Source organism: Rothia sp. ND6WE1A (assembly GCF_001683935.1).
GTDB lineage: Bacteria > Actinomycetota > Actinomycetes > Actinomycetales > Micrococcaceae > Rothia > Rothia amarae.
On sequence record NZ_LXTU01000031.1, the window covers coordinates 56,648 to 107,273 of the forward strand.

Genomic DNA, 50,626 nt, shown 5'->3' on the forward strand with positions numbered 1-50,626 from the left:
ATTGCTTCGACCTCAATTGGTGAAGGCAGATAATCGATAACAGCATCGAGCATCGGCTGCACGCCGCGGTTCTTGAATGCAGAACCACAGAATACGGGGTATGCTTCGTTGTTCACGGTGAGCTTGCGAATGCCAGCCTTGAGTTCCTCAATGGTGAGTTCTTCACCTTCGAGGTACTTTTCCATGAGCTCTTCCGAAGACTCAGCAACAGTCTCTACGAGCTGGTTGCGGTACTCTTCAGCGCGTTCCTTGAGATCCTCGGGAATCTCACGAGTTTCGTAGGAAGCACCCATAGTAACGTCGCCCTTGGCGTCGCCAGGCCATACAAATGCCTGCATAGTAAGCAAGTCAACAACACCCACGAAGTCGTTTTCAGCGCCGATGGGGAGCTGCATAACGAGAGGGGTTGCGCCCAGACGCTTAACGATGGTGTCTACAGTGAAGTAGAAATCTGCACCAAGCTTGTCCATCTTGTTGACGAAGCAGATACGAGGAACTTCATACTTATCAGCCTGACGCCAAACGGTCTCAGACTGAGGCTCAACGCCTTCTTTACCATCGAATACTGCTACCGCACCGTCGAGAACACGCAGTGAACGCTCAACTTCAACGGTGAAGTCAACGTGACCGGGGGTATCGATGATGTTAATCTGGTTGCCTTTCCAGAAGCAGGTAGTTGCAGCAGACGTAATAGTAATGCCGCGTTCCTGTTCCTGAGCCATCCAGTCCATAGTTGAAGCGCCATCGTGAGTCTCACCGATTTTGTGGTTAATACCGGTGTAGAACAGAATGCGTTCAGTAGTGGTGGTCTTACCGGCGTCAATGTGCGCCATAATACCAATATTGCGGACCTTCTTGAGGTCTGTAAGCACGTCTTGTGCCACTTGAATCTCCCTTTGTGAGATACTCCGAAAGCCTGTCGAAGATGGAAAACCATTTCGACAGGCTATTCAGAGAAATTACCAGCGGTAATGTGCAAAAGCCTTGTTGGACTCTGCCATCTTGTGAGTGTCTTCGCGACGCTTCACAGCGGCACCGAGACCATTGGATGCATCCAAAATCTCGTTCATGAGACGCTCGGTCATTGTCTTTTCGCGGCGCAGCTTGGAGAAGCCAACCAACCAACGAAGAGCCAAAGCAGTTGCGCGGCCGGAACGAACCTCAACAGGTACCTGGTAGGTTGCGCCACCGACGCGGCGTGAGCGAACTTCGAGTGAAGGACGGATGTTATCCATTGCCTTCTTGAGAGTTGCTACGGGCTCAGAACCGGTTTTCTTTTCAACGCCTTCGAGTGCACCGTATACGATACGCTCTGCAACGGAACGCTTACCGTCCTGAAGAACCTTGTTAATAAGCTGGGTTACCAGCGGCGAACCGTAAACCGGGTCGTTGACGAGAGGACGCTTGGGAGCGGGACCTTTACGAGGCATTACTTCTTCTCCTTCTTAGCGCCGTAGCGGGAGCGGGCCTGGCCGCGTCCCTTTACACCCTGGGTATCCAGAGCACCACGAACGATCTTGTAACGAACACCGGGGAGGTCCTTCACACGGCCACCGCGCACAAGCACGATGGAGTGTTCCTGAAGGTTGTGACCTTCACCGGGAATGTAAGCGGTTACTTCAACGCCGCCGTTGAGCTTCACACGAGCAACCTTGCGGAGTGCCGAGTTAGGCTTCTTAGGGGTTGTGGTGTATACGCGAACGCATACGCCACGCTTCATGGGGCTGCCCTTCAGTGCGGGCGCCTTGGTCTTTACGACCTTGGGAGTCCGGCCCTTACGGACCAGCTGCTGAATTGTAGGCACATTATCTCCTGATAATCGGACTGATTTTCACAGCCCTACGTATTTTTACCTCAGTTTTATCTTTTGCTCAGGCAACTAATGTTGTGAAGTCTGTTTCGAAAAAACGTCTCAAACTTGAGATGAATCTTTGAAATCCAAGCCTTCGCACAGGCTGAAAACTTGTGGGCACGCGAAAAATTGGCATTTAGGAGTCAGGTCAAAATGACCAACACCAAAGGACTGTATCCATACTGCCATTGATTCGAAGCCCACCTTAGTCTTCTTACAACTGAGACGTTGATAGCAAATGCACTGAGTTACCCTGCATTTAGAACTGAGACTAAGTACTTCGTAGAAAACTATATCGGTCTTTTGTTTCTTAATCCACCCCATGCCTACCGATGTGTCTCTTTATCAGCGGTTATTCCTTAAGATTTCAGTCACTTAATCTGACCTGAGCCCCGCCGAAGACACGGCGCACGGGTACGAGACCGGTCTATAGGCGCTCCCCTACTTGCTGGCACCGGTCGTCTTCACAAAAAGATGGGCTCCTTTCCTGAGAAGGAAAGAAGCCCATCTTTTACACGCTACCGCGTTAGTTTACGATTTACTTGCCGAAATCGTAGTCATCCAGCGGGATAGCCTGGAACTCGGCTGAAATTGCGCCTTCATTCTCAGCAGCGTAGCTGAAGTCATTGAAGCCACCTGCAGAAGCTTGGAACATCTGCTCGCGAGCCTCATCAGTAGGTTCAACCTCGATGTTGTTGTAACGAGACAAACCGGTACCGGCAGGAATCAACTTACCGATAATGACGTTCTCCTTCAGACCCACCAAAGGATCAGACTTACGTTCCATAGCCGCCTGAGTCAAAACTCGGGTGGTCTCCTGGAAGGACGCAGCGGATAGCCATGATTCGGTAGCCAACGATGCCTTAGTAATACCCATCATTTCCGGACGACCTGCCGCGGGACGAACGCCCTCGGACATCGCCTTTCGGTTGGCATTCTGGAAAGCAATGTTTTCCACCAACTCACCGGGAAGAAGATCGGTATCACCAGAGTCAATCACGGTCACACGACGAAGCATCTGACGAACGATAACTTCAACGTGCTTATCGTGAATACCTACACCCTGTGAACGGTAAACGCCCTGAACCTCGTCCACCAGGTGCTTCTGAGCCTCACGAGGTCCACGAATACGCAGAACTTCCTTCGGGTCAACTGCACCGGCAACAAGCTGATCACCAACGGTGACATGATCGCCCTCTGCAACGTTCAGACGCGCACGGCGAAGAACGGGGTAAGCAATCGCTTCATCACCATTATCAGGAGTTACAACAACCTTCAGCGATTTCTCAGTATCTTCAATAGAGATACGACCTGAAACCTCCGAAATCGGTGCAACACCCTTAGGTGTACGTGCCTCGAAAAGCTCCTGAATACGGGGAAGACCCTGAGTAATATCGTCCGCTGATGCAACACCACCGGTGTGGAAGGTACGCATAGTCAGCTGGGTACCGGGCTCACCGATGGACTGTGCAGCAATAATGCCCACTGCCTCACCAATATCAACCAGGTTACCCGATGCCATCGAACGACCGTAGCAAAGCGCACAAACGCCCACTGCAGACTCGCAGGTCAGCACCGAACGAACCTTAATGTCTTGGATTCCAGCCTTGTACAGCTTCTCAATCATAGGATCAGAAACATCAGTACCGGCCTCAGCCAAAACGGTGCCGTCTTCAGCCTTCACATCAACCGCAAAGGCACGACCGTGAATCGAGCTTTCAACGTTTTCATGAAGCGAAATGGTGCCGATTTCTTCGTCAACCTGAACCAATGGCAAGGTCAAACCGCGGTGAGTACCACAATCGTGCTCACGAACGATGACATCCTGAGAAACGTCCACCAGACGACGGGTCAAGTAACCCGAGTTAGCGGTACGAAGCGCGGTATCAGCAAGACCCTTACGAGCACCGTGAGTAGCGATGAAGTACTCGAGCACGGTCAAGCCTTCACGGTAGGAAGACTTAATGGGGCGAGGCATAATCTCACCCTTGGGGTTTGCCACCAGACCACGGATACCCGCAATCTGACGAACCTGCATCCAGTTACCACGAGCACCTGAAGTCACCATACGGTTAATAGTGGTATTCAGGTTAGCCAAGTTATCGCGCATAGCCTCAGCAACTTCATCAGTTGCCTTGGTCCAGATGTCGATGAGCTCGGTACGACGCTCGTTGTCGTCAATCAGACCCATATCAAACTGGCTCTGAATATCAGCAGCCTGGCTCTCGTAGCTCTCCATAATGGCGGGCTTCGAAGGAGGAGCAGCAATATCAGAAACAGCAACGGTAACGCCTGAACGCGAAGCGTAGTAGAAACCAGTGTTCTTCAGATTATCTAGTGAGCGAGCAACCTCAATCATGGGGTACTTCTCAGCAAGATCATTAATCAAAGAACCAAGGGTCTTCTTATCCGCAACCTTATCGAACCAGGGGTAATCAGCAGGCAAAGCCTGGTTGAAAATAACCTGACCCACGGTGCACTCTACGAGAAGAGGCTCGCCCTCCTTGTAACCCTCGGGGAACTCGTAACCCTCAGGAGCAACAAAGTTATCTGTGAGGATCTTGACCTTGGAATACAGCTCAATCTCGTGCAGATCAAGAGCCATAAGCGCCTCAGCAAGTGAGGAGAAGGTACGGCCTTCACCGGCTGCGTCATCACGAGGAGTGGTCAAGTGGAACAAACCAATGATCATATCCTGGTCAGGAACCGCAACGGGGCGGCCATCTGAAGGCTTCAAAATATTATTTGAAGAAAGCATCAAAATGCGTGCTTCAGCCTGAGCCTCAGGTGAGAGGGGTAGGTGAACAGCCATCTGATCGCCGTCGAAGTCAGCGTTGAACGCAGAGCAAACGAGAGGATGCAGCTGGATAGCCTTACCCTCAACAAGCTGAGGTTCGAACGCCTGAATACCAAGACGGTGCAGAGTAGGTGCACGGTTGAGTAATACGGGGTGCTCCGTAATGATTTCTTCCAGAACGTCCCACACCTGTGAGCGTGAACGCTCCACCATGCGCTTAGCGGACTTAATGTTCTGAGCGTGGTTGAGGTCAACCAGACGCTTCATCACAAAAGGCTTGAAGAGCTCAAGCGCCATCTGCTTAGGCAGACCGCACTGATGCATCTGAAGCTGAGGACCGCCGACGATAACCGAACGTCCTGAGTAGTCAACGCGCTTACCCAGAAGGTTCTGGCGGAAACGACCCTGCTTGCCCTTGAGCATGTCAGAGAGAGACTTCAAAGGACGGTTACCCGGGCCGGTAACAGGACGGCCACGACGACCGTTATCGAACAAGGAGTCAACAGCTTCCTGAAGCATGCGCTTTTCGTTATTCACGATAATCTCAGGAGCACCGAGATCAAGCAGACGCTTCAAACGGTTGTTACGGTTGATGACACGACGGTACAGATCGTTAAGGTCTGAAGTCGCGAAACGACCGCCGTCGAGCTGCACCATGGGGCGCAATTCCGGAGGAATCACAGGCACAGCTTCAAGAACCATACCCAAAGGCGAGTTGGTGGTAGTCAAGAATGAGTTGACAACCTTCAAACGCTTCAAGGCACGAGTCTTACGCTGTCCCTTACCTGTCTGAATAATCTCGCGAAGCGACTCAGCTTCAGCTTCCATGTCAAAGTTCTCAAGGCGCTTCTTAATAGATTCAGCACCCATTGAACCTTCAAAGTACATGCCGTACTTATCGACCATGGCACGGTAAAGAGCCTCATCACCTTCAAGGTCAGCTACCTTCAGGTTCTTAAAGCGATCCCAAACACGCTCTTCGAATTCAATCTCACGATCAGCGTTCTTCCGCACTGAAGCCATCTGGCGCTCAGCGGCATCGCGAAGCTTACGCTTCTCTGCAGCCTTACCGCCTTCAGCTTCAATACGAGCCAGTTCTTCTTCAGTTTCGCGAGCAATCAGGTTGATATCAGCATCGCGCTGATCAGCAAGAACCTTCTTATCGCGATCAAAAGCAGCCTGCAGATTCGGAAGATCCTCGTGACGAGCCTCTTCATCCACAGAAGTAATCATGTAAGCAGCGAAGTAAATAATCTTTTCAAGATCCTTCGGTGCCAAATCGAGCAGATAACCCAAGCGTGAAGGAACACCCTTGAAGTACCAGATGTGAGTCACAGGAGAAGCAAGCTCAATGTGACCCATACGCTCACGACGTACCTTTGCACGGGTTACCTCAACGCCACAGCGCTCACAGATAATACCCTTGAAACGTACGCGCTTGTACTTACCGCAGTAGCATTCCCAGTCGCGAGTAGGTCCGAAGATACGCTCGTCGAACAAGCCCTCTTTTTCTGGCTTCAGGGTTCGGTAGTTAATGGTTTCAGGCTTCTTGACCTCGCCATATGACCAGCTGCGGATATCCTCAGCAGTGGCTAGGCCAATACGCATCAAACCGAGTGAAGATTCGTTGGACATTTGGTCCTTATCTCTTTTCAGTAGTGGTGAAGACTATTTCGTAGAAATGATGAATGGAGTACATCCGAAAAACGGATTAGACCTCTTCAACAGAGCTGGGCTCTGCATGGGACAGGTCAATACCCAGATCATCTGCAGCACGGAAGCCTTCGTCTTCAGCATCGCGCATGTGGATGGTCTTACCATCAGTTGAAAGAACTTCAACGTTGAGGCACAGTGACTGCATTTCCTTGATGAGAACCTTGAAAGACTCAGGAACACCCGGTTCAGGGATGTTCTCACCCTTAACAATTGCCTCATAGACCTTCACACGACCGTGAACGTCGTCAGACTTGATAGTCAGAATTTCCTGAAGGGTGTAAGCAGCACCGTATGCTTCCAGTGCCCAAACTTCCATCTCACCAAAACGCTGACCGCCGAACTGAGCCTTACCACCCAGGGGCTGCTGAGTAATCATGGAGTACGGACCGGTGGAGCGAGCGTGAATCTTATCGTCCACCAAGTGGTGTAGCTTCAAGATGTACTGGTAGCCCACCGAAACGGGCTCAGGGAAAGGCTCACCGGAACGACCATCGAGCAAACGTGCCTTACCGGTACGGTTAATCAAACGATCGCCGTCGCGGTTGGGGTTAGCGTGATCGAGCAGGTCGAACAATTCATCTTCACCAGCGCCGTCGAATACCGGAGTTGCCACGTTAGTGGGGCCGGTTTCCTTGGGGAAGTTAGGAAGCTTGTCCATCCATGCAGGATTGCCCTCAATCTTCCAACCCTGCTTAGCTAACCAGCCGGTATGAACTTCGAGCACCTGGCCAATGTTCATACGACCGGGAACGCCCAGCGGGTTCAGAATGATGTCAACGGGAGTACCGTCTTCCATGAAGGGCATATCTTCAATCGGAAGAATCTTGGTAATAACACCCTTGTTGCCGTGGCGGCCTGCGAGCTTATCGCCCACAGTAATCTTGCGCTTCTGAGCCACGTAAACGCGGACCAGCTGGTTAACACCTGACGGCAAATCTTCTTCATCGGTTTCACGATCGAAAATACGGACGCCGATAACGGTACCGGATTCACCGTGAGGAACCTTCAAAGAGGTATCGCGAACTTCGCGTGACTTTTCACCAAAGATAGCGCGGAGAAGGCGCTCTTCAGGAGTCAGTTCGGTCTCACCCTTAGGAGTAACCTTACCCACGAGGATATCGCCGGACTCAACCTCAGCACCGATGTGAATGATGCCGCGCTCGTCCAAAGCAGAAAGAACTTCTTCAGAAACGTTGGGGATATCACGAGTGATTTCCTCAGCACCCAGCTTGGTATCGCGGGCGTCAATCTCGTGCTCTTCAATGTGAATTGAAGTGAGAACGTCGTCGGAAATCATACGCTGGGACAGGATGATGCCGTCCTCGAAGTTGAAACCTTCCCAAGACATGTAAGCCACAAGGAGGTTCTTACCCAGAGCCAGCTCGCCCTTATCGGTCGAAGGACCATCTGCAATCAGACCAGCAGCTTCAACGCGGTCCCCTGCCTTGACCACTACGCGGTGGTTGTAGCAGTTACCGGGGTTGGAACGCTGGAACTTAGCAATGGGGTAAGAAGAAGTGGTTCCATCGTCATTACGGACAATCACCAAATCAGCGGAGACCTCAGAAACTACGCCTGCCTTCTTAGCAAGAACGGAGTCACCGGAGTCAATCGCTGCGTACTTCTCCATACCGGTACCAACAACAGGTGCTTCTGACATCAGCAACGGTACAGCCTGACGCTGCATGTTGGCGCCCATCAGCGCGCGGTTAGCATCGTCGTGTTCCAGGTAAGGAATCAAAGCAGTTGCAACAGACACCATCTGGCGAGGAGAAACGTCCATAAACTCAACGTTTTCAACTTCAACCAGCACAGCTTCGCCTGAACCATCTGCTGCACGACAGAGAACTTCGTCCTCAGCAAAACGCATCTCATCATTCAGAGGAGCGTTTGCCTGCGCAATAATTGCGCCCTTCTCATCGTCAGCAGTCAGGTAGATAACCTTATCGGTCACCTGACCGTTTTCTACCTTGCGGTAGGGAGTTTCAATGAAACCGAAGGGGTTAATACGAGCGTAAGTTGCCAACGAACCAATCAGACCAATGTTGGGTCCTTCAGGGGTTTCAATGGGGCACATACGACCGTAGTGGGAGGGGTGAACGTCTCGAACTTCCATGCCTGCGCGGTCACGTGAAAGACCGCCAGGACCCAACGCGGACAGACGACGCTTGTGGGTCAAACCTGCAAGCGGGTTGTTCTGATCCATGAACTGGGAAAGCTGAGAAGTACCGAAGAACTCCTTGATAGAAGCTACAACGGGGCGAATGTTAATCAGTGTCTGAGGAGTAATAGCCTCAACGTCCTGAGTAGTCATACGCTCACGAACCACGCGCTCCATACGGGACAAACCGGTACGAATCTGGTTCTCAATGAGCTCGCCTACTGCACGGATACGGCGGTTACCAAAGTGATCGATGTCGTCAGTATCAACGCGCAAAGTAGTTTCTTCACCGTCACGGATACCCTTGATGGTCGTTCCACCAGCATGCAAAGTGACCAGGTAACGAATCATCGCTGCGATGTCATCCTGGCTCAAAACCATTGCCGAAGGATCATCCATAGGCATATCGATACCGAGCTTACGGTTGACCTTGTAACGGCCTACCTTTGCCAGATCGTAACGCTTAGGGGTGAAGTACATGTTATCGAGCAGATTCTGAGCTGCATCGACTGTTGGAGGTTCACCAGGACGAAGCTTGCGGTAGATATCAAGTAAAGCTTCTTCGCGAGTCTCAACGCTGTCCTTTTCCAAGGTAGCGCGAATCGAATCGAATTCACCGAACTCTTCAAGAATCTTAGCCTCGGTCCAGCCCAAAGCCTTCAGCAGTACAGTTACGGACTGCTTACGCTTGCGGTCAAGACGGACGCCGACCTGGTCTCGCTTGTCAATTTCTAGCTCGAACCAAGCACCGCGTGAAGGGATAATCTTCGCGGTGTAGATGTCTTTATCAGAAGTACGATCGGCAACCTTTTCGAAGTAAGCACCGGGTGAACGAACCAGCTGAGAAACAACAACGCGCTCAGTACCATTGATAACAAAGGTGCCGGACTCGGTCATCAGCGGGAAATCGCCCATGAACACAGTCTGTTGCTTAATTTCGCCGGTGTTGTTATTCATGAATTCGGCCTTGACGTACAGCGGAGCTGCATAGGTCGCATCGCGATCCTTGCATTCATCCATGGTGTACTTAGGGTCAGCAAATTCGGGTTCGGAGAATGACAGGGACATTGTGCCCTGGAAGTCTTCAATCGGAGAGATCTCTTCAAAGATTTCTGACAAACCTGAAACACTCTGAACCGAGGTATCTCCGGTTTCTTCAGCTTGCTTCAGACGTTCTGCCCATCTCTCGTTACCTACGAGACGGTCAAAACTATCAGTTTGAAGAGCGAGCAGGTTAGGAACCTGCAATGGCTCTGAAATTTTTGCGAATGAAATTCGACGGTTCGTACCGTCTGAATTCACTGCGCCGTTAGCGGCTTCGTGATTTGAGGTGCTCGAGGCGACCAAGTTGGATCCTTCCACAGACCTGTCTGTTCGTACTCACTACCCCGGAACAAGGGAACGAAAACAGTCGTGAAAAATCTCGGCGCGCGGCGAATTATGATAAGTCGGTTGCTGGGATCTTTGCGTGAACTGGTCGTTATTGCTCTGTATCACTCATGCCCACCGCTATATGAAGGCACTAAGGTTAGGGATAGCGCAAATATTCACAATACACCAAACAAAATTTGATGTCTATACCCTTTTCATCGGGGTTTTGCAACCGTAAACGTAAATCCACCGTCTTCAGGATTGAAGACAGAGGATCTATCGGAAGTCTTTTAGCACTCGACGACGTTTACCGCCAAGCCGCCCATAGACGTTTCTTTGTAACGGGTAGACATATCTTCGCCCGTTTGGCGCATCGTCTCAATGACCTGGTCCAGTGAGACGCGGTGTTCGCCGTCGCCACGCAAAGCCATTTTCACAGCATTGATAGCTTTCGCTGCAGCCATTGCGTTACGCTCGATGCAAGGAATCTGCACCAATCCACCTACGGGGTCGCAGGTCAAGCCCAGATTGTGTTCCATCGCAATCTCTGCGGCGTTTTCAATCTGCTCATTTGAAGCGCCCATCACCTGAGCGAGTCCAGCAGCCGCCATCGATGAAGCGGTACCCACTTCACCCTGACAACCCACCTCCGCACCAGAGATAGAAGCACGCTTCTTATAGAGCGCTCCCACAGAAGCAGCAGCAAGGAAGAAATCAACGACAACCTGTTCCCGCTTTGCTTGACCACAACCACGAATTCCGTCAGTGTAATTCATCGCATAATGCAACACAGCAGGAATGATGCCCGAAGCACCGTTAGTAGGAGCAGTCACGATTCGACCGCCAAAAGCATTCTCTTCATTGACAGCCAAAGCAATGAGGTTGACCCAGTCAAGAGCGTACTCAGGTGACTTCTGCGGATCTTCACTCACCAAATCTCGGTGCCACTGAGCTGCACGACAACGCACCTTCAAAGCACCCGGAAGGTAACCAATACGAGAGAGGGAAGAACCAACGCATTCACGCATTACTTGGTAAATATGCAAGATGCCTTCGCGGATTTCTTCTTCACTACGTACCGAAAGCTCATTCTGCATCTTCAAAGCAGCGATAGAGAGCCCCGCTGAATTAGCCATATCCAGCAATTCTGCACCTGATCCGAAGGGGTAAGGCGGGTTTTCCAAGCTAGAACCGCCGGTAGCTTCTTCATTTTCTTCAATAATGAATCCGCCACCGATAGAGAAGTATGTGCGCTCAAGCAAGAGCTCCTCCCCCGACCATGCGGCAACCTTAATGCCGTTGGTATGACGGGGCAAAATCGTCAGTGGACGAAGCGTGATATCGGATTCTTTATAGGTAACGACCGGACCATAAATCAACTTCTCGGTCGAAGCTGGAGCACCGCCAGCAAAATCCGCTGAGGCATAGCCTGCCAGGGGTAGAACACCGTCTACCGAGTTATTGGCCATCAGCTGTTCAGCTTCCCCAATGTTAATTGTCTCAGGAACAAACCCCGCAAGACCCTTGATAGCTGCGCTCATGGTGCCGTGGCCAGCACCGGTAGCAGCCAACGAGCCATAGAGGTCAATATGAACCCGATCCACGCGATTAAAATTACCGCTATCAATAAGCTCCGAGATAAACCGGTTGGTGGCGCGCATGGGCCCAACGGTGTGAGACGACGACGGGCCAACACCGATTGAGAAGAGTTCGAACACCGATATGTCATGCTCTAACGCCTCGGCCTTAATCTGTGCAGAACTAATATCCATACACTTTCCTTCCACCCTAAAAGTTATAAGTAAGCTCTATCCATACTAGGGTTTAGAGCACTTTGGCAGTTCAGCCCGAGCACATATGAAAGTACCCGGGCTGAACTGTAATATTTATTTACCTCTCACGAGAGGAAATACAGCACGAACTAAGATTCGCGCTTGTAGAAGGGCAAAGCGACAACGTCGAAAGGAGCCTTCTTGCCGCGAATATCAACGTCCACGGTAGTACCCAATTCTGAATGATCCCGGTTAACCAGAGCCATTGCAACGGGGTAACCCAACGTCGGTGAAGGAATACCGGAGGTCACCTCACCGATAACAGTTTCCCCATCTACCAGCTTGGCACCGCCACGAGCAGGACGCTTTGCCTGAGCCTTCAAGCCTACGAGGATACGCTCAGATTCGGTTTCCGCCAATTTTGCCAGAGCCTCACGACCCACAAAATCAGCTTTTTTCTTCTCCAAAGCGATTTCGACCAGGCGACCAAGACCGGACTCGAAAACCGAAATATCCTTGCCCAACTCGTTACCGTAAAGCGGCATACCTGCTTCAAGACGTAACGAGTCACGCGCTGCAAGACCTGCGGGCTTAATGCCGAATTCTTTACCAGCCTCAGCTGCAGCGTCCCAAATCTTTGCAGCTTCTGCGTTAGGAACGTAGATTTCAAATCCGTCTTCACCGGTGTAGCCGGTGCGAGCCAACAGTACTTCTACTCCCCCAAACTTCACAGGAAGAGAAGCGTAGTACTTCAGTTCCTTAATAGCTTCGGCATCTGAAGGATCCATTGCCAAAAGTATCTCTTCTGACTTCGGTCCCTGAACTGCCACCAAAGAAGTTTCAGCAGACTCATTCTTGAGCTCGACGTCGAACCCTTCAGCGCGTGCCTGAAAAGCTTCAAAGTCAGTTGCAACGTTAGAAGCGTTAGGCACTACCAAGAATTCTTCTTCGCCCAGGCGGTAAGTAATCAAATCGTCAAGGATTTTGCCGTTCTCATCAACAAGAATCGAATACTTAGCTTTACCCACCTTGAGGATGCCCATGTTGGACACCAGGGTGTAGTCCAAGTATGCAGCGGCATCAGGACCAGTAATGCGGAATTCGCCCATATGGGACAAATCGAATAGACCGGCAGCTGAACGAACAGCTTTGTGTTCTTCAACGTCGTTCTCATATTTCAAGGGCATATCCCAGCCGCCGAAATCAGTGAATGAAGCACCAAGAGCTTCGTGCTTTTCATAAAGGGAAGTTTTCTGCGGAGCCATGATGACTCTCCTTTCAAGGATGTATCAAATCAGGTGGAATCCCTCTGCGGTGAATAATTCCACCTGATTCGATAAGTTCTCAGCTAAACAGCTATGAACCTTTAGCTAGCTTCGGTTACCTCAATGTCAAATGCTTCCATCGGAGGGCATTCGCATACGAAGTTACGGTCACCGTTAGCACCGTCGATACGACCGATGGGAGTGAAGTACTTGTTGCGGTGCAACGAAGGTACGGGGAATGCAGCTTCGCTACGGGGGTACTTACGATCCCACTCGTCAGCAGAGACAACCTCAACGGTGTGAGGAGCATTGCGGAGCACCGAATCTTCAACAGAGATGTTGCCATCAGCTACATACTTGATTTCGTCAAAGATAGTGCTCATTGCGGTGATGAAGCGATCCAGTTCAGCCTTGCTTTCGGACTCAGTAGGCTCAACCATCAAGGTTCCCGGTACGGGGAATGCCAAGGTGGGTGCGTGGAAGCCGTAGTCCATCAGACGCTTGCAGACGTCTTCTGCAGTAACTCCGGACTGGGCGGTCAGCTCGCGCAAATCCAGAATGCATTCGTGAGCTACCAAACCGCCAGGACCGGTGTAGAGCACGGGGAACTTCTCGCCCAGCTCGCGGGCAATGTAGTTAGCATTCAAGATAGCGTATTCAGAAGCGCTCTTGAGACCTTCGGCACCGGACATCGCAATGTACATCCAGGTAATGGGCAGAACGCCTGCAGAACCAAACATTGCCTGAGAAATAGGCAACGAAGCACCTTCAAGCTTGCCCTCTTCATCTGCAAGGTAGCCATCACCAGGCAGGTACTTCTCCAAGTGTGCGCCTACAGCAACAGGACCAACACCGGGACCACCGCCACCGTGAGGGATAGAGAAAGTCTTGTGCAGGTTCAGGTGGGAGACGTCGCCGCCGAACTGACCGGGCTGTGCAAGACCCATCTGCGCGTTGAGGTTAGCACCATCAACGTAGACCTGTCCGCCTGCTTCATGAACCAGCTTGCAGACCTCAACCACCTTGTCCTCAAATACACCGTGGGTTGAAGGGTAGGTAATCATGATGCCGGCAATCTTATCGCCGTACTTTTCAATCTTTGCTTTGAGATCCTCGACGTCAATGGAGCCATCTTCAGCGGTAGCAACACCAGCGACGTCCAGTCCAGCCAAAGCAGCCGATGCTGCGTTGGTGCCGTGAGCAGACATGGGGATGAGCACGATGCTGCGCTGGGTATCGCCGTTGTCCTCATGGTAGGCACGGATAGCGCGCAGACCAGCGTATTCGCCGGATGCACCCGAGTTAGGCTGCAATGAAATTGCATCGTAACCGGTGATGGCTACGAGCCAGTCCGAAAGCTCATCAATGAGTGACTTCCAGCCCTTGGTCTGATCGGCAGGTGCCAGCGGGTGAATGGTGGCGAACTCGGGCCAGGAGATGGGTTCCATCTCAGCAGCAGCGTTCAGCTTCATGGTGCAGGAGCCCAAAGGAATCATGGTGCGATCCAGCGCCAGGTCCTTATCAGAAAGCTGGCGCAGGTAGCGCATCATGGAAGTTTCTGAACGGTACAGGTGGAAGACAGGGTGCTGCATGTACTCATCAGTACGTAACAGGTCTGAAGCAATCTCATACTTGCCAGATTCTGGTAGCTTGCCGCCGAATGCTTCTACCAAAGCGGTCAATACGGTGTCATCATGGGATTCACCAACAGAGATTGAAATGCGATCGTCGTTGATCTTACGGATGTTGATACCAGCGTCTGAAGCCTTCTTTACATACTCATCTGCTTTACCGTCGACGTCGAAAGCTACGGTGTCGAAGAAGGATTCGTGAACAAGTTTCAAGCCGGCACCAGACAGAGCAACAGCTACGCGAGATGCGTTCTCGTGCAAAGTCTCAGCGATCTTCTTCAGACCTTCAGGGCCGTGGTAGACAGCGTAAGCACCTGCGGTAATTGCCAATAGTGCCTGAGCAGTACAAATGTTAGAAGTAGCCTTTTCGCGGCGGATGTGCTGCTCGCGAGTCTGCAGTGCCAGGCGGTAACCGGGGCGACCGGTGGCATCCTGAGAAACACCCACCAGGCGACCGGGCATATTGCGCTGCTGACCGCTATGAACAGCCATGTATGCAGCGTGAGGACCGCCGTACCACAGGGGCAGACCGAAGCGCTGGGTATTGCCGACGACGATGTCTGCACCCATCTCGCCCGGAGACTTCAGCAAGGTCAAAGCGAGCAAATCAGCGTTCACCGTGACCAAGGCATTGCGTTCTTTAGCTTCGTCAACCAACGGCTTAATATCGCGTACTTCGCCGTCGTGACCTGGGTAAGCCAGGATAATGCCGAAGAGGTCGCCCTCTGGCAGACCATCTGCAAAATCGGTGACCACAAAATCAATGCCCAAAGCTTCTGCACGACCTCGCACAACAGACAGAGTCTGAGGCAGGCAACGGGAATCAATAGCGAATTTACCGTTCTTCACCTTGCGGTTAGAACGCTTCATCATGGTTGCAGCTTCAGCTACAGCGGTGGATTCATCCAGCAAAGAAGCGTTTGCAACCTCAAGGCCGGTCAATTCCATCACGGTGTTCTGGAAGTTCAACAAAGCTTCCAGACGACCCTGGGAAATTTCAGCCTGATAGGGAGTGTAAGAGGTGTACCAACCCGGTGCCTCTAGAATGTTGCGGCGTAGAACGGGCGGGGTAATAGCGTCATAATAACCAGCACCAATCATCTGTGCTTTGACGATATTTTGGCTAGCGTATCCAGCTAGCTTTTCCTGAGCATCTCGCTCTGAAAGAGCTTGAGGTAGGTTTAGCGCACTATCCATGCGGATAGAAGAGGGCACTACAGCGTCTACCAAATCACCCAAAGAATCATAGCCAACGGTGCTCAGCATCGATTCGAGGTCGGTATCGCGGGGACCAAGATGACGGTCGATAAATGACATACGAAATACTCCTTGTCAGTTCCAGTTCACGGATGAACTAGAGACCTCCCCACTCTGTTTTTTACCTGCGAGTTTTATCTTCAGCACGAGCGCATGCACGCTATACACCAAAGTTTGCTCCTACGGTGGAGAATGGGTTCTCCTTTTCAGAGTTACCTAACCAAGCGGTACGGGTGCCTGAGAGTTTCCCGGGGAGGTTTTGCTCCTTCGGCGCCGCAAGCTGTGCTTCTTTGCTAGCTCGACGGACTCTCCCGAATGGTATAGCGGTAGTTTATGAACACCTTAAAGTTTGCCATATCACACGCAAAATACGCCATACGATGTTCTGAATCGTATGGCGTATTTGCTACCAGCTAATTTAGGAGTCAGTCGTTATTTCTTGGGTTTTCCACCATTTTTAATAACGAAGGATAGTGCGAGGGAAACAAGGGCCGCCATCATCAGAGCGATCTGTGCCCAGAAGTAGTGACCGTTTGCACCATAAACTGCACCCATGACCAGCGGCGGGAAGTAACCGCCAAGACCACCGGCTGCTGACACCAGACCACCCACGGTTCCGGTTTCTGCCGGTTTGGTAGCTCGCCCTACCCAGCCGAAAACGGTGCCGGTTCCAAATCCGATGAAGATAGCCATCAAAATGAAGAGGGTGTAATACATCGCAGGCGATTCAAACTGCAGAGCAATCAGCACAGACAGTGCCGCAATCGCCAAGAACATGACGATAGTTACCGGGCGGGGTCCGACCTTATCCGCTGCCATGCCACCAAAGGGGCGAGCAATCACAGCGCATGTAGCAAACAGAGCCGCAAAGGTTCCTGCCTGAACTGCCTCAAAGTTGTAGACGTTACCCATGTATGTGGGCAAGTAATTAGAGAAAGCAACAAAAGCGCCGAAAACTACAGCGTAGATAAAGCACAACTCCCAGGTGGTTACCTTCTTTGTAGCAGCCATGATTTTAGGCATCATCGGCTCGGGCACACGCCCTGCAGTCTTCGGAGAATCCTTCATCACGAACCACACGATGACTGCATAAGACAGAGCGATGCACGCAATGATGACGTGGGTGGGGAAATATCCAAAAGCCTTCAACATACGAGGATTGAAGAACGCCGCTACAGCGGTGCCAATCATACCCATGCCGAAAATACCGGTGGCTAGTCCCTTACGGTGCGGCTCATACCAGGACGCCGCGAAGGGAATACCCACAGCAAAGATAGAACCACCAATACCCAGGAAGAAGGCTACAACCAGCAGCAAGGGGAAGCTGGTAGTGAAAGCGCCCACCAAGCCCACGACGAGCACCATAGCAGCGGTGAGAGTCAATAGAGCGGTAAACATAACCCTGCCACCAAAGCGGTCAGTCATCGCGCCCACCGGAATACGAGCAACCGCGCCCACAATAACCGGCATAGCAATGAGCAAACTCAACTGCCCAGGAGTGAGATGAAAGGCTTCCTTGTAGTAAGACTTTGCCAGTGGACCAATCATGGTCCAGCCCCAGAAACCAATCAACGAAGCTAGGGTAGCCATGATGACATTCTTAAGCTGACCCTTCAGTTGTGGATCGCGTTCCACAGTCGTAGTACTCATCTTTTCCTCATTTGTTGATGTGTGTGAAGGAACCTGCCGTACATCTTTTTTAGCTCCTTAGAAATATCTATTTCAGATTGCTACTGTTATCAGATGTTCCCACCGGATCCCAGCCGCGGCGTCGTCCGACCTTTTCTCCCCCGCGTGAGCGGTACACAATATAGGGGCGGAAAAGGTAGTGAATCGGCGCGGTAAAAGCGTGAACCAGGCGAGTGAATGGCCACAGCGCAAAGAGAGCAAAAGCCAATAAGATATGCATTTTGAAGGTGAATGGAATGTCCCGCATCAAACCCACTTCGGGCTGGAACAAGAATAGCGAGCGGAACCAAGGAGAGATATCTGCTCGATAGTTATGCCCGTGATGGCCCTGCATCGCACTGAAAATTGTGACTCCGATACCGAACACAATCACAGCCATCAAAGACACGTACATTATCTTGTCGCTGATAGTAGTCGCCGCAAAAACAGACTTATTAGTACGACGGCGAAAAACCATCACCATCAGGCCGAACAGAACCGCTAAACCAAACGGGATACCCATGATGAGCGCTCCCGCGTGGTACATCTCATCGGTAATCCCCAGAGCGGCAGTCCAGCTCGCAGGAATCATCAGCCCTACAATGTGACCGCCAAGAACACCGACCAAACCATAGTGAAAAAGTGGAGACGCAATTTTAAGTATCTTTGACTCATAGAACTGCGAAGACCTGGTGGTCCACCCAAACTGGTCGTATTTGTAACGCCAGATGGTGCCGCCAATAAGAATGACAATCACCATGTAGGGCAAGACACCCCAGAGGAAAGTATCAAGGATATTCATCGGTGAGCTCCTGACTGAGGTTGAAGAAGGGGAAGAAGACGAGGATCTGAGGCGCCCAAACCCACCTGCTCGGTGGGAGGTCCAAATCCTGCCAATTTTTGAATGTGTTGTACGTCTTCAGGAGATTCCCCCGGCAATGTCGCGCAGATACATTCCACCAAACCGTGAAACGCCAACTTATCATCGCGTAAAGCCAAACGAAGTAACTCCAGAGACGGTCGGTATGCCTGAAGCGCCGCGCGTCCTGACTTACGGTCAATCAGTGCTGCAAACTCCAGGACTAACGGCAGATAGTCGGGCAGCTCACCGTGTAAATCGGTGACCATTCCCGAATCGCGGTACATCTTTTTGAACCGGCCCAAAGCCTCACCCCGACGACGGGTATCGCCCTCGGTCCAGTAGGAAAGGTGTAGCGCGTGACGGCGGGATAGATCATATTCCTGCACATATTCGGCAGCAATTTTTTCTAATGGTGCCGACGCATACCAATCACGAATCTGCTCTACTGCCTCTACGAAAGCGGGGTTATCGATACGGTGAGCCAGTTCCAATAGCTCTGGAATGGTCTGCCGAATCTCCTCAGACGGGTAGCGGAAGAGCACTGAAGATACCTGGTAAATCACCGCATCTTCTTCAGCACCGCTCCCCCAATCCATATCAAAAGGATCCCCGCTGGAGGGGCGGACAGCCTCCGCTTCATCCCCCGACTTTCCCAGCAGTTTTGAAAAGAAACCAGCCACTATTTCGCCCTCGTTGAGCCGGCGGTGTTAGGGAACATCGCATCGGGGCGGCCGTTTCCGTCCCACATGAAGATATTGACCTTGCCGTCTGCACGAGCAGTGTTGGCGTAGGAGCCAGCTGATACAGGGTTGGGGCGAGCGCCGGTGCCGCTAAATGCGTCATCATAGAGCATTCCTGGGCCGCCGTCGCCCTCCAGAGAGCAACCAATTTCTTCGAGGTTATGAGCATCTTCCATATGTGCACGAGGAATCACGTAGCGCTCGTTGTACTTAGAAATAGCCATAAGCCTGTACATCTCATAGATTTGCTCGCCGGTCATACCCACTGCCTCAGCAATTTCTTCTTTGCCGACGCCGCCAAGGGTAATATCTCGCATGTAAGCACGCATTGCTGCGAGCTTTTTGAGGACATCCACCACGATCTTGGTATCACCAGCAGTAAAGAGCTCTGCGAGGTACTCCACCGGAATGCGGAGGGAGTCGATAGCGCCGAAAAGGTTTTCCTGGGACTCAGCATCGTGACCCTGCTCTTTGAGAAGGTCAATGATGGGTGAAAGCGGCGGAACATACCAAACCATGGGCATGGTGCGGTATTCGGGGTGAAGAGGAAGAGCAATCTTCCATTCCTTCGCCAGCTTGTAGACCGGTGACTTCTGCGCCGCTTCAATCCACGACTGCTGGATGCCCTGCTTCTTCGCTTCGCGAATCACTTCAGGGTCAAACGGGTCGAGCATAATATCTAACTGCGCTTCGTAAAGATCTTGATCGTTCTCGACCGAAGCAGCCTCTGTCACGCGATCGGCGTCGTACAGGAAAATACCGATGTAGCGCATACGACCCACGCAGGTTTCGGCACAAACGGTGGGGATACCGTGCTCTAAGCGGGGGTAGCAGAAAGTACATTTCTCAGCTTTACCGCTCTTGTGGTTGAAGTAAATCTTCTTGTAAGGGCAACCGGTAATGCACTGACGCCAACCACGGCAACGGTCTTGGTCCACCAGGACAATGCCGTCTTCGCTACGCTTATAGATCGCGCCGGAGGGGCAGGAAGCCATGCAGGAAGGGTTCAGGCAGTGCTCGCAGATGCGAGGCAGGTAGAACATGAAGGTCTGCTCAAATTCGAACTTGATCTTCTCTTCAGATTCCTGACGGATCTTCTGCACGATGGGGTCTTCGTTACCGGTGACGTAAGTACCGCCAAGGTCATCGTCCCAGTTAGCAGACCAGTCAATAGCGGTGTCCTCACCGGTAATCAGAGACTTAGGCTTAGCGACCGGAAAATCATCACCCAAAGGTGCCGAAATCAGATTCTGGTAGTCATAGGTCCAGGGCTCATAATAGTCGGTCATCTGAGGCTGAATGGGTGAAGCAAAAATGGTGAAAAGCTTCTTGAAACGGTTACCCGCCTTCAGCTCCAGACGCCCCTTCTTATTAAGAGTCCACCCGCCCTTCCACTTTTCTTGGTCTTCATAACGCTTGGGGTAACCCAAACCCGGGCGGGTTTCCACGTTATTGAACCAGACGTATTCAGTACCGGCACGGTTTGTCCATGCTTGCTTACAGGTCACGGAACAGGTGTGGCAACCCAGGCACTTATCCAGTGCCATAATCATTGATACTTGAGCCATTACTCGCATTAGTAGGTGACCTCCTGGTTGCGGCGACGGATAACAGAGACGATGTCTCTCTGGTTACCAGTGGGACCGAGGTAGTTGAAAGCGTATGCCTGGTGAGCATAACCACCAATGAGGTGGGTGGGCTTAACCAAGATACGGGTGACGGAGTTGTGGATACCGCCACGCTTGCCGGTTGCTTCTGACTTAGGAATATCCACCAGACGCTCCTGGGCGTGGTGAACATAGACGACGCCGGTGGGCAGACGGTGCGAAACCACCGCGCGTCCCACGAAAACGCCGTTATCGTTCACACACTCGATCCAGTCGTTATCCTTGACACCAATCTTGGCGGCGTCGTCGGGGTTCAGCCAGGCATGAGAGCCACCGCGTGAGAGCGCCAGCATGTAGAGGTTGTCGTGGTAGGACGAGTGAATGGACCACTTATTGTGCGGGGTCATGTAGCGCACCGCGATAGTGACCTCATCCTGCTGCTCCCCCAGCTTGGGCTGGTTGAAGAGCTGGTTCATGTCCAACGGCGGGCGGTAGGTAGGCATCTGCTCACCCATTTCGCTCATCCAGTCGTGGTCCAAGAAAAAGTGCATACGACCGGTGAGGGTGTGGAAGGGTTTCAACTGCTCGGTATTGAGCGTGAACGGCGCATAGCGACGTCCGCCAGTTTCCGAACCAGACCACTCGGGCGAAGTAAACACGGGACAGGGGCGATCCTGGGTGTCCTTGAAGGTAATGCGTTTTTCCTCATTGCCTTCAGCCAGGTGCACGAACTTCTTGCCCACGCGCTTCTCTAACTCTTTGAAGGCCTTGATAGCTACGGGACCGTTTGAGGTACCTGATAGCGCAAGGATGGTATCGCAGAGCTTGGAATCGGTGTCAATCGCCGGGCGACCTGCACCCTTACCCGAATCCATTACACCGTTCTCCTCGGCGAGCTTTGCCAGCTCGTCGTTGACGTCAACGGTAATTGCCTTGGTCGTCGTACCTAAGGTAGAGAGCAAGGGGCCGACCGAGGTGTACATCTCGTAGAGGGCAGGGTAATCACGTTCGACCATCGCAAAGATGGGCATGTTCTTACCTGGTACACCTTTCTTGCCCTCGTTCTTCCAATCGCAGGAGTGACCACCGGGCTGAGCAATCTGCCCTGGGGTGTCATGCTGCAACGGAACAGAGACCAAATCCTTTTGCGCCGGCAGATGCTTCTTGGACAGCTGCGAGAAGACCCATGCCAATTCCTTGAAAATCTGGTGGTCAGTCTTGGTCTCCCACGGCGGATCGATGGCCGGAGTGAAAGCGTGGATGTAGGGGTGCATATCGGTGGAGGAAATATCGAATTTCTCATACCAGGTAGCGGCAGGGAACACGATATCCGAGGACAGCGTAGAAGAGGTCATGCGGAAATCCGCGGTGACCAACAAGTCCAGCTTACCCTGGGGCGCCTCGTCGTACCACTTAACCTCGCGCGGCTTGCTTTCTACGGTGTCTTTACCCATCACCGAGTTGTGGGTACCCAGCAGGTGCTTGAGGAAGTATTCTTCGCCCTTTGCGGAGGAGCCCAGCAAGTTATTACGCCAGAGCATGAGGGTACGGGGCCAGTTCACAGGGTTGTCGATATCTTCTACCGAGAACTGCAAGCTACCCTCGTTGAGACGATCCGCTACATATGCAGCAGGAGTGTCTGCGGCACCGGATTCAACGGCAGCAGCTGCTTCTTGTGCCAACTGGGTGGGATTTTCATTGAACTGTGGATACATCGGCATCCACCCCATACGGGTAGTACGCGCCACGATATCTGCCGTATGAACGCCCTTCAGCTCACCCTTAGCTAGCGGAGACTGTATTGAATCGGAAGAATAGCCGTCTTGACGCCACTGGTCAGTATGCATGTACCAGAACGAAGTACCTGCCTGAGTGCGAGGAGGGCGAACCCAGTCCAAGGCATTTGCCATATGTGCCCAGCCGGTAATGGGGCGAGCCTTTTCCTGCCCCACGTAGTGAGCCCAGCCGCCACCATTGCGACCTTCACAACCGCACATCTGTAACAAAGCCAAAATAGCGCGGTAGGTAGCGTCGCCGTGGTACCACTGGCAGATACCTGCACCCATGATAATCATGGTGCGACCGCCTGAATCAATCGAGTTCTGAGCGAATTCACGCGCCACACGAATGACAGCTTCTGCAGGAACGGAAGTAATTTCCTCCTGCCAGGCAGGAGTGTACTGAGTTTCGAGATCCTCGAAATCACGGGCAAATTGCCCCGGCAAATGGAGTTGCGGGCGAGCCACACCGTACTGAGCCAAAATCAGGTCAAATACGGTGCACACTTCCATTCCCTCCACCAAAATGGTGGGAACACCACGAGAAACCACATGTCCGGCACCATTGGGGGTATCAAAGGCAGGCATCTTGATTTCAGCCACGCCTGTTGCACCACCGGGAATATCAGCTACTGACAGAGCAGGCTTAATCCCGTCAAGATCAAGATTCCACTTGCCCATATCTTCAGCGTTATAGCGGTGGCCCAAGGTGCCGTTAGGAACGATTACTTCACCTGTCGCGCGGTCAAGAAGAGCCGTCTTGAAATCAGGATCCGCCATCGAGGCACCCTGTGCCAAATCGGCAGCTTTCACAAACTTATGAGGCACCTTGATGCCGTCTTCACGGGTTTCCAATCGAACAAGGAAGGGGAAATCAGTAAAGGTGGTGGTGTAATCCTCAAAGAATTCCACCCGCTGGTCTACAAAGTTCTCTTTGAGAATGACATGGCCCATCGCCATCGCCAAAGCAGCATCAGTACCGGGCTGAGCAGGTAGCCATTCATCGGCGAACTTGGTGTTATCAGCGTAGTCAGGGGAAACAGAGACAACCTTGGTTCCGCGATAACGAACTTCAGCAACCCAGTGAGCATCTGGAGTACGCGTGACTGGGATGTTGGAACCCCACATCATCAGGTAGGTTGCATCCCACCAGTCACCCGATTCACGAACGTCAGTCTGGTCACCAAAGACCTGAGGGGATGCCACCGGAAGGTCGGCATACCAGTCATAGAAAGAAGTCATGACGCCGCCGAGCAACTCGATATAACGAGCGCCCGAAGCATGCGATGCCATAGATTTAGCAGGAATAGGTGAGAAACCGATGTTGCGGTCGGGACCATATTCCTGAATGGTATGAATCTGTGCCGATGCCACCATCTCTAGGGCTTCGGTCCAGGTTCCGCGCACTAGACCGCCCTTACCGCGAGCTTTTACGTAGCGCTCGCGTTTGGCGGGGTCAGTGACGATAGATTTCCACGCCAATACAGGATCGCCGTTATGGATGGCTTTAGCTTCGCGGTACATCTCCAAGAGAGGTCCGCGGATGTAGGGGTACTTCACACGAGAAGGTGAATAGGTGTACCAGGAGAAAGAAGCACCACGGGGGCAACCACGAGGTTCATACTCTGGGCGATCAGGACCGACGGTGGGGTAATCGGTTGCCTGAGCTTCCCAGGTAATAACGCCGTCCTTGACAAAGACTTGCCAGGAGCAGGAACCGGTGCAGTTCACACCGTGGGTGGAGCGCACCACTTTGTCGTAGCTCCAACGGTCACGATAGAAAACGTCGCCGCGGCGCCCGCCTTCACGAAAAACTGCGCGTCCGTCGTCAGATTCGTCCCATTTGGAGAAGAATTTGCCGAATTTGAGGAGTTGGTCCGAAAAGGGGCCGTCGACTTTCGCCCCGGAGGGGGTACTGCGCCCCCTGGTGTTAGCTGTCTCAGTCATACCTCAATCGTACGAAAATTTAGGTATGAAAAATACCAAATAAAAATTTGCGCTAATTAGGGCTTTCATAAGGGAAGAATCTTTGCTTTAGATATTTATATTTTCTGATTCAACCATTGAGCAAGACCACCAGCAATATTAAATGCCCGTTCTGCCCCGTGATTTCGGAAGATTTCCGCCGCCGCAGAGGACCGTGGTCCGCCTGAACAGAAAAAGCCTAAAAGCGCAGTTTCTCCGCCAAAATGCGCAGAAATATAAGCCTTGAGAGTACCCTCTTGCCCCATTTTCTGAAGCTGTCCATAGGGCAAATTAATAGACCCCGGCACTGTCAATGCCAGATGCTCCGCAGGTTCTCGAACATCAATGAGGAAAGTGTTTTCTTTATCTTGGGCGCGCTCAAATTCTTCCCAGGAAAGCTCGTCTAGGGACGAGTTACTGTCCTTCGGGGGAGAAGAAACCGAATTGTGACGGTTTATTAAGTTTGGCTCTTTTTTACCTTTACCCTGTTCTGACTTATCCGAATGCGGCTCCTGCACTTCCTCATTCTGTGCTAGAAGAGGTATATATTCCCAGCGTCCTTCGAGCCCAGAATAGTAGCCCACCTGCCCTATCAGAGGGTTTCCGATTTCGGCAAGAATCTTCAGGGCTTCCATCGCCATAGATGTGCCCACTACACCCGCCAGCGCACCGATGACGCCCGCCGTCGAGCACGTGGGGACAGTTCCAGGAGCAGGTTGAACAGGATAGAGATCTTCATAGACCGGCCCATGACCCTGCCAAAACACGCTCATCTGTGCGTCAAAACCTAAAATCGCCGCCCAGATGTGCGCTATTCCTGCCCGTGCGCAAGCGCGAGATGCGATATAGCGGGTTTCAAAATTATCGCTGCCGTCAAGCACAACCGATGCGCCAGCAAACAGTACATCAACGTTCTCTTCCGTCAGGCGTTTCTCTACTGTTCGCACCGTGATAAACGGGTTCAGCGAGCGCAAAGAGTCCGCTGCGGACTGAGCTTTGGAGTTTTCGACCCGCGAGAACGTATGTATCACTTGCCGGTGCAGGTTGGAAACTTCCACTGCATCGTCGTCAATAATGGTGATAGTGCCTACCCCGGCTCCTGCCAGATAGAGCAAGACCGGCGCGCCCAATCCTCCCGCGCCAATTACCACTGCATGAGAATTTTTCAGCTTTTTCTGCCCTTCCAGTCCGAGTTCGGGCAGAATCATTTGACGGCCGTAGAGCTTATATTCGCTCGGTGAAAAATTCTCGTGCATATTTGCCTAGTTTTGGGTTGAAGACGCCGTGTTGGTGTCGATACCGACCCATTCGACGGAGCCGTCCACCAGTTCTTGTTCTTTCCAGATGGGTACTTCTGCTTTGATCCGATCTGCTGCGTTCTGGCACGCGGCAAAAGCTTGCCCGCGATGAGCCGCCGCTGCTAAGACGGTCAGTGCAGATTCGCCAATCTTTATAGGCCCCACGCGGTGTACCGCCCAGAGCCGAACGCCATCGATTTCCTCAGCGACGCTTTGCACTGTGCGTGCTATGAATTCGCGAGCTTGGGGGTGGGCAGAGTAGGAAAGCCCGGCAACAGCTGCGCCGTGGTCGTGATTGCGCACTATGCCGTCGAAAATGACCAGCGCACCCATTTGGTCAGTCATTACGTGCATTTTCGCAGAGGCGAGGAGGGGTTCCAAGGGCGATTCGGTGATATCGGTGTGCAGAACCAGCGATTCAGAAGGTTCCAGCGCATCGGTGGAGTGAAGGTTAGTGGTCATGGTAATCCTTAAGCTGTCGGCAGATGTGTTCAATGATGGGGTCCAAGACCGCGCAGCCGTCTTTCACTCCCCCACGGGAGCCCGGCAGAGTCATCACAAAGGTTCGGCCAATGACGCCGGCAACCCCCCTGCTCAGTACAGCGGCGGGTGTGCTTTCCATACCCTTTTGCCAGAAGGCATGCATAATTCCCGGGATTTCTTTGTCCAGGTGCGGCCGGACAGCTTCTACCGTTTGATCATCGGTGTTCAATCCCGTTCCGCCTGAGAGCAGAAGGAGGGTCGGCAGATTTCCCTGTTCCACCAAGTCAGCAAAGTGTTCAACGATTTGGCTATCTGCAATCACGGTCGCATCGGGTGTTTCAAAACCTTGCGAGCGCAACCAGTCCACCGCGATTGGTCCTGATTTATCTTCGTAGATTCCTTTGGACGCGCGGGTGGAGCAGACAATGACTAGTCCGCTGCGATTTTCTGGCATGTCGTACGATTCGTCTTTCATTGAAAGCTCCCCTCTCAGGGGTCGATGGTGTTTTGCCGGGTCAAGTTCTATGACTGGGGTTTGTTCTGAACAGACCAGTCCCCTGATTTTCCACCAGACTTTTCGAGCACACGAATATCGGTAATCACGGCGAATTTATCTACTGCTTTAATCATGTCGAACACGGTGAGTGCGGCTGTGGACACTGCAGTGAGTGCTTCCATCTCAACCCCGGTCACTCCGCGCGTCTTAACGGAGGCTTCGATGCGCACCCCATTTTCTAGTCGCTCAAAATCAACGGTGATTTTACCCAGCGGGAGGGGATGGCACAGGGGAATGATATCTGGGGTGTGTTTGGCACCGAGGATTCCGGCTACCCGGGCTACGGGCAAAGCATCGCCTTTGGGAAGGTCTGCATCAAAGATTTGTTCGACGACGTCGGGGCGGGTGAGCACCGTAGCTTCGGCGAGCGCGATCCGGGTGGTCACTGATTTTTCGGTGACATCAACCATGTGCGCTGAACCGTCTTCTCTCACGTGGGTGAGGTGGTCTGATTCTGCCAAAGTTTGCTCCTACATCGTTTCGATTGTTGAAAGGGGGTACCACCGCAGAATATCACCGTTGGTGTAGTGCTTGTTCGGTTCTATCTCTACTAGCGCATTTGCTTGGGCGGCGCGGTGCAGAAGATGCGATCCGGTTTGTGGGTCTGGTTCAATCAGCCATTCTGCGGTGGCGTTGGATTCTGATGACGCGCGGGTGATGGTGGCGCGGCGGTATTGGGTTTTGCCGGCTAAACCTTCGAGGGGTTCCGCGGTTTGTAGTTTGCCCAGATGAGTGCCGGTATAGTACCAGGAGATATTGAGGTGGGGTCTGAGGAACATGCGGTAGGAGATGAGGGTGCTGACGGGGTTGCCGGGAAATGCCAGCCAGAGGATGTTCTCTGAGCTACCTCGATGCGCTAGTTCCATGATTCCTTGAGGGCCGCCCGGTTGCTGGCTGACGTGGCCGAACCATAATTTTTGGACAGTAAGTTCGGTGGGATTCTCCATGAGCAGGTGAATCGCGTTCTTGATGACTTCGAATTTTCCGTGGCTAATGCCGCCGGAGGAGATGATCAGATGCGGGGAGAATTCATGGATAGCTTGGTCCAGATGATGAATGAGCTTCTGAGGATCATCTTGGATATGCAGATGCTTGCTGATAGCAGAGTCTTCTGCAAGAAGCTGTATGAGCATGGGCCCATTGGCGTCGCGGATGTGGGAAGGTGCGGGGGTATCGTTAGCCGCTACTTCATCGCCGCCGGTTACCACTAGCACACGCCGTGCGCCCTGAACCGTGACTTCCTTGATACCTTGAGCAGCTAGAGCGCCCACAAGTACAGCAGAAATTTTCTCCCCGGCGCGAGCGAGAATCTCCCCGGCTTTGATGTCCTCTCCCGGCTGACGCACAAACTGCCCCGGTTGTGTCGTCGGTATATAGACCTCGCTCTGAAAAGCTGCGAAGCTTCCGTCCTTTTCCCCTTGCGGTTCACATTTTTCTTCGGGGACGACGGCGCTCAACCCAGCGGGCACTTCTGCGCCGGTCATAATCGGGTAGGCGATGCCGTCTTCGGGCACAAAGTTTTTGAGGCTTGCTCCCGCTGCAATATCTGCCCCCACGGTGAAGATGCGTGAGGTACTCACGGCAGCATGGGCGGTGAGGGCATAACCGTCCATCTGGGAATTAGGAAATGCCGGGACGTTCTCGGGAGCAAGAATATCTTCGGTTAAAACCCGCCCGTTTGCTTGTGCCAGGGCAACGCGTTCAGGTTCGGGGTCAGGGAGCTGCTGAAAGCGCTCGCGCACCAATGTTTGGTAGTTCTTTGGCGTGAGTGAATGTTCTTTCGAGAAGGTTGTGGTCAACGCGCACCTCGTAAACGTTGTAGGGCAATGAGTAAAAGAGCTAGTCCGAGAATGATGAGATACAGGCTAATGAGCATCAGTGAAGATCCCAGCGCCTCGGGCATAAAGTTTGAGCTGAGCATCAGCTCGATGTTGAGGGGAATAGTACGGGTCTTTTCAGCGATATTTCCTGCGAAGGTGACGGTCGCACCGTACTCCCCCAGAGCTCGGGCAAATGCCAACAGAAATGCAGTGGCAAGACCGGGATAGGACAGGGGTAGTAGCACTTTGCGGGTAATCTCCCACGGAGTAGCGCCTTCTACATACGCCAGTTCTTCAAATTCCCGTGGAATGGTACGCAAAGTGGTAACCGCCGTCGCAACGAAAAAGGGCAAACCCACAAATATCTGAGTCAGCACGACGGCGAACGGAGTGAAAGGAATTGAAACCCCAACCTCGTTGAGCCACTGCCCTATCAGCCCCCGGCGGCCCCAGAAAAAGGTCAGCGCCAAACCAGAGACAACTGGTGAGAGTATGACCGGCGTATAGAGAAAAGCGTAGAGAACCATACTTAGTTTTTTCCACCGCGTACGATCCAGCACCTGGGTAAAAATTAGCGAAAGGGGCAGACCGAGCACACCGCAAACCGCCGTAGAGATCAGTGCCGTGAGTACAGAGAGTCGAGTAGCTGCAAGTGCATCGGGGTGAGACAGTAGTTGCGCAGTATCTTTCCAGGGGATATGGAATGCCAGACCAGCTAAAGGACCAAGAATTACAAAGACGCCAATGGAGGCAGGAAGAGCAAAAACCCACGGGGCCGAACGAAAGGCAGTGTGCTTTTTCATCGGTCTCCGTGGGTTGCGTAGTATCTTCAGAAGTCTAGAAGTTCTATTCTACTTTTGCTGAGGCTACTTTGCAGAACCAAAGTCATACTGGCTCATAATCTTTTGAGCTTCCTCCCCGCTCAGCCAGGTGGCAAAGTCAGAAGCTACTGAGTTCTGTTTCCCCAGGTTGGTAAGAGCCATGGGATAGACATTGTCCTCTAAACCAGGAAGATTAATCACCGTGATGTCCTGGTCTTTTTTCAGGTAAGCAGCGTCGGTAGAGTAAATAAATCCAGCGTCTACCGCGCCACTGGCTACTTTGGTAGAAACGTCAGATACGTTCTTCTCTTCCGTAGCATTGCCCAGTTCTACATGTTGGTTGTCTAGCTCCTGATGAGCGAGGTTGCCGCAGGGCACCTCAGCGGCACAAATTGCGGTGGTCACAGACTCTGAAGCGAGGTCTTTGACAGCAGAAATCTTGCCGGGGTTGCCTGCCGAGGTAGCCAGGACCAGGCGGTTCGTTGCAATAACCTTAGGTTCAGATTCTTTGAGGTCTTCTACCGAGGTACGAGCGCCGTCCATCGTTTGTTGATCTGCGGTAATGAGAACATCAGGGGTGGCGCCCTGTTGCATCTGCTGTACCAACTTCGAAGACCCTGCAAAGTTGAAAGAGACGTCCACTCCAGGATGCTCTTTCTCATACGCTTTCTCGAGTTCAGCACCGGCAGAGTTGAGGGAAGAAGCGGCGAATACTTCTACGGTTCCGCGTTCCTGAGAAGGAGAAGAACTTGAGCTGGCAGTATCCGTGTTAGCCCCGCATCCAGCTAAGGCAACGGTAGAAATAACACCTGCGCTGAGTAAAGTTTTTTTGATATGAGAGTGTGCTCCCACGGGGTAACCGCCTATTCAGCTCAAAACGAGAATATGGTTATCGAAGGTTTTTCCGACTAATGTAAATATAACCGTTTTGATACCAAATTTGTGAAGAGAGGTAACCAATGGCATTGAAGTTTAGCCCCGATGCGAATTCCGCCGGTGCTAGCGAAAAGCCTGCGACTTCTGGATCTGGCACCCTTATTGCCGGCACAACCTTACCAATTGTGTCCCAGCACGAGTCGACCATGCCCTCTGAGCTCAAAAAGTCTGGCCCCCTCGTTGATCAGTGGGGGCGCAACGCCACTGACCTGCGCATTTCTCTCACCGATAAATGCAACTTGCGCTGCCAATACTGCATGCCCGCCGAGGGTCTCAATTGGTTGCCCAACAACCGGCTATTAACCGCCGAGGAAATCGTGCGCCTGGCTCGCATTGGAATTGAAGAACTAGGCGTGGAAGAGATTCGCTTTACCGGCGGTGAGCCTTTGTTACGCAAAGAACTTCCCGATATTCTCCGGGAAATCCACCACGATCACCCCGAAATTCCTCTGTCGATAACCACCAACGGCATGGGGTTAGAAAAACACGCGGATAAGCTCAAAGCCGCAGGGCTGAAACGCATCAACGTTTCCTTAGATTCCATTTGCCCCGAAACTTTTGCCGAATTGACCCGCCGTGACCGGCTCTCCGACGTCCTCAAAGGCGTGGACTACGCGGCATCCATCGGACTCAACCCCGTCAAAATCAATGCGGTACTGATGCCCGGTATTAATGACAACGAAGCTGCGGAGCTGTTGGAATGGGCAGTCACCAAGGGGTATCAGCTACGCTTCATTGAGCAAATGCCCATCGACGCTGACAACCGCTGGACGCGCGAAGGCACCATCACCGCTGCCGAGATACGCGAAAAGCTCTCTGATAAATTTGTGCTGCATCAAGAGCCTGGACCCCGCGGCTCTGCCCCTGCTGCGCTGTGGGATGTCTACCCCTTAGGTACCCAAGAATTTGACCCCGCGAAGGCACTGGGCAAAGTAGGGATCATCGCTTCAGTAACCGAACCCTTCTGCTCCACCTGCACTCGTACCCGGCTGACCGCAGACGGTAAAGTCCGCTCCTGCCTTTTCTCACAAACAGAAACAGACCTCATGGGAATTTTGCGTTCCGATGCCACTGACCAGGAAGTGGCAATGCGCTGGCGAGAGGCAATGTGGGAGAAACCTGCCGCTCACGGCGCCAATAACGCGGGCTTCGAAACACAAGAATTTGTACAACCCAGCCGTTCTATGAGCGCCATCGGAGGCTAACGCATGATTACCGTTCATTTTTTTGCCGCGGCGCGCGCGGCAGCCGGGCAAAGCAACCAATCTATTAATCCCGCAGAAATCTCTTCTGATCAACCCACGGTGGGCGAAATTGTCGCTTATCTCGGTCGCAACCATTCAGGGCGTACCCCTTCGGGCATGAGCCTGGCTCAGGTACTGGAACAGTGCTCTTTTCTGGTGAACGGCGCTCGCGCTGATCAGGATGCGAAGGTGCCCGACGGCGTCCGCCTAGATGTTCTACCTCCCTTTGCCGGCGGTTAAGCTCCATGAACAATTCTTATCCCGAGTATGCGGCGATTGTGGTCGCTGGTGGTCGTTCTTCACGCTTGGGAGGAACTCCTAAGGCATCGCTCTCCAACGGTTCGAAAACGCTTTTAGTATCTTCGCTAGAGGCAGTTGCAACCGCGCGGCAACGTGTGGTGGTAGGTCCAAGCGATTTACCCGTACCCGCCGATGTTAAACTCACCCGAGAAGACCCACCCTTTTCCGGGCCTGCTGCTGCAATCACAGCGGGGGTACGAGCGCTATCGCCATCCTGCGAGTGGACCTGCATCATCGCAGTAGATATGCCCCGAATAGCAGAAGCTATCGATACTTTATTAGAAGCAACTCTTCAGGCTCCGGCAGATATCGAAGGGTTCTTCGGCGTCTCGGGAGAAATCGCGCAGCCGCTGGTAGGTATTTACCGCACGGAGAATCTCCGGAGGGTCTTCGACACTGATACCGCTCACCAATCGGTACGACGCTTTTTGCGTCAGCTTAACCTTCAGGCGGTACCCTTGGACGGCGGAGTAACCGACGACGTCGATACTTGGGAAAGCGCCCACGCCACCGGGTTTGACTCCCCGCAGTGGAACTAAACAAAAACTTGTGAAATTTACGAATGTTGCCGTACAAGGGCACCAAACTATATTGCACCATCAAAAGGAACAGAATATGCACCATACCCGCTGGGAAGATGCCGTTTCCCTCATGCACCAGCGTGGCACTCGCGCCGCTCAAATTCATGAACGGGTCGGTCTTGCTGACGCCATCGGACGAATCCTTGCAGAGGATGTGTACACTTTAGTCCCCCTGCCTCATTACAATTCTTCCGCTATGGACGGTTATGCAGTGTGCGGTTCTGGGCCTTGGATACTGAAGGATGCCGAGGAGCCGTCCGCCCATGAGAATCGCCATCGTCGGACGGTAGATTTACAGGACGGCGAAGCTGCCACGATCCTTACCGGCGGGTTGATACCCCCAGGGACAACTACAGTAATCCGGCTGGAGTGGGTTCATTTGGAAGAGCAGGATGGTTCAACGCTAGTGGTTTCGGATTACGGTGAACCGCAACCGGGGTCTGATATGCGCAACCGGGGTGAAGAGCTCGCTGAGGGGAGTCTTGCAGTGTCTCGTGGGACCCACTTGGGTGCGCGACATATAGCTTTTCTGGCGGTGTGCGGGTTTGATACGGTCCCGGTGATTACTCAGCCCACCGTCTCTCTTGCATACACCGGCAACGAAGTCATTACCGAGGGGATTCCAGGCCCCGGTGAAGTCCGCGATGCTTATTCTGCCCAATTTCCAGCGATTTTGAGCTCCATGGGCGCGAAGGTGCAGGGCACCGCTCGGCTACACGATGATATGGATGAACTCCACCGCTGGTTCAAGTCAGATAACTGTGTGGCATCAGATTTGTTGGTTCTCACCGGTGGTTCTTCTACCTCAGAAGTTGATCTTGTCCGCCAATTGCTGAGCGAGCTTGATGCCCATTATATTTTTGAGGCAGTTGCGGTTCGTCCCGGGCATCCCTGCCTAGCTGCAGAATTGCCTGACGGGCGAATCGTCCTCGGTTTGCCAGGCAACCCGCTGGCAGCTCACACCGCGCTCTATAGCTATCTGCCTGCCTATCTTGCAGGCGTAGCAGGTCAGAATCTATCGGAGCTTCTCTCTGTGGAGTTGACCGAAGATATTCCTCCTTTTAAGAAAGCTGACGCGCGGTTGATACCTGCCCGTGTAACCGGTGAGAAAGCGCTCCCCTTCCGCCGAGGCGTTGATTCGCATATGCTTTCGGCTTTTGCCCAAGCTCAGGCGTTGGTGGTTATCCCTCCTGAGGGTGCCGTTGCCGGTGAAAAAGTTCAGGCGCTGCCGCTAACCGTCTAGTCCTCGTTAGATGGTCCTGCGCTAGGTGGAGAGCGCAGTTCTCTCTATAATCAGGGAGTATATCTTTCCAGCTGTCAGGAGAAACCGTGGCTAAACCAAAACTTGCTGATGTTGCCCGGGTCGCTGGCGTCTCCCCCACTACGGTCTCTCGCGTACTCAATAGCCGGGGTTACCTCTCGCAAGAAACTCGCGAGAAAGTCTATGAAGCTATGCGGGAGATTAACTATCGACCCAATGCCATTGCTCGCTCCCTTCAAGAGCAGAAAACGCATCTGATTGGTTTAGTTTTTCCGACTGTTTCAAACCCTTTTTATGGTGAGTTAGCGTATCGGATTGAGTCGAAGTTAGCGGACGCCGGGTACAAGGTCATTCTGTGTAACAGCGAAGATCACCCAGAATTAGAGGCTCGTTATCTGGATATGCTCATGGGCAATCAGGTAGACGGGTTGGTCACTGGCGCGCATTCGGATGTTTTGGCGTTGGCTCCCCATCTTGAAGCTCCGCTGGTCACTATCGACCGCATTAATGGCGGTGGATACCCAAATATCCGCTGTGACAATTTCACAGGTGCGCTCCAGGCTACAGAGTCTCTTATTGCTACGGGTGTTCGTCGCATCGTGCATTTTACTTCTACCGTCTCCGAACAAAATCTGCGCCAGCAGGGATATTCCAAGGCTATGAGCGCCGCTGGTTTAGAGCCGGAAATAGTGGAGCTGGGTTTCAGATCGAGCGATGGCGAGCATCGACAAACGATTAATAATTTTCTCGATTCGGAACCCACCGTGGAAGCAGTTTTTGCGTCCAACGACGGATATGCGGCGATGGCTCTCCAATGGGCGTACGTCCGAGGCAAGAAGGTGCCCGAGGACTTTTCGGTCATCGGGTTTGACGGTACCCCCGCGGTGCGATCGTTACTTCCGCAGTTGGCGACCGTCGTCCAGCCTTTTGAGCTGATGGCAGAGCGAACTGTACAACTGTTACTTGCGGCGATAGATGGCGCCGGCTCCAAAAGAACAGATTCAGACCCTTCAGAAGATTCTCCTGCCGACCATAATTTACCGGTTGAGCTGTATCTGGGGCAGACCGTCAAAGCTCAGTCAAACGCAGAGTAATACCTGAACTCAACAAAATATAGCGCTCCGGGAGATATTCTCCCGGAGCGCTATGTTCATAATGCTCATTTGATTTCTGCCCATCAGCGATTGAGGACAAGAGAGCTATACAGCTTTTGAACCTGCTGTTGATTCTAGATTTTTTGCTTCTACGTTCACGAAGGCTTCTCCACTGCGAAGTACAGCCCCGTCATGAACTCCCTGTGCAAATCCGGTTTCTTCAACCGTCTTTTTGGCATTGGTAATGACGAGCGGCGTAGTCAGCGGGTAACCGGCGTCAGCTATGGCTGCTGAGTCGAACTCGACCAGAACGTCGCCTCGCTTAACCTGCTGACCGTTAGTGACCTGAGGAGTAAAGTGCTTGCCGTCGAGTTCAACGGTGTCAAAACCGATGTGCATGAGGAGCTCTAGACCGTTGTCAGCTCGCATACCTACGGCGTGCCCGGTGGGGAACGCTACGGTAATTTTGCCGTCTGCCGGCGCAACCAGTTGCCCGGTAGAAGGTTCGATAGCTGCGCCGGGGCCCAGCGCGCCCGAGGCAAAGGTAGGGTCAGAAACTTCTGCCAGAGCGACCACGCTGCCGTTCATATGAGCGGTGAGCTCATAACCGGGGGTTCCTGCCAGGGTAGGAATCGCTGCAACTGCTTCCGCTTTCGATTCTTCAATCGCTGCATCAATCTTCTCCTGGCGAGCGGCGACGCGGCGACCCCAGAGATATGAAGCAACTGTTGCAAGAATTGCCGATGTAAAGATTGCAATGAAGAATGCGCCCCATCCCCCACCAACAGACGGATCAATAGAGACGAATCCTAGGAATCCTGCAGCGCCAGGGGCAGACGCTTTGACGCCGGTGATGGCGATAATCGTGGCTGCGATAGCAGAAGCACCCATAGCGATATAGAACGGCCAACGAAGGCGAAGATTGACACCAAAGATAGCTGGTTCAGTGATTCCGAGGAAAGCGGACGGCGCCGTCGCTCCAGCTAGAGCCTTCAACTTCTCATCACGCGTGGTAAGGAAAACGCCCAGGGCAGCACCACCCTGCGCCACGTTCGCCATCGAAGCAATCGCGAAAATAAAGGAACCACCCTGAGTGAAAAGCTGCAACTCAATGGGCGGGAACGACTGATGCAAACCAGTAATAACGATGGGTGAATAAAACAAACCAAAGATAAAGCCGCCCACTGGTCCAGCGGTTGTATAGAGCCAGTTAATGCCATCGCCAAGTAGAGTTCCCGCTTTGAACATCACAGGACCGACCGCGATAAACGTCAAGAACCCAGTAATCAAAAGTGTGAGAGTAGGGGTAAAGATAAAGTCGATGACGCCTTTGAGGATCCGATGGAGAAACTTCTCGATGTGAGAAAGGATGAATGCCACCAACAGAATCGGCAAAACAGTACCTTGATAACCCGATTGAGCTACTTGTAGACCAAAAAGATCCCAGTGGGGCATGGTGCCATCTTGAAGAGATACCGCTACCTCATAGCCATTCACCAAAGCAGGTGAAACCATGGCAGCGCCCATCGTCAAACCGAGGTATGGATTACCACCAAAAACTTTAGTGGCCGAGAATCCCACAAGAATCGGAAGAAATGCAAATGCAGCCGCCGAAAGCATATTGACAATTTCAGAGAAACCAGCCCACTCAGGATGCAAGTCCACGAAAGAAAGTTCGGGGTCAAATAGCTTCGGAGCGGTCAATACGTTGTTGAGCGCCATCAAAATACCTGCGCCAACCAGCACAGGAATGATGGGAAGGAAAATATCAGAGACCGTTTTTAGAAAACGCGTTCCTAAGTTGCCCTTTCCTGCCGCTACCGACTTCAGCTCGTCCTTGCTTGCCTCAGGCATGCCTGCGGCGGACATGTGCTTATAAACTTCGTTGACGTCGCCAGGTCCTACGATAATTTGGAACTGGCCGGCGTTTTCGAACGTGCCCTTGAGATTTTCGTTGGAATCAAGCGCGGCTTGATCGACGGCATTTTGATCTTTGAGGACGAGACGCAGACGGGTGGCACAGTGCGCACCTGCTTGAATGTTGTTGACGCCGCCAACACTTTTCAGAACGTCTTCAGCCACGGATTTATGATCCATGTTTTCTCCTGACTGAGTTACTTTTTGATGCGCGCTATGCCCCATCAAAAGAGAGCTACATACTGTATGTGCACCCTTATGCTAATCGTTTGACACATTACCATAATTTCATGTTTTTGTAACCTGCGTTACGTCCATCGCTCTTGGTCAACCGAAGGATTTTTCTCCCTATCTCATCGGGATAAACGGGCTACTTTTACGTCGCTCACCACATCCGACGCCGGCTCCCCCAGCACATCGTGGAATATCACGCCTTCCAGTTCGCCCGTCAGATAAATCCTCCCTGTAAATGATTCGGCACCATCGTCGAAAAACGCCTCGATAGCCGATCCATCGAAGAGAATATCGAAGGTATGGGTACCTTGCGCAGGAATAGAACGACGCCGCAACGCCCCACCAACTGTGTACCGAGATCCATCGCGATCCATAATCAACAAATCTCGATCAAAAGTAATCTGCAATGCCCGCCCTTGTTCATCGTTGAAGCTGAGCATCACGGGTTGCTGGGCGACATCGACAGTGCCCTGCAGGCGGAAAGTACGGGCACCTTCAAGTTCCCCTATTCGACCATTGGAGTTCAAATGGAGTGGTTCAAAAGGCATGGAGTCTTCGAGCTGCTCCACAGGAGCCTGCATGATTTTGCCGCCTGACAAAGTCAAATACCGGGGATAAGTGAGCATGTGAATCCAGTGGTAAGCCCATGAGGGTTGGTCGTCTTCATCTGCGTTACCTAGCCATGCCATCAGCACTGCTCGCTCTTCATCGCCTGTATTACTAATAATCTGCGGCGCATAAAATTCGAAGCCCGAATCGATTTCGGTAAAGGGGGTGAGAACCTCGAAATGGTTGTTTTTCAGCCGCCCCACCACATAGCCGCACTGAAAAATATTATTAAAATGCTCGCCGTCTGCGTCCACCCCCTGCGGGCAGAACATTAACACATCCAGAGTCTCCCCGGTGACTTGGTCGGGTAAAGAGAAAAGGATGGGGCATTCAAACATGTATCCCAACCCCGTCAAAGAAGAATCTGAGAAAGAGATTTCCGCCCCGAACTTCCAGCTTCGCCGGTCAGAAGAGGTGTAGTAGACGACGGCACCGGTTAGGTCTTCGCGCTGGGCACCAATCACGGCCCACCATTTGCCATCGCGCCAAAACACGTGCGGGTCTCTAAAGTGAGCGGTGTAACCTTCAACTGGTCCGCTAATCAAAGGATTATCAGAATATCGCTCAAAGGTTTCGCCGTCGTCTGTGGAGGTAAAAAGGCACTGGTAGCTTTCACGATTTCCCTGGGTGTCTTTGACATTGCCCGTGTAGAAGAATTCCATCGTGCCGTCGGGAGTGACCACGCCAGAACCGGAGTAGCACCCCGATTTGTCATACCATTCCACCGGAGCTATGGCGGTTTTGTCATCGTTCCAGTGGGTCAAGTCTGAGCTGGTCGCATGACGCCAGAAGACAGCGCGCACCGGATGCACGGGCGAATACTGATAGAACGCATGGTACACGCCGTCCTTATATACCAGCCCATTGGGATCATTGAGACGCCCGACGGGAGGGGCAAGGTGCAACGCGGGATAATCGGGATCCGAATGTGCCAATCTGGAAAAACCATCAAACGACTTTTGGGCTTCTACTAATAGTTCTTCGGGGGTGTACTGGGAAGGTATGTAACCCATAGAGAAATAATCCTCAATTCGAAAGTTCAGAAAGGGTGGACGCCGCAACGGCAGGTATTAATGTTCTTCGGCGAGTTTCACAGCGCTGAGATGAATTACTTGCTCAACCGCTGGTTCCCCTGCCGCGTTCAGAACCTGCACTGTGCGTCGGGTGCCGTGGAAGAAGGAGCGTCCGCTGACGGTGGTTTCACCCTCATCAATAAAGAGCTCTAGTGCCGAAGCATCCACCAATAAATCAAAGGTTTTAGTGGAGGAAGGAACGGTTGCTGTACGCGTCCTCTGAGGCCCCCACACGGTGTATTTGGTGCCGGTTCGGTCTACCTTCACAGCATGCGCAGAAATTTCTATGCTGAAAGCGACGCCCCGCTGATCTCCTATGGCTATGGTGACTGGGCCGGTTTCTACGTCAAGCTCTCCAGACACCCGGAAGACCCTGGAATCTTCTACCGCTTCGATGGTTCCATGGTGGTCCAGACTCTGCATCTCCAGCGGCATCGCTTGGTTCAATCCCTCCGCCGGCTGCTGGAATAATTTACCTTCCCGTAGGGAAATCCAGCGGGGAAAAGTCAGCAGGTGCAACCACCGATGATCCCAGGATGGCATCTCATCTTGGTCAGAAATACCAAACCATGCGGCAATTAATGCCCGGTTACCGTCATTGCTACCGTGAAATACCTGTGGAGCATAAAACTCAAAACCTGCATCAAATTCGGTAAAGGGAGTTTCTACCTCAAAATAAAGCCCGTTGAGGTGGCCCACAATGTACCCGGCTTGATATTTATTATTGAATCGTTCGCCGTCAGCGCTCATTCCTTGGGGGCAAAAGAGCATGACATCCTTCTTTTGTCCCGTTATTTGGTCCTGCAACTCAATAATCTGCGGGCATTCGAGCATATATCCGTAGGCGTTAATAGCAGGATCCGAGAAGTCTATCTCTCCTTCAAATTTCCAGTTCCTCCGGTTGGGCGAAGAATAGAGGACGACGGCGCCGGTCAGATCTTCACGTTGCGTGCCAATCATTGCGTAGAACATTCCCGCGCGTTCAAAAACATACGGATCGCGAAAATGAGGGGTGTACCCGGCGGGGGTGCCAGAAATCAGCGGATTATCAGCGCTTCGCTCAAAGGTCTTGCAGTCATCCTGGGAAAGCACAAGGTTCTGATAGGTTTCTCGGGTGCCGTCAGGATTTTTGACGTTGCCGGTGTAGAACAGTTCGAAGGTGCCGTCTTCTGCTAAGAAACAGGAGCCCGAGTAGCATCCGTTACGGTCGTACCAATAAATGGGTGCAATGGCGTTTCTGTGATTGTCCCAGTGAACTAAATCGGTTGACTGAGCATGCCGCCAGAAGATGTCTCGCCCGGGATGCTCAGGTGCGTACTGGTAGAAGGCGTGGTATACCCCATCTTTATAGACCAGCCCATTGGGATCATTGAGTCGACCAACCGGGGGCGCTAGATGTAGCGCTGGGTAATCTGGGTCCGCGATGACTGCGGTGTGATACATACGGTAGGAGGCGTCTGCACCATCAAGAATTTCTTGGGCGCGGGGGTTCATCTGGTGATTGACCATGTTTCTATCGTCTCTTATGTCAAACGTTTGTCATATTCACAGTAGACTACTGAGATTAACGATTCAAAATATTTTAAAGGCGCCCCTACTGCTGACTACATGGTAGCCTCACGCATACCGGTGAAGCCTCGAGTTTATTTCAGGGGTTCACCACTCATTTATTCTCCACAGCGGCGTCAATGCTACTACTGGGGGCTGGATGCCACATACCCACCGCAGGCTTTCCGCCTTTAAATGTGCCCAGTTCGAAGAAACCATGACGGCGATAGAGGGCGGCACTACGAAAGGTAGACGCTTCCAGATATGCAGGGGATTCCCCCAACTGCTGACGGCGAAAATCCAAGAGCGCTCCACCTACTCCCCGTGAGCGAGCATCAGAATGTACCCCGATGGTGTAAAGGTACCAGTGCTTAAACTGTGGGCGTGCACGTAATAATTTCAACTCGGTGATTACACCCCGGGGAAGAGCTAGCCCCAAAATTCTAAAATAGCGTGGAAGTGCTTTCACATCACCTAGAAAATTACCTTTTTGCCCCTCGGGATTAAGCCAAAGAGCAGCACCTAGAACTGTTCCTTCTTCGTCTACAGCCACATCTATTTTCCCGCGAGGCTTGTAAGTGGTTTCGATTTGAAAGCGAAAGAGTCGGCGCACGGTACTAAGCTTGTTAACCCCCCCGACCGCCATGCTCATCACAGGATCTGTTTGAAATGCGTCAGAGAGAGCTTCTATAGCTCCTTCTATCTCTGAATCTTGTGCTTCACGTACTTCAAACGTACTGGGTGGAGTAAACATTCTTGCGCATTTCTCTAGGGTGCAAATTGCTACTTATTCTTTCACTATTAGAGGGATTTAAAGCAATTTTTAACCCAAGAAAATGAAATATTCCGGTTACTTGTAGCGGCTTCTGACGTTTATTAAACAGGTCAGCCCGAGATTGTCGTTAAATCTCGGGCTGACGACGATAAAAACCTAGTTAGCAGTGCCTTTTACCTCTACCTCTAAAAAGACATCACCGGCTGAAATCTCTTCGTCTGAGCGTACCGAATCCGCAAGTGTCGTGTTCTCTACAGCAGTCTTTGCATTGGTAATAACAAGCGGAGTAGTGAGCGGATAACCTGCCGCTTTAATACCTTCGATATCAAATTCTACGAGGACGTCGCCGCGCTTGACTTCCTGCCCCTTTGTTACCACAGGATTGAAGAACTTTCCATCAAGCTCAACGGTATCGAAACCGATGTGCATGAGAATTTCCAAGCCTTCTTCAGTACGCATACCTACGGCATGTCCGGTGGGGAAAGCTACGGTGATTTTTCCATTTGCAGGAGCGACGAGCTTGCCCTGGGCAGGTTCAATCGCTGCGCCAGGACCTAATGCGCCACTGGCAAAGGTCTGATCAGATACTTCTGCCAGAGAAACTGCAGTACCTGTAAGGTGAGCCGCCAAAGTAGTCTTCGAGACAGCTCCTCCCTCTGCAGTGGTTGTCTGCTGCGAGTTATCTGATGCTGGATTTTTGTCTTTAGAAAACAAGCGATTTGCCATTGATTTTAGGCTCATGGTGACTCTCCTTAGCAGTTTCGCAGGGGCTTATAGTCCCTGTCATTCTCACCGGAATGAGAACATCCAGGTGAGAATCAATTTGTTTGAATATATCATGACACCGCCCTCACCCCTGAGTTAGTTTCTATTTTTGACGTCGCTGCACAGACGTTCTGCTATCTAAAATGAACGTTCTATTATTTTGCGCTGATTAGAACTGGTTCTTGTTTCACTTAAAAGCCGCAGGGCGGCACCGTTTGCACGGTACCGCCCTGTGGTACAAAGACTTCGATAAGAATCGAATTTACTTGAGGGTAATGGTTGCGCCAGCGCCCTCGAGCTGTTCCTTAGCCTTCTCAGCGTCTTCTTTGGAAGCACCTTCGAGGACAGCCTTAGGAGCTGAATCAACCAGGTCCTTTGCTTCCTTGAGCCCGAGTGAGGTAAGTGCGCGAACTTCCTTAATAACTGCAATCTTCTTATCGCCAGCGGATTCGAGGATAACGTCGAATTCTGACTGCTCTTCAGCTGCTGCTTCGCCGCCTGCTGCGCCTGCAACTGCAACAGGAGCTGCTGCGGTTACGTCGAATTCTTCTTCGAATGCCTTAACGAATTCGGAAACCTCAACGAGTGAAAGTTCCTTGAATGCTTCAATGAGTTCTTCGATGGAAAGCTTAGCCATTTGTTTGGCTCCTTCTTTATCAGGTGTAGGGCTGATCCTACATGTGAAATCTGTGGGGTTTTGCCCGCTGCTGCGAGCTAACTGAAAATCAGAGGAGAGTAATTACTCTGCAGCTTCTTCTGAAGTTGCCTCTTCTGCGGTAGCTTCCGCAGGAGCGCCTTCTGATTCTTCGAGCTTGATACGCAGAGCGTCGACGGTGCGAGCAATCTTGGCGATTGCACCCTTTGCGCCACCTGCAACCTTGGAAAGCAGAACCTCGCGTGATTCGAGGCTTGCAAACTTGTTGATTTCAGCTTCATCAAGTGCTGCGCCTTCGTAGAAGCCGCTCTTGATAACGAGCTGGGGGTTTTCCTTGGCGAAGTCACGCAGTGCCTTCGCAGCGTCAATCATTTCACCGTTGATGAATGCGATTGCGCTGGGGCCTGCCAGCTGGTTCTCGAATGCATCGATACCAGCTTCCTTAGCTGCAATACCAGCTAGGGTGTTCTTCACCACGGCATATTCGGTCTCTGCACCAAGTGCGCGGCGAAGCTCTTTGAGCTTCGCTACAGTGAGACCACGATACTCAGTGAGGATGACTGCGTTTGAGCTGGAGAAAAGTTCTTTCAGCTCGGAAACAGCAGCGATCTTTTCCTGTGTCGCCATGGTATTCCTTCCGATTCTTGTTCACTGGTCAAGTCGCAAGCAAAAAAATAACCTCGGCGCATAGGCGACGAGGCTGACATAGCGATTCCACACGGAAATCAAATGTATCTTCATTCACCTACGCGGGCGGTTCATGCTTGAACTCTTATCTTCTCCGTGAAAGCACACAGATAGATAGACCAGCGGTCTTTGGTTACTTAATTCAATCACGGTAGTAAGCAAGATAGCAAGTGCTACAGCTCTTTAAGAAGTCTTAATCACTTAAGAAGGTTACGAGGTGCTTCCCACTACTGAGAAAATATCCAGCAATGTTGTGGCAAGACTGAAAAAACGAAGCTCTCTTGCCGTTGAGCCTGAGGGGAAAAGAGCAGTACCCGTTCCCCTGCCTGCACCTGCGCTCTCTCCCCTGAGGATGACAGCCAGTTCACTTCATCTTCTAATGTTCCATCCAGTAACCAACCGTGGGCAGACGGTCTTAATTTAGAAATCCTAGCCTGGGCAGAGTTTGCATGTGGGCGGGCCCCATAATGGACGGAAGCCGATCGGAAAGCGACTACGCGCTGATGAGCGTCCCCATCCACCCCGAGAGACCACACGTTCAATGCGGGCTCCCCCACCAGGCGTGCGACTGCAAGACTCTTGGGATTTTCTAGGAGTCTCGGCGGAGAGTCAATTTGTGCGATAGCTCCATCAACCATAATGGCAACTCGTTGCCCTACCTGGAAAGCTTCATTCAAATGATGAGTAATAAATAAACCCGTAAAGCCTAAGCGAGCATGAAGTTGATCTATTTGGTCTCTAATTGTTGCGCTTAAGAATTCATCCACGCTGGCAAGCGGTTCATCAAAAAGAACTAAGGGCGGCTTACGGATAAGCGCCCGAGCTATCCCAACCCGCTGTTGCTGCCCTCCTGAAAGTTCGTTTGGACGGCGTCCTTCGAGACCTTCTAACCCTAGGATTGAAAGCAACGAACGGTAGTGATCTACATCGATTTCTCCGGTAAATCGACTCAAGGTGACACCAAAAAGAATATTTTCTTTGACTGTCAGATACGGATACAGTACCGGTTTCTGAAATATATAGCCAACGTCCCCCGGCTGTATCGTATGTCCGTCCAGCGTAATCTCGCCGGAATCTGGCTGCTCCAACCCAGCGATGATCCGAATCAAAGTGGTCTTGCCGCCACCCGAAGCACCCATCACCGTCACTAGTTCTCCAGAGCAAATCTCAAGGTCTAGCTCTCGCAACACAGGCACCGTTTTGAACCCTCTACCGAAAGATTTAGACACTGCACGCAGGCTCAAACCGCGGGACTCTCTAGAACTCATATCCTCATTTTCCCATATCACTTTGCTGTACAACGACAAAAAAGAGGCCATCCGCAACAAGCGGATGACCTCTAAAGCTAAAACCCAGGATGAGCTAAAACTTAGATTGCAACTTCAGCAGGATCGACGGGAACGCCGGGGCCGAAGGTAGTTGCAACGGTTACCTTGGAAATGTAACGACCCTTAGCCGATGAAGGCTTCAGACGGTTGATTTCTTCAAGTGCTGCTTCAAAGTTTTCGGTGAGCTTCTCAGCTGAGAAGGAAGCCTTGCCGATGATGAAGTGAAGGTTGGAGTTACGATCAACGCGGAAGTCAATCTTGCCGCCCTTGATGTCGCCAACAGCCTTAGCCACGTCCATGGTGACGGTGCCAGTCTTGGGGTTAGGCATGAGGTTACGGGGACCGAGAATCTTACCCAAACGGCCAACTTTACCCATCATGTCAGGGGTAGCAACTGCTGCATCAAAGTCAGTCCAGCCGCCTGCGATCTTTGCAATCAGGTCATCTGAACCAACGAAGTCTGCGCCAGCTGCTTCAGCAGCTGCTGCCTTGTCGCCAGCGGCGATAACAACAACGCGAGCGGTCTTACCGGTTCCGTGAGGAAGATTGACGGTACCGCGTACCATCTGGTCTGCCTTACGGGGGTCAACGGAAAGACGCATTGCAACCTCAACGGTTGCATCGGTATTGGTGGAAGAGGTTTCTTTCGCAAGCTCAATAGCTTCTGCGGGGGTGTAGAACTTGTCCTCTTCGATTTTGGCTACAGCTGCCTTGTACGCTTTGCTGCGCTTTGCCATCTGCTTATCTCCTTATGCAGTTGTGGTCACTATGAATCGCGCTCGACTCTGCCACATGCCCTTTCGGGCTATTTACGTTCGGTCATCCAAACTGATGTTTGGGTAAAGCAGGAAGTTACTTAACTTCGATGCCCATGGAGCGTGCGGTACCTGCAATGATCTTCGCTGCTGCGTCGATGTCGTTTGCATTGAGGTCCTGCATCTTGGTTTCAGCGATTTCGCGAACCTGAGCTTCGGTAATTGACCCAACCTTGCTGGTGTGGGGAACGCCAGAGCCCTTAGCTACGCCAGCTGCCTTCTTGATAAGGCCAGATGCCGGAGGAGTCTTAGTAATAAAGGTGAATGAACGATCTTCATAAACGGTAATTTCAACGGGAACAATGTTTCCGCGCATGGATTCAGTTGCAGCATTGTAAGCCTTGCAGAATTCCATGATGTTGACGCCGTGCTGACCGAGCGCGGGACCAACGGGAGGAGCCGGGTTAGCGGCGCCAGCCTGAATCTGCAGCTTAATGAGGCCTGAAACCTTCTTCTTTGGAGCCAATGTAAGGTCCTTTTCTGAGCTGATGGACCGACGCACAGGAGCGTACGACGGCAGGTGGCAACCGTGGCGCGGTTGCCGTGCATGGCGCACAAAAGCGTGAGTGTGCACATGCAAAGTTCTATCTTAGTGTTTTTTCAGCGTTTAAGCCATGGATACGACGTCGTCCGGACTGTCTGCTTCTTCACAGACCCCGCTCGTTGGAAAGCAAAATGCCCTGCACTCGTAAGCGCAGGGCATTCCTAGCTCAAGTCAAAAGCAGGTACTTAGACCTTGGATACCTGGTTGAACTGCAAAGTAACAGGAGTTTCGCGTTCGAAGACTGAAATCAAAACAACGAGTGAAGAAGACTCTGGTTTGATTTCGGCGATGGAAGCAGGCATACCTTCGAAGGGGCCATCCTTGACGGTAACTGCTTCACCGATTTCAAAACCGGTTTCAATCTGAGGAGCAACTGGAGTTGCCTCGCCAGCTTCAACCTGCTCTGCTTCAAAGACAGGAGCGAGCATATCCACCACTTCGTTCAAGCGAAGCGGCACGGGGTTGTAAGCGTCCTGACCCACGAAACCAGTCACACCGGGAGTATGGCGCACAACGCCCCACGACTCATCGGTCAAGTTCATACGAACCAACACATAACCGGGGATACGAACACGACGCACCAATTTCTTGGTGGTGTTCTTGATTTCCATAACCTCTTCCATGGGAACCTGGATTTCGAAAATATCGTCTTCCATGTTCATGGTCTGAGAGCGTGATTCAAGATTAGTTTTTACGCGATTCTCGTACCCTGCGTAGGTATGAATAACGAACCATTCGCCTTCTTGACGGCGAAGTTTCGACTTGAATTCCTCCAAGGGATTACCGGCCGGTTCTGAAGAAGCTTCTTCAGATTCCTCAACGGTCTCCACTGAGTCTCCGGCCTCTTCTGCCCCTTCAGTTGAGTCCGCAGGAGCTTCAGCTGAGTCCGCAGGAGCGTCTTCATCCGATGCCTCTACCTCTTCAACGTCAGATACGGACTCTACCTGTGCGTCGTCGGCGTTTGCCTGCTCAGAAGTCTCTTCAACTTCTTCTACTTCGTGTGCAAGTTCCTGCTCGGACACGTTATTCCTACTTTCGTATGGTGTGGGCGTTTTCTCTCACAAAGTATGCCCTAAGTGCGTCTTAAAAGTCTTGATTACTTTAAGGTTTATTGAACTGTTCCGTTACCAAAAACCCAGAAAGCTCCCTGACCAAATAAATAGTCAAGACCAAAAATCAAAACCATCATGAATAAAACAAAGAAAAGAACGATAACTACATAATTGAAAAGTTCACGACCAGAGGGGGTAGTAACTTTTTTGAGTTCAGCGATTACTTCTCGCAGGAATTGGAAAATTCGTCCGAAGAACCCTCGGCGCTTTTCTTCGCTATCTACACGACGCGACGCGGCGGTTCCGGATGCGGCAGATTTAGCCATTTCGGCCCGCCCCTTTCGTAGTACTTCCAACAGGTGCCTCTGAGAAAAGAAGCTAACCGTGAATATTTCTGGAGGCTTTTGCAGGGCGGACAGGACTCGAACCTGCAACCTGCGGTTTTGGAGACCGCTGCTCTACCAATTGAGCCACCACCCTTTGAACTTTCGTTCGGGTATGAACTAAAAAGTTCATTTGGTTTTCGTTTTTAGGCGTAAACCAGTGCTGTTCGGTTGCGAACAACAGTGACAACTTTAGGACACTTTTTTCTCTTTGGCAATTTTTATGCAGTGGGTTTCGTCATGCCCGCGACTCCGGGGAACAAAATTACTGCTCAACATACAAACATTCTGTGCAATCGCTTCTGAATATGAGCGGAAGTTGAATACGATAGAACCAACGAAACCAACAAGGTACAACACAGAACTCTGTGTGTAGAAAGTGAGTTCATCTCATGGTCTCCGCCCGCATTTCACCCCGTATCGCGGCTATTGCGCCGTCGGCAACACTTGCAGTCGATGCTAAAGCAAAAGCTCTCAAAGCTGAAGGACGCCCGGTCATCGGCTTTGGTGCCGGCGAACCTGACTTTCCCACTCCTGATTACATTGTCGACTCTGCGGCTGAAGCTCTAAAAGACCCCAAGAATTTTCGATACAGCCCTGCTGCGGGCTTGCCCGAACTCAAAAAAGCAATCGCAGAAAAGACTCTGCGCGATTCAGGCGTGACCATCGATCCCTCTCAGATCATCGTGACAAACGGCGGCAAGCAAGCGGTTTATGAAGCGTTCGCGACAGTTCTAGGCGAGGGCGACGACGTCCTGCTTCCTGCTCCCTACTGGACGACCTACCCTGAGGCAATCCGCCTGGCAGGGGCTAACCCCATCGAGGTATTTGCGGGCTCCGACCTGGAATACAAGGTAACCCCCGAGATGCTGGAGGAAGCATATACCCCGGCAACTAAAGCACTAATCTTCGTTTCCCCCTCGAATCCCACCGGTGCTGTTTACACCGCCGAAGAGACCAAAGCAATCGGCGAATGGGCGCTGTCCAAAGGCATCTTCGTTATTTCCGATGAAATTTATGAACACCTCACCTACGACAGCGTGCCCTTCATTTCCATCCTGAAGGCTGTACCGGAGCTGGCAGAAAACACCATCGTTCTCAACGGCGTGGCAAAGACTTACGCCATGACCGGATGGCGGGTGGGCTGGATGTACGGCCCCACCGACGTCATCAAAGCAGCGACCAATCTCCAGTCGCACCTTTCCTCCAACGTCAACAACATTGCCCAGCATGCAGCGCTCACCGCGGTTTCAGGCTCACTTGATGCCGTGGATAAGATGCATGAAGCTTTCGACCGTCGCCGCAAGGCAATTGTAGAGGGACTCAATGCGATTGACGGAGTCGTATGTCCCACCCCCAAAGGTGCCTTTTACGTCTACCCCGATGTTCAAGGACTATTGGGTAAGACCATTGATGGAGTCACCCCACGGACCTCAGCAGAACTTGCTGAACTCATCTTGGAAAAAGCGGAAGTCGCTGTTGTACCCGGTGAAGCGTTTGGCCCCTCCGGCTACCTCCGCCTTTCCTACGCCCTGGGCGACGACGATCTGGCAGAAGGTATTGCACGCATTCAGAAGCTTTTGAGCAACGCAGCCTAATCTCACTCTCAGCCATCAGACCCGCATTATCACAAAATAGTGCGGGTCTGTTTATGTCTGTTTACATCTAAGTTAATACTTCAATCCACCCGCTCCCACACCTTCCAACACAACACCAATTTGTTTACAATAGGAAGTGAGAAGATTTCCCCTGAAATCCGTCGTTTTTCTCCAGTACTCAACCGAGAAAAACACACAAACACAACATGGGGACTAAAAAATCATCAAACCCTCATCAATGGGGGAAGCTAGGAGATAACCGCCATGAAGATCGGCCTACTCACCTCAGGTGGAGACTGCCCCGGACTCAACGCCGTCATTCGAGGCGCTGTACTCAATGGTGTCAAAACATACGGGCATGAATTCGTAGGTTTCCGCGACGGCTGGCGAGGTGTCGTTGAAGGAGACTATATGGATCTCCCCCGCACCAAAGTTCGCGGTCTCGCTCGCCAAGGCGGAACCATCCTGGGCACCTCCCGCACCAACCCCTTCGACGGACCCCACGGTGGCCCTGAAAACATTGAAATCATGATGGAGCGCAACCAGATTGACGCCATCATTGCAATTGGTGGCGAGGGTACTCTGGCAGGCGCAAAGCGTCTAGCAGATGCAGGGCTACCCGTCGTCGGCGTTCCCAAGACCATCGATAACGATCTTCAAGCAACCGACTACACTTTCGGTTTTGATACCGCCGTATCGATTGCTACCGACGCGATGGACCGCCTCCGCACCACCGGCGAATCACACCACCGTGCCATGGTCGCAGAAGTAATGGGCCGCCACGTAGGTTGGATTGCCTTGCACTCAGGTATGTCTGCAGGTGCCCACGCCGTATTGATTCCCGAACAAAAAGTTTCGATGGAACAGGTTGCTGAATGGGTCACCGAAGTTCACGAACGCGGTCGCTCACCCCTCGTTGTAGTAGCAGAAGGCTTCATTCCTGAAGGCTTTGAAGAAGTCATACACGACAAGGGCACCGAAAAAGACGGCCGCCCCCGACTCGGCGGTATTGGCGAATACGTTACCCAGGAGCTAGAACGTATCACCGGTATCGAAACACGTAACACCATTCTTGGCCACATTCAGCGCGGTGGCGCACCCACCGGTTTTGACCGCGTGCTTGCAACTCGCCTGGGTCTTGGCGTTGTCGACATGGTCCACGACAAGGAATGGGGCAAGATGGTTGCTCTGCAGGGCACCGACATTAAGCGTGTTGATCTTTCGGTAGCCCTAGACGGTCTGAAGACCGTACCCCAGGAACGTTGGGAAGAAGCTAAAGTGCTCTTCGGACGCTAAGCTCTAGAACACTTCAAAAAAGAAGCCCCCTACTGAAAATGAACTGCTCCCCATTAGTTGGACTGAGAAATCAGTTTCTAACTAGTGGGGAGTATTTTTTTGAGAGCACGAAGTTCTTTGAGTGAATCTCAGCGCGAGCAGCTCGTTGATTTGTTTGAGCAAGGGCTGGGCTATGCGGCAGCGGCTCATCGGTTAGGAGTTGGCCTCTATTCTGTAAAGAGATTTGAGCGTCGTTTCAAGCTGCATGGCAGACTATGTCTTGTGGAGAGACCAACTAAGCAGCACTTTTCCTTCGAGGTGAAGAAGGAAGTCGTCGATCGGTTCATTGCCGGCCAGTCCAAGATGGAACTGGCTCGGGAGTTTGGTTTGTCATCGGATCAACTTGTCGCTAATTGGGTGAGGGCTTGGCGTGCGGGTGGCGATGAAGCGTTGCAGCCGAAACCGAAGGGACGACCGAAAGGCAGCGCCCGCTCGACACCGTTGACCGAGGAAGATCGGCTCCGCCGAGAGG

The 50,626-nt window shown here is 52.1% G+C and carries 39 protein-coding genes, 1 tRNA gene, 1 pseudogene and 1 riboswitch (1 of these 42 only partly in view); of the genes and pseudogenes, 8 read left to right on the forward strand and 33 right to left on the reverse strand.

Going from position 1 to position 50,626, the window contains the following annotated elements; genetic code table 11:
- The 20 genes from fusA to modA form a co-directional block, all read right to left on the reverse strand.
- Positions 1-884 carry the 5' portion of an elongation factor G gene (gene fusA / locus A7E48_RS03625; RefSeq protein WP_068169592.1) on the reverse strand. Its footprint begins 1,231 nt before the window's first position, so the window shows 884 of its 2,115 coding nt (coding positions 1-884); the start codon lies at positions 882-884; its stop codon lies beyond the left edge, outside the window.
- Positions 885-959: 75 nt separating this feature from the next.
- Positions 960-1,430 carry a 30S ribosomal protein S7 gene (rpsG, locus tag A7E48_RS03630; protein ID WP_068169594.1) on the reverse strand — a complete coding sequence of 157 codons (471 nt, stop codon included), beginning with the start codon at positions 1,428-1,430 and terminating at the stop codon, positions 960-962.
- Positions 1,430-1,804, reverse strand: coding sequence for a 30S ribosomal protein S12 (rpsL, locus tag A7E48_RS03635; RefSeq protein WP_068169596.1), 375 nt, complete (start codon positions 1,802-1,804; stop codon positions 1,430-1,432). Before rpsL ends, rpsG begins: the two co-directional genes overlap by 1 nt.
- A 586-nt stretch (positions 1,805-2,390) precedes the next feature.
- On the reverse strand, positions 2,391-6,284 hold the full coding sequence (locus A7E48_RS03645; RefSeq protein WP_068169602.1) for a DNA-directed RNA polymerase subunit beta': 3,894 nt from the start codon (positions 6,282-6,284) through the stop codon (positions 2,391-2,393).
- Positions 6,285-6,360: 76 nt separating this feature from the next.
- Positions 6,361-9,873: a DNA-directed RNA polymerase subunit beta gene (locus A7E48_RS03650; RefSeq protein WP_068169606.1), complete on the reverse strand. Its 3,513-nt coding sequence runs from the start codon at positions 9,871-9,873 to the stop codon at positions 6,361-6,363.
- Positions 9,874-10,187: 314 nt separating this feature from the next.
- A complete protein-coding gene (locus A7E48_RS03655) occupies positions 10,188-11,669 on the reverse strand; it encodes an L-serine ammonia-lyase (RefSeq protein WP_068169611.1) in 1,482 nt (493 codons plus the stop codon).
- Positions 11,670-11,818: 149 nt separating this feature from the next.
- Entirely contained in the window at positions 11,819-12,934 is a 1,116-nt protein-coding gene (gene gcvT / locus A7E48_RS03660) for a glycine cleavage system aminomethyltransferase GcvT (RefSeq protein ID WP_068169614.1), read from the reverse strand.
- A 101-nt stretch (positions 12,935-13,035) separates the two neighbouring features.
- The gene (gene gcvP, locus A7E48_RS03665; RefSeq protein WP_068169617.1) at positions 13,036-15,882 is read right to left on the reverse strand and encodes an aminomethyl-transferring glycine dehydrogenase; all 2,847 of its coding nucleotides are present in this window, start codon (positions 15,880-15,882) and stop codon (positions 13,036-13,038) included.
- A 155-nt stretch (positions 15,883-16,037) separates the two neighbouring features.
- A riboswitch (glycine riboswitch) is annotated at positions 16,038-16,146 on the reverse strand.
- Between the two features lie 108 nt (positions 16,147-16,254).
- Positions 16,255-17,472, reverse strand: coding sequence for a nitrate/nitrite transporter (locus tag A7E48_RS03670; RefSeq protein ID WP_068169619.1), 1,218 nt, complete (start codon positions 17,470-17,472; stop codon positions 16,255-16,257).
- A 67-nt stretch (positions 17,473-17,539) separates the two neighbouring features.
- A complete protein-coding gene (gene narI / locus A7E48_RS03675) occupies positions 17,540-18,292 on the reverse strand; it encodes a respiratory nitrate reductase subunit gamma (RefSeq protein ID WP_068169621.1) in 753 nt (250 codons plus the stop codon).
- Positions 18,289-19,032: a nitrate reductase molybdenum cofactor assembly chaperone gene (gene narJ, locus A7E48_RS03680; protein WP_068169625.1), complete on the reverse strand. Its 744-nt coding sequence runs from the start codon at positions 19,030-19,032 to the stop codon at positions 18,289-18,291. Before narJ ends, narI begins: the two co-directional genes overlap by 4 nt.
- Positions 19,032-20,669 (reverse strand): nitrate reductase subunit beta, encoded by a 1,638-nt coding sequence (gene narH / locus A7E48_RS03685; protein ID WP_068169629.1) that lies wholly within the window; start codon positions 20,667-20,669, stop codon positions 19,032-19,034. Before narH ends, narJ begins: the two co-directional genes overlap by 1 nt.
- On the reverse strand, positions 20,669-24,424 hold the full coding sequence (locus A7E48_RS03690) for a nitrate reductase subunit alpha (RefSeq protein ID WP_068169633.1): 3,756 nt from the start codon (positions 24,422-24,424) through the stop codon (positions 20,669-20,671). Before A7E48_RS03690 ends, narH begins: the two co-directional genes overlap by 1 nt.
- Before the next feature lie 95 nt (positions 24,425-24,519).
- On the reverse strand, positions 24,520-25,698 hold the full coding sequence (locus tag A7E48_RS03695; protein WP_068169636.1) for a ThiF family adenylyltransferase: 1,179 nt from the start codon (positions 25,696-25,698) through the stop codon (positions 24,520-24,522).
- A 6-nt stretch (positions 25,699-25,704) separates the two neighbouring features.
- Positions 25,705-26,202: a molybdenum cofactor biosynthesis protein MoaE gene (locus A7E48_RS03700; protein ID WP_068169638.1), complete on the reverse strand. Its 498-nt coding sequence runs from the start codon at positions 26,200-26,202 to the stop codon at positions 25,705-25,707.
- Entirely contained in the window at positions 26,192-26,698 is a 507-nt protein-coding gene (locus A7E48_RS03705; RefSeq protein WP_068169641.1) for a MogA/MoaB family molybdenum cofactor biosynthesis protein, read from the reverse strand. The genes A7E48_RS03700 and A7E48_RS03705 overlap by 11 nt, the downstream gene beginning before the upstream one ends.
- Positions 26,699-26,745: 47 nt before the next feature.
- Complete coding sequence (gene moaC, locus A7E48_RS03710) at positions 26,746-27,240, reverse strand: cyclic pyranopterin monophosphate synthase MoaC (RefSeq protein ID WP_068169644.1); 495 nt, start codon at positions 27,238-27,240, stop codon at positions 26,746-26,748.
- Positions 27,241-27,249: 9 nt separating this feature from the next.
- The gene (locus A7E48_RS03715) at positions 27,250-28,578 is read right to left on the reverse strand and encodes a molybdopterin molybdotransferase MoeA (protein WP_068169647.1); all 1,329 of its coding nucleotides are present in this window, start codon (positions 28,576-28,578) and stop codon (positions 27,250-27,252) included.
- The gene (locus A7E48_RS03720) at positions 28,575-29,402 is read right to left on the reverse strand and encodes an ABC transporter permease (RefSeq protein ID WP_068169651.1); all 828 of its coding nucleotides are present in this window, start codon (positions 29,400-29,402) and stop codon (positions 28,575-28,577) included. Before A7E48_RS03720 ends, A7E48_RS03715 begins: the two co-directional genes overlap by 4 nt.
- A gap of 63 nt (positions 29,403-29,465) precedes the next feature.
- On the reverse strand, positions 29,466-30,272 hold the full coding sequence (gene modA, locus A7E48_RS03725; RefSeq protein WP_233125964.1) for a molybdate ABC transporter substrate-binding protein: 807 nt from the start codon (positions 30,270-30,272) through the stop codon (positions 29,466-29,468).
- Positions 30,273-30,502: 230 nt separating this feature from the next.
- Here modA and moaA point away from each other — a divergent pair, with 230 nt between their 5' ends.
- From moaA to A7E48_RS03750, 5 genes are all read left to right on the forward strand, one after another.
- The gene (gene moaA / locus A7E48_RS03730) at positions 30,503-31,561 is read left to right on the forward strand and encodes a GTP 3',8-cyclase MoaA (protein WP_068169727.1); all 1,059 of its coding nucleotides are present in this window, start codon (positions 30,503-30,505) and stop codon (positions 31,559-31,561) included.
- A gap of 3 nt (positions 31,562-31,564) precedes the next feature.
- A complete protein-coding gene (locus A7E48_RS03735) occupies positions 31,565-31,840 on the forward strand; it encodes a MoaD/ThiS family protein (protein WP_233125966.1) in 276 nt (91 codons plus the stop codon).
- A 5-nt stretch (positions 31,841-31,845) separates the two neighbouring features.
- Positions 31,846-32,439 carry a molybdenum cofactor guanylyltransferase gene (locus tag A7E48_RS03740; protein WP_068169654.1) on the forward strand — a complete coding sequence of 198 codons (594 nt, stop codon included), beginning with the start codon at positions 31,846-31,848 and terminating at the stop codon, positions 32,437-32,439.
- 76 nt (positions 32,440-32,515) lie between these two features.
- Entirely contained in the window at positions 32,516-33,724 is a 1,209-nt protein-coding gene (locus A7E48_RS03745; RefSeq protein ID WP_068169659.1) for a molybdopterin molybdotransferase MoeA, read from the forward strand.
- Positions 33,725-33,810: 86 nt separating this feature from the next.
- Positions 33,811-34,836, forward strand: a complete 1,026-nt coding sequence (locus A7E48_RS03750; RefSeq protein WP_068169663.1) for a LacI family DNA-binding transcriptional regulator — start codon at positions 33,811-33,813, stop codon at positions 34,834-34,836.
- A 105-nt stretch (positions 34,837-34,941) separates the two neighbouring features.
- Here A7E48_RS03750 and A7E48_RS03755 read toward each other — a convergent pair whose 3' ends face one another.
- From A7E48_RS03755 to A7E48_RS03815, 13 genes are all read right to left on the reverse strand, one after another.
- Complete coding sequence (locus tag A7E48_RS03755; RefSeq protein WP_068169665.1) at positions 34,942-36,933, reverse strand: sucrose-specific PTS transporter subunit IIBC; 1,992 nt, start codon at positions 36,931-36,933, stop codon at positions 34,942-34,944.
- 173 nt (positions 36,934-37,106) lie between these two features.
- Positions 37,107-38,609: a sucrose-6-phosphate hydrolase gene (locus A7E48_RS03760; RefSeq protein WP_068169667.1), complete on the reverse strand. Its 1,503-nt coding sequence runs from the start codon at positions 38,607-38,609 to the stop codon at positions 37,107-37,109.
- A gap of 57 nt (positions 38,610-38,666) precedes the next feature.
- Positions 38,667-40,178: a glycoside hydrolase family 32 protein gene (locus A7E48_RS03765; protein WP_083147167.1), complete on the reverse strand. Its 1,512-nt coding sequence runs from the start codon at positions 40,176-40,178 to the stop codon at positions 38,667-38,669.
- A gap of 154 nt (positions 40,179-40,332) precedes the next feature.
- Entirely contained in the window at positions 40,333-40,971 is a 639-nt protein-coding gene (locus A7E48_RS03770) for an N-acetyltransferase (protein ID WP_068169672.1), read from the reverse strand.
- A gap of 177 nt (positions 40,972-41,148) precedes the next feature.
- On the reverse strand, positions 41,149-41,733 hold the full coding sequence (locus A7E48_RS03775; protein WP_083147168.1) for a PTS glucose transporter subunit IIA: 585 nt from the start codon (positions 41,731-41,733) through the stop codon (positions 41,149-41,151).
- A gap of 286 nt (positions 41,734-42,019) precedes the next feature.
- Entirely contained in the window at positions 42,020-42,394 is a 375-nt protein-coding gene (gene rplL, locus A7E48_RS03780) for a 50S ribosomal protein L7/L12 (RefSeq protein ID WP_068169678.1), read from the reverse strand.
- A gap of 102 nt (positions 42,395-42,496) precedes the next feature.
- On the reverse strand, positions 42,497-43,039 hold the full coding sequence (rplJ, locus tag A7E48_RS03785; RefSeq protein WP_068169681.1) for a 50S ribosomal protein L10: 543 nt from the start codon (positions 43,037-43,039) through the stop codon (positions 42,497-42,499).
- A gap of 287 nt (positions 43,040-43,326) precedes the next feature.
- Complete coding sequence (locus tag A7E48_RS03790) at positions 43,327-44,367, reverse strand: ABC transporter ATP-binding protein (RefSeq protein WP_068169685.1); 1,041 nt, start codon at positions 44,365-44,367, stop codon at positions 43,327-43,329.
- Positions 44,368-44,468: 101 nt separating this feature from the next.
- A complete protein-coding gene (gene rplA / locus A7E48_RS03795) occupies positions 44,469-45,164 on the reverse strand; it encodes a 50S ribosomal protein L1 (RefSeq protein WP_068169688.1) in 696 nt (231 codons plus the stop codon).
- Between the two features lie 115 nt (positions 45,165-45,279).
- On the reverse strand, positions 45,280-45,708 hold the full coding sequence (rplK, locus tag A7E48_RS03800; protein WP_068169692.1) for a 50S ribosomal protein L11: 429 nt from the start codon (positions 45,706-45,708) through the stop codon (positions 45,280-45,282).
- A 263-nt stretch (positions 45,709-45,971) separates the two neighbouring features.
- A complete protein-coding gene (nusG, locus tag A7E48_RS03805) occupies positions 45,972-46,808 on the reverse strand; it encodes a transcription termination/antitermination protein NusG (protein ID WP_068169694.1) in 837 nt (278 codons plus the stop codon).
- Between the two features lie 86 nt (positions 46,809-46,894).
- Positions 46,895-47,164 carry a preprotein translocase subunit SecE gene (gene secE / locus A7E48_RS03810; protein WP_068169695.1) on the reverse strand — a complete coding sequence of 90 codons (270 nt, stop codon included), beginning with the start codon at positions 47,162-47,164 and terminating at the stop codon, positions 46,895-46,897.
- An 81-nt stretch (positions 47,165-47,245) separates the two neighbouring features.
- Positions 47,246-47,318: transfer RNA gene (locus A7E48_RS03815), tRNA-Trp, on the reverse strand.
- Positions 47,319-47,613: 295 nt separating this feature from the next.
- Here A7E48_RS03815 and A7E48_RS03820 point away from each other — a divergent pair.
- The 3 genes and pseudogenes from A7E48_RS03820 to A7E48_RS03830 form a co-directional block, all read left to right on the forward strand.
- Positions 47,614-48,819: a pyridoxal phosphate-dependent aminotransferase gene (locus A7E48_RS03820; protein ID WP_068169698.1), complete on the forward strand. Its 1,206-nt coding sequence runs from the start codon at positions 47,614-47,616 to the stop codon at positions 48,817-48,819.
- Positions 48,820-49,083: 264 nt separating this feature from the next.
- On the forward strand, positions 49,084-50,115 hold the full coding sequence (locus A7E48_RS03825; protein WP_068169700.1) for a 6-phosphofructokinase: 1,032 nt from the start codon (positions 49,084-49,086) through the stop codon (positions 50,113-50,115).
- 145 nt (positions 50,116-50,260) lie between these two features.
- Positions 50,261-50,626, forward strand: a pseudogene (locus tag A7E48_RS03830) (helix-turn-helix domain-containing protein); the annotation flags it as partial.

Excerpts from the sequence above, each read along its gene's own strand:
- rpsG (WP_068169594.1), bottom strand. The coding sequence starts at position 1,430 with ATGCCTCGTAAAGGTCCCGCTCCCAAGCGTCCTCTCGTCAACGACCCG.
- A7E48_RS03645 (WP_068169602.1), bottom strand. The coding sequence starts at position 6,284 with ATGTCCAACGAATCTTCACTCGGTTTGATGCGTATTGGCCTAGCCACT.
- A7E48_RS03655 (WP_068169611.1), bottom strand. The coding sequence starts at position 11,669 with ATGGATATTAGTTCTGCACAGATTAAGGCCGAGGCGTTAGAGCATGAC.
- gcvT (WP_068169614.1), bottom strand. The coding sequence starts at position 12,934 with ATGGCTCCGCAGAAAACTTCCCTTTATGAAAAGCACGAAGCTCTTGGT.
- gcvP (WP_068169617.1), bottom strand. The coding sequence starts at position 15,882 with ATGTCATTTATCGACCGTCATCTTGGTCCCCGCGATACCGACCTCGAA.
- A7E48_RS03670 (WP_068169619.1), bottom strand. The coding sequence starts at position 17,472 with ATGAGTACTACGACTGTGGAACGCGATCCACAACTGAAGGGTCAGCTT.
- narI (WP_068169621.1), bottom strand. The coding sequence starts at position 18,292 with ATGAATATCCTTGATACTTTCCTCTGGGGTGTCTTGCCCTACATGGTG.
- narH (WP_068169629.1), bottom strand. The coding sequence starts at position 20,669 with ATGCGAGTAATGGCTCAAGTATCAATGATTATGGCACTGGATAAGTGC.
- A7E48_RS03690 (WP_068169633.1), bottom strand. The coding sequence starts at position 24,424 with ATGACTGAGACAGCTAACACCAGGGGGCGCAGTACCCCCTCCGGGGCG.
- A7E48_RS03695 (WP_068169636.1), bottom strand. The coding sequence starts at position 25,698 with ATGCACGAGAATTTTTCACCGAGCGAATATAAGCTCTACGGCCGTCAA.
- A7E48_RS03700 (WP_068169638.1), bottom strand. The coding sequence starts at position 26,202 with ATGACCACTAACCTTCACTCCACCGATGCGCTGGAACCTTCTGAATCG.
- A7E48_RS03705 (WP_068169641.1), bottom strand. The coding sequence starts at position 26,698 with ATGAAAGACGAATCGTACGACATGCCAGAAAATCGCAGCGGACTAGTC.
- A7E48_RS03720 (WP_068169651.1), bottom strand. The coding sequence starts at position 29,402 with ATGAAAAAGCACACTGCCTTTCGTTCGGCCCCGTGGGTTTTTGCTCTT.
- moaA (WP_068169727.1), top strand. The coding sequence starts at position 30,503 with ATGCCCTCTGAGCTCAAAAAGTCTGGCCCCCTCGTTGATCAGTGGGGG.
- A7E48_RS03735 (WP_233125966.1), top strand. The coding sequence starts at position 31,565 with ATGATTACCGTTCATTTTTTTGCCGCGGCGCGCGCGGCAGCCGGGCAA.
- A7E48_RS03740 (WP_068169654.1), top strand. The coding sequence starts at position 31,846 with ATGAACAATTCTTATCCCGAGTATGCGGCGATTGTGGTCGCTGGTGGT.
- A7E48_RS03745 (WP_068169659.1), top strand. The coding sequence starts at position 32,516 with ATGCACCATACCCGCTGGGAAGATGCCGTTTCCCTCATGCACCAGCGT.
- A7E48_RS03755 (WP_068169665.1), bottom strand. The coding sequence starts at position 36,933 with ATGGATCATAAATCCGTGGCTGAAGACGTTCTGAAAAGTGTTGGCGGC.
- A7E48_RS03760 (WP_068169667.1), bottom strand. The coding sequence starts at position 38,609 with ATGGGTTACATACCTTCCCAGTACACCCCCGAAGAACTATTAGTAGAA.
- A7E48_RS03765 (WP_083147167.1), bottom strand. The coding sequence starts at position 40,178 with ATGGTCAATCACCAGATGAACCCCCGCGCCCAAGAAATTCTTGATGGT.
- A7E48_RS03770 (WP_068169672.1), bottom strand. The coding sequence starts at position 40,971 with ATGTTTACTCCACCCAGTACGTTTGAAGTACGTGAAGCACAAGATTCA.
- A7E48_RS03775 (WP_083147168.1), bottom strand. The coding sequence starts at position 41,733 with ATGAGCCTAAAATCAATGGCAAATCGCTTGTTTTCTAAAGACAAAAAT.
- rplL (WP_068169678.1), bottom strand. The coding sequence starts at position 42,394 with ATGGCTAAGCTTTCCATCGAAGAACTCATTGAAGCATTCAAGGAACTT.
- rplJ (WP_068169681.1), bottom strand. The coding sequence starts at position 43,039 with ATGGCGACACAGGAAAAGATCGCTGCTGTTTCCGAGCTGAAAGAACTT.
- A7E48_RS03790 (WP_068169685.1), bottom strand. The coding sequence starts at position 44,367 with ATGAGTTCTAGAGAGTCCCGCGGTTTGAGCCTGCGTGCAGTGTCTAAA.
- rplA (WP_068169688.1), bottom strand. The coding sequence starts at position 45,164 with ATGGCAAAGCGCAGCAAAGCGTACAAGGCAGCTGTAGCCAAAATCGAA.
- secE (WP_068169695.1), bottom strand. The coding sequence starts at position 47,164 with ATGGCTAAATCTGCCGCATCCGGAACCGCCGCGTCGCGTCGTGTAGAT.
- A7E48_RS03820 (WP_068169698.1), top strand. The coding sequence starts at position 47,614 with ATGGTCTCCGCCCGCATTTCACCCCGTATCGCGGCTATTGCGCCGTCG.
- A7E48_RS03825 (WP_068169700.1), top strand. The coding sequence starts at position 49,084 with ATGAAGATCGGCCTACTCACCTCAGGTGGAGACTGCCCCGGACTCAAC.